The following is a 54,846-nucleotide window of genomic DNA, read 5'->3' as shown; positions in this document are numbered from 1 at the left end:
CTCTGCGCGCTTTTGGAAGAGGCAGGTGCCGCGGGTTTCGGCGCGCCCGCGCTTCTGGCCGCGCCCGTCTTCCGGCAATCCGAAGCGGCTATTGCCGAGGCTGCCGCCGCTCTCGGCCTGCCGCTGATCTGGATCGCGCGCGAGAGCCTGCGGGGCGAACAGGGGCGCTGCCTGACCCGATCGGCGCGGGCGGAGCGGGAGGTCGGTCTCGCCTCGGTCGCCGAAGCTGCAGCCCTTGCCGCCGCCGGCCCCAGCGGCCGGCTCATCCTGCCGCGCATCGGAGGCGGCGGCGTGACCTGCGCGCTCGCCGAAAGGCCCGGTGCATGACAGTCTATTTCATCGGTGCGGGTCCGGGGGCTGCCGATCTCATCACGCTCCGCGGCCGGGATATTCTCGCCCGCTGCCCGGTCTGCCTCTATGCGGGCTCGATCGTGCCGGCCGCGATGCTGGCGCATTGCCCCGAAGGCGCGCGGCTGGTCGATACCGCCGGCCTCGATCTCGACGCCATCACGGCGGAATACGCGGCGGCGGATGCGCGGGGGGAGGATGTCGCGCGGCTGCATTCGGGCGATCTCTCGATCTATAGCGCGGTCGCCGAGCAGAGCCGCCGGCTCGATGCGCTCGGCATTCCCTGGGAGATGGTGCCGGGCGTGCCGGCCTTCGCCGCGGCCGCCGCTGCCCTCGGGCGAGAACTGACGGTGCCTGGCCTCGCGCAAAGCCTGGTGCTGACGCGCCTGGATGGCCGCGCGAGCCCGATGCCGCGGGGCGAAACGCTCGCGGCTTTCGCAGAGACGGGGGCGACGCTCGCCATCCATCTCGCCATCCATCGCCTCTCCGAGATCGTCGAGACGCTGACGCCCTTCTATGGCCCGGATTGCCCGGCGGCGGTCGTGGCGCGGGCAAGCTGGCCGGACGAGCAGGTGATGCGCGCCACCCTTGGCACCGTTGCGGCGCTCTTTGCTGAAAACCCGATCGAGCGGACGGCGCTCATCCTCGTCGGCCCCGCCCTCGCGCCCGAAGAGTTCCGCGACAGCGCGCTGTATGACGCGGCCTATCTCCGCCGCTTTCGCGCTCAGCCGGGCGGCGCGGGATGACGCGCCATGAGCCCGCCCGTGCGGTCGAAGATCGCGATATCGAGCGTGACCGGAGCATCCCCCAGCACCGCCGCCGCCACGCCATGGGCGCGCGCCGCGATCGCTTCTGCGAGCGGAAGATTTCCCGCAAGATCAAAGGCATGCAGCGTCGTATTGGCGGAGGCGATGGCGCTGACGGTCGCCGCATCGGCGCCGAGTTTGGCCGCGAGGGCGGCAAGCGCCGCACCATCCACGCTGCCGCGCTTGGAGTGGAGATCGAGCCGCCCTTGCGCGAGCTTCGTCATCTTCGCCGGGCCCCCGGCGATGGTGAGGCGCGCCACCGGATGGCTGCGGACGTATTTCAGCGTGCCGCCGACGAAATCCCCCATATCGAGCAAGGCCCGCTCGGGCAGCCCGTAGAGCCGCCGCACCGCCTCTTCCGAAGTGCGGCCGGTGGCGCCCGCGAGATGGGTGAGGCCGATGGCCCGCGCGACATCGACGCCGCGATGGATGCTGTCGATCCAGGCCGCGCAGGAAAAGGGGATGACGATCCCGGTGGTGCCGAGCACCGAGAGCCCGCCCTGGATGCCGAGGCGGGAATTGAGCGTCTTGGCGGCCAGCCGCTCGCCCTCGGGGATGCTGATCTCGACCACCCAATCCGCGCCGCCATCTCCGCCCGCGGCTGCCTCGGCGAGGGCTTCGGCGATCATCCGGCGCGGCACCGGGTTGATCGCCGGCTCCCCGGGCGGGATGGGCAGGCCGGGCAGGGTGACGGTGCCAACACCCGGCCCCGCGCGGAAGGTGATGCCGCTGCCCGCTTCCCCGCGCCAGACCGTCGCGCGGATCAGGGCACCATGCGTCACGTCTGGGTCGTCCCCCGCATCCTTGACGACGGCGGCCATGGCGGCCTTTCCATGATGCGCGGTTTCGGCGAGCGGAAAGGCCACACTCTGCCCGCCGGGCAGCCGGATCGTGACCGGATCGGGGAATTGGCCGGTGAGCAGCGCTTCCGCCGCCGCGCGGGTAGCGGCGGTGGCACAGGCGCCGGTGGTCCAGCCGCGGCGGAGAGGGGGCGTTTGCACGCCGAGAGATGTAGAGGGAGGCCGGGCGCAAGTCACGGTGGGGATGGCGGATGGTGATGGAGCAGGCGCTGGCGCGCCTCATGGCGGGGCGGCCGAGGCTCGCCCCCGGCCATGTCTGGCTGGCAGGCGCGGGGCCGGGCGAGGTCGGGCAGTTGACGCTGGAGGTGGTGAGCGCGCTCGGCCAGGCCGAGGTGGTGCTGCATGATGCGCTGATCGGGCCGGAGATCTTCGCGCTGATCCCGCCCGAGGCCGAGCTGATCCATGCCGGCAAGCGCTGCGGCCGGCCCTCCGCCGCGCAGGACGGTATCTCGGCCGAACTCATCGCCCAGGCGCGCCGGGGGCGGCGGGTGCTGCGGCTGAAAGGGGGCGATCCCTTCGTCTTCGGCCGTGGCGGGGAGGAGGTGATGGCGCTCGCCCGCGCCGGCATTCCCTTCCGGGTGCTGCCGGGGCTCACCGCCGGGGTCGCCGGCCTCGCCGCGGCGCTCATTCCGCCCACCATGCGCGGCATCAACCAGGCCGTGATCTTCGCGACCGGCCATGGCGCCGATTCCCAGCACGCGACGCTCGATTGGGAAGGCATGGCGCGGCTCGGCCAGCCGATCGTGCTCTATATGGGCGCCAAGCGCATCACGACGATTGCCCGCCGGCTCCAGGCCGGCGGCCTCGGCCCCGAGACGCCGGCCGCCCTCATCCAGGACGCCACCCGCCCCGATATGCGGGTGCGGGTGACCGACCTTGCCCATATCGCGGCCCTCGCCGAAGGGGCGGAGGACGAGGCGCCGGCGCTCATCGTGATCGGCCATATCGTGCGCTTCCGCGGCGCGATCACCGCGCTGATGGACGGGCTCGCGGCGGAGGGCGGCGGTTGAGCACCACCGCCCTCATCCTCGCCGCGCCGCGCTCGGGCTCCGGCAAGACGACGGTGACGCTCGCCCTCGCCGCGGCGCTGCAGCGGGCGGGGCTGGCGGTCTCGGTCGCCAAATCCGGGCCGGATTATATCGACCCCGGCTTTCATGCCGCCGCGATCGGCCGGCCCTGCTTCAACCTCGATAGCTGGGCGATGCCGCCCCGGCTGCTGGCCGCGGTGCTGGCCCAGGCGGCGGAGGGGGCGGAGTTGCTGCTCATCGAAGCCTCCATGGGGCTGTTCGATGGCGCGGGGCCGCCGGGCCGGGCAGGGCGCGCGGCCGATCTCGCGGCGCGCTTCGGCCTACCCGTGGTGCTGGTGATGGATGTTGCCGGACAGAGCCAGACGGCGGCAGCCGTCGCCCGCGGCTTCGTGGGCTTCGAGCCTGGGGTGGAGATCGGCGGCGTCATCCTCAACCGGCTCGGCAGCGCGAAGCACGAGGCCGGCATCCGCGCAGCGATGGCCGGCATCGGCCCCGCCGTGCTCGGCGCCCTGCCGCGGGATGCGCGCCTTACGCTCCCCGAACGGCATCTCGGCCTCGTTCAGGTGGAGGAGACGGCGGGCCTCGCCGCACGGCTCGCCGCGCTTGCCGATCTCGCGAGCGCGCGGTTCGATCTCGATGCCATCCGCGCGCTCGCTGCCCCCCTGCCGCGCGGCGTGGCCTCGGCCTCGGCCCTTCGCCCGCTCGGCCAGCGCATCGCGGTGGCGCGGGATGCCGCCTTTACCTTCCTCTATCCGCATCTCCTCGCCGGCTGGCGGCAGGCGGGGGCGGAGATCGCCTTCTTCTCGCCGCTGGCCGACGAGCCGCCGCCGGAAGCGGCGGATGCCTGCTGGCTGCCCGGCGGCTACCCGGAACTGCACGCGCCGAAGCTCGCCGCGGCCGGGCGCTTCAAGGCCGGCCTCGCCCATTTCGCCGAGATGCGGCCGGTGCATGGCGAGTGCGGCGGCTATATGGTGCTCGGCGCGGGGCTGACCGATGCGGCGGGCGAGCGGCATGCCATGGCCGGCCTGCTCAGCCATGAAACGAGCTTCGCCGAGCGGCGCCTGCACCTCGGCTATCGCCGGGCGCGGCTGCTCGCCGATGGGCCGCTCGGCCCCGCGGGAGGCTGGCTGCGCGGCCATGAATTCCATTACACAACCCTGGTGGCCCCGGGGGGCGATGCTCCTTTCGCCAGCCTGGAGGATGCCGGCGGTGCGCCGCTCGGCCCTGCCGGGAGCAGGCGGGGGCGCGTCTCGGGCAGTTTCTTTCATCTCATCGCCGAAGAGGAGTGAGCGGCATGCGATTGCGGCAAGCAGAGTTTCTGGCCTCCCTGCTGCACGGCCTGCCGGTGCCCGACCACGCCGCCGAACGCGCGGTGGCCGAGCGCCAGGCCCGGCTGACCAAGCCGCCCGGCAGCCTCGGCCTGCTGGAAGAAAGCGTCGCATGGCTCGCGCGCTGGCAGCGGCGCGAGATGCCGCGCCTCGACCAGGTGGATGTGATGGTCTTTGCCGGCAATCACGGGGTGACGGCGCAGGGCATCTCCCCCTATCCCCCGGCAGTCACCGCCCAGATGGTGGACAACTTCGCGGCCGGCGGTGCCGCGGTCAATCAGATCGCCCGGACGGTCGGCGCATCCTTCAAGGTCATCCCCCTCGACCTCGACCGGCCGACGGCGGATTTCACGCAGCAACCGGCGATGACCGAGGCCGAGTTCCGCGCCGCTTTGCAGACGGGCTTCGCGGCGGTGGTGCCGGGCACCGATCTTCTCTGTCTGGGCGAGATGGGCATCGGCAATACGACGGCGGCGGCGGCCCTCGCGGCCGCGCTTTTCGGCGGCCAAGGCAGCGATTGGGCGGGGCGGGGCACCGGCCTCGATGCCGCGGGCGTCGCCCATAAGGCGACGGTGGTGGACCGCGCGCTCGCCCTGCACGAGGCAGCGCTGGCCGAGCCTTGGGAGGCGGCGCGCCGCCTCGGCGGGCGGGAGACGGCGGCGATCCTCGGCGCCGTGCTGGCGGCCCGGCGGCACAGCATTCCCGTGCTGCTCGATGGTTTCGTCTGCTCAGCCGCCGCGGCACCGCTCGCGAAGCTGATGCCGGGCGGGCTCGACCATTGCATGATCGGCCATGTCTCGGCCGAGGCCGGGCATCGCCGGCTGGTCACGGAACTCGGCCGGCCGGTGCTGCTCGATCTCGATATGCGCTTGGGCGAAGCCTCGGGCGCGGCGCTCGCTGTCTCAATTCTGAGGGCAGCCGTGGCCTGCCATGCCGGGATGGCGACCTTCGCGGAAGCCGCGGTGGATGATCGCGGCTGACCTCGCCTCTGGCTTCAGCCTGCTGAGCCGCCTGCCGATCCCGAAGGGAGCGCGGCCATCGGGCATGGCCGGGGGCGTCTGGGCCTGGCCTCTCGTGGGTGCCGTGCATGGGGCGCTCGGCGGCTTCGTCTATCTCATGGCGTGGCATCTCGGGCTTTCGCCCTGGCTCGGCGGGCTGCTCGCGGTCGGCGTGCTGATCGGGCTTGCGGGCGGGCTGCATGAGGATGGCCTGGCCGATACCGCCGATGCTTTGGGGGGCCACACGCCCGAGCGGCGGCTTGCCATCATGAAGGATAGCCGCATCGGCAGCTTCGGCGCGCTCGCCCTCATCCTCTCGGTGGGACTGCGGGCCGGGGCGGTGGCGCAGATCGCCGAGCCGCGGGCGGTGATCGTCGCCCTCATGCTCGCGGGGGCGGCGGGGCGAGCGGCGATGCCGGGTGTGGTGCTGCTCACCACCCCCGCGCGGCCCGAGGGATTGGGCGCGATGCTCGGCCCGCTTTCGACTGCGCGCGTGCTGGGGGGCTGTGGTACCGCGCTGCTGCTCGGCCTTATGCTGGCAACGCCGCGCGCGACCGGGCTTTCGGCCCTCGCCGCGATGGGCACGGCCTATGGCATGGCCGCCTTCGCGCGCCGTCGCCTCGGCGGCTTCACCGGCGATACGCTGGGGGCGACGGAGCAGCTAGCCGAGATCGCAACGCTGCTGATCCTGGCTGGCGCTTCCGCCGCCCCCTGACCGCTTAGCGGATCCCGCGCTTGATGAGCGGGATGAGGCCGTTGATCGTATTCGGCGTTTCCACGCCGGCACCCGTGTTGATGTTGAGCCCGGCGAACTTGTACTTGCTCGACAGCACGCATTGCATCACCGGCAGGAAGCCTTGCAGGTAGAGCTGCTGATCGAGCGTCGCGGTGATGTATTTGGACTGCAGCCCCGCGATCGTGGACGGCGCCAGATCGATCCCGCCGACGATGATCTGCCCCGGCTTCTTGCCGACCTGCCGCAGCGCCTGCGGAATGAAGGCGGTGACGCCGCCATGCTGCGTGCCGATGCCCTTGAGGTTCGGGTGGCTTTCGATGAAGGCGACGAGGATGGGAACGGCGAGCGACGGGTCGCTATCGACCTGCGGCGAGATATTCAGCCGCGTGACCTTCACGCCCGCCTTCTCCAAGGTATCGGCGAGGCCCTTATCGGATTCACTGCGCGTCGTTTCGTTGAAGACGCCGTATTCCAGCGCCTCATCCCCCGATTTCAGCCCGGCCGCGAGCATCGCATTCGCGGTGATCTGCCCGCCGGTATAGAGATCGACGCCGGCATAGCCGGTGCCCTTGTCGCCATACATCTTCTGCGCATCCGGCAGCGGCGTATTGCCGACGGTGACGACGATCCCCTGCTTCTCCGCCTTGGCGATGAGCGGATCGAAGGCGGCATCGCCGGGATGGCCCATGATGCCGATGCAGGTGGGCCGGGCCGCCATCGCCTGGCGGAATTGATCGAGCATATTCTCCGGGCTCCAGGAGGAGAACTGCTCGACGACCTTGATGCCGAAGGCGTGCGCGGCATCCGCCGCACCGGTCTGGCGGGCGAGCGTCGCGCCATCGCCGGGATTGCCGCCCATCTGCATATACATCGTCATGCCCTGGCCGAGCGGCCCCTTCGTCGTCGGCTCAGTGGCGCGGGCTTGCCCGGCGAGCCCGCAAAGCGCCACGAGGCTGAGCCCCGCAAGCCAGGCTTTCTTCGTCTTGGTCATTTCAATCTCCCTTTCTTGTTTTGCTTGATGAGGGGCGTGCGGCGGGGCCCCGGCGCTGTCTGCTACCGGCGGCCAAGCCCCACGAAACCGCCAAGCCCGCGCAGCTTGGCCGGTGTTTCGACAACGAGATGCAGCACGACGGCGGAGACGAAGATGATGCCCTCGATCGCCTGCACCCAGAAGCCGGCGATGCCGGTGGCGACGATGCCGGCCTCCAGCATGCCGATGATGAAGGTGCCGAAGAAGGTGCCGACGATCGTCGCCGTGCCGCCGAAGACCGAGGTGCCGCCGATGAAGACGCCGGCAAGCGCCGGCAGCAGGTATCCCTGGCCCTGGGTCGAGAAGTAGTTGAGGTTTTCGAGCGTCAGCAGCACGGCGGCAAACCCGCCGAGCACACCCATCAGTACGAAGAGCTTGATCGTCTCGCGCACGACATTGATGCCGGCAACCCGTGCGACCTGCCGATTATCGCCGATGAAAAGGATATGCTCGCCGAAGCGGTGCCGGTTGAGGATGAACCAGATGAAGACCGCGATCGCCAAGGCCCAGAGGAACTGCATCGGCAGGAAGCCGAAGAGATCGCCCGTGAAAAGCACGGCGATGACCGTGCCATCCAGCTGTTGCAGCGCGTCCGACAGCCCGCCCGAGAGGATCGAGGCCGCACCCGCCCAGAAGAATTGCGTGCCGATCGTCACGATGATCGAGGGGACGCCGACACAGGCGACGAGCACGCCGTTGACGAAGCCGATCAGCGCGCCGCCGGCAAGGGCGGCGACGAGGCCGAGCCAGGGGCTGCCGAGCGATGTGGTGCAGACCGAGAAGAGGAAGCCCGAAAAGGCGAGGGTGGAGGGGAAGGAGAGGTCGATCTCGCCCGCCGAGACGATGAGGGTGAGCCCGATCGAGAGCACGAGCATCGGCGGCACGGTGGTGAGGAAGGAGAGGTAGATCGGCCAATGCAGAAAGACCGTCGGCGCGAAGACCAGAAACAGCAGCACGAGCAGGATGAAGACGAGGATGATCGGCAGCCCCTCGACATGGGCGAGGCGTTGCAGCCCCGATTCCCGCGGACGCGCCGGGCCGTTCGCAGAAAGATGCGTGCTCATCAGCCAACCCCCACGTTGCGGCCACTATGTTGTAGATCGATGAGGAACTTCGTGAGTTCTTCGAGGCTCATCTCGCCGGATTTGATATCAGCGACGATCCGGCCGCGATCAATCACCACCAGCCGGTCGGCAAGTTCGTGCACATGGGCGAGGTTATGCTCGATATAGATGCAGGCACGGCCGGATTGCTTGATGGAGCGGACGAAATCCAGCACCTTGCGCACTTCGCTGATGGCGAGGGCGACGGTCGGCTCGTCGAGGATGATGAGATCGCTGTCGAAATACATCGCCCGCCCGATGGCGATGCCCTGCCGCTCCCCGCCCGAAAGCTTCGAGATCAGCGAATTGGCGTCGATCCCGACGCCGCGGAAGCCCAGCTGGTTCTTGAGGATATGGTCCGCGATGCGCCGTTCTTCATTGACCTTGATGAAGCCGAAGCGGTTGGTGATCTGGCGACCGACGAAGATGTTGCGCCAGAGCGGCTGCTTCTCGCCGAGCGACTTCTCCTGATAGACCGTCTCGAACCGCAGGCGGTGCGCTTCCCGCACGGAATAGCCGTTCCAGTTCACCGGCTCGTCACGAACGAAGAGGCGCCCCTCGGTTGGCCGCACGACGCCGGTGAGCACCTTGATGAGGGTCGATTTGCCGGCGCCGTTATCGCCGATGAGGCCGACGATCTCGTTCCGCCCGATCGCGAGATCAATGCCCTGGAGCGCGCGGATCTTGCCGTAGGAGAGGCTTATCCCCTCGGCGCGCACGATATGCTCGTAGGTGCGGGCGCCTTGCGGCTCGTTTCCCATCCGGTCGGTTCCCCCGTTCAGGCGTTTTTGCCGGGGCTTGGCTGCCCGGCTTGGGATTAGCGAATTATCCGACTTATCGAATGGCCGGAGGTTAGGAAGAGCGGGGCGGGCTGTCAAACGCTCATTGCGGGCCGGGTGGCTAAGACTTCGGCAAGCATGCACGGCCTAGGTTGAGCAAGGGTTTTGATGCGCCAGCCGACCAGCCGGACAGCCTCGCATATCAAGCGGATATCCAGGAGCAGCGGGATACCGGAAAGCGCCGGATAGCCGAGAGCACCGCAGAGCCGGCAGCGCGGCGAAGGATAGGGTGCGGCATGGTGCGAAGGCACGCGCCGCGCTTTACCAACTGCCGGAGCCCGTGTGCCTGGGATGTGCGCGCAAATCTGAAGGAGACGAGAATGCGCAAGACCTTGGCCCTTTTTGTCGCGCTCGGCCTGGGCGTGGGGGCGGCCGCGGACGTGCTGCCCGCGCCCCGTGCCTGGGCCGGCTATTGCACGCGGCCCGGCTATCCGGCCGGCTGCGTCGGGCGCCGCGCCGCCCGGCCTGGCGTCGGGGCGCCGGGGGTCGGCGCTCTCCCCGGGGCCGGTGCGGGCGCGGCGGGCGCCGGGCTCGCGCCGCGCCCGGGTGTGGGCGCCTATGGCGCGGGAGCCGCCCCCGGGGTGGGCTTTGGTGCGCCAGGGGCCGGCGTGCAGCCCTACAATCTCGGCGGGCCGGCCAATTATCCGGGCAGGCGCTGAACTCTGCCTGGCGCCGTTTGCGCCGCCTCGGCCGCGCGATGAGATGCAGCCGGGCGCGGCCGGCGGCTTATCCCCCGGGCGCTGCCGCGGGCGGGCGGGCGCCTTGCCGGATGCGCGCGGCGATACGGTCCAGCATCGCATCCCGCAAGCCGAGGCTTTCGAGGGCGGCGATGGTATCGAAAAGATAGGCCGAGCAGGTGCCGAGCATGCCGGCGGCGGTGGCGATGCGCGTCGCGATTTCGCCCTCGTCCAGCCCGCCGACATAGCGGGGGAAGGCGTGATTGATGACGAAGGTGAGCGCCCGCACCGGGCCTTCGGGCGTTTCCGCCGTCACCCAGCGCGCCTCATAGGCGCCGCCCGCCATCTCCCGCCGCCAGAGCAGCCGCATTTCGGACGCCACCTGCGCCGCCGCGATGCGATAGACGGCGCCGGCGCAAGCGCCGCCCTCATCCAGCGCCAGCATGAGGCCGGGATGCTCGGGCGAGCCGCGCCCGAGTTCGAGCCAGATGCAGTAGCTGCGGTGATAGCCCGCGATGGTGGCGACACGCCGCTCGGCATAGTCGATCACCGGGTTCCAGAGCAGGGAGCCATAGCCGAAGAGCCAGAGATCGGACCCCGGATCGAGCGCCGCCAGGGTGCGCGCGGCATCGGCATCAAGCTCGGCATCGCTCTTGAATTGCAGATAAGCCGGGGCATCGGCGCGGATACGGGCGAGGAGCGAGCCATCGGCGAGGCTTTCCCGCGTGATGGCATATTGCTGGCCGCCCGGCGCGGGCAGGGCTGCGGGCGGCGTCTGGCGGCTCGGCGGATCACGCTCTGGCATGAGATGAACCTAAAGCACAGGGCGGCTGCGCGAGGGAGCGCCGGGGGCTCAGGGCTGCATCCCGAAGGGCGCGGCGGGCGCGCCATCCGGCAGGATCGCCTCCAGCAGCGCCGCCATCCGGGCGAAGAAGCCGCGCCGGGTGAAGCTCGCCGCCGCCCGGGCCGCGGCCTCGCCAAGCTCGGCGGCGAGGCGCGGATTGGCGGCGAGCGACGCGATGGCGAGCGCGATCATCGCGGGACTGGCCGGCGGCGCCATCAGGCAATGCACGCCGTGGCGAAAGACGCCGTCGTAGCAGGCGAGATCGGTCAGCACCATCGGCCGCGCGAGGCGCGCCGCTTCCTGCACCGTCAGCGGCTGCGATTCGCTGAGCGAAACGAGGGCCACGATGTCGGCCGATTTCTGCCAGGCGAGGCTTTCGGCATGGGGCATCTCGGGCAGGACGCGAAACCGCTCCGGCGCCTGGGCGACCAGCGCGGCCGCCTCCGGCGGCAGGCCGTAGAAGCGGCCGCAGAGGACGCATTCGGCATCGAGCCCGGTCATCGCCACCGCCTGGATGAGATCGCCCGGCCGCTTGCGCGGCTCGATACTGCCGATCTGGACGATGCGGAGGGCGTGCCGTTTCTTGGGCAGAACGACGCGGTCCACGGCCTGATGGTCGATCTCCACGCCGAAGGGGATGATGTGGAACTTCCAGGCGGGTTGCGCGAAGGTGTAGGAGCGAAAGACCTCGGCCTGATAGGGCATGTTGTAGATGATGGCGGCGGCGCGCGCGAAGGCCGCCTGCCATTGCGGCCGCTCGCTCAGGATGCGCAGGCCGATCTCGGCCTCGTGCAGATACCATATGACGGGCAGGCCGGGCGGCAGGGCGAGCAGCGCGCCGGCCGAGGCGGTTGTATTGGCAATCGCGACATCGAAGGAAGCCGCCGCCGTGCCGAGCGCCGCTTGCGGGAGGATGGGGATGCCCGCCGCCTCGTAGCGCGCGCTGATCGGCCCGGCTTCGGGGTTGCAGGGCAGAATCGCGACCATGTGCCCGCGCGCGCGCCAATCCTCGGCCAGGGCGAGGAAGATCATGCTCGCCCCGGTGATGGTGAATTCGTGGTTGATCATCAGGATGCGCATGCGGCAGCACCTTCTGCGCCGGAGAGGCGGGGTGGCGCGGCGCCGGGCCCACCAGGCGGCCAGGCGCCGAAGAGCACCGCGCCCGGCGGCGGGGCAGGGGCGGCGAGATCGATCGGCCGCCCCTCGGCGAGGCTGCGCAGCACCTTCAAGGGCCCGCCATGGGTGATGAGCAGGAAGGGCTGGCAGGCCCCGAGGCAGGCGGCCCATACGGCCTCGACGCGCGCGGCGAGCACGCCGCCCGCTTCCCCACCCGGCGGCGCGAAGCCCCAGAGATCAGCCGCCCAGGCTGCGATCTCGGCCTGCGGAATGCTCTCCCACCGGCGGCCTTCCCAGGCCCCGAAATTGAGTTCGAGCAGCCCCGGCGCATCCTCCACCACCGCCGCCGAGGCGGCGGCGAGCGCCTCTGCCACGCGGCGGCAGCGGCCCAGCGGGCTCGTGATGATCCGCGCCCCGCGCAAAGGCCCGAGCTGCGCGACGAGCGGCGGGATATCGCGCGCCGCATCGGCGAGCGGCAGATCCTGCCTGCCATAGCAAAGCCCCGCGCCGCCGGCGACCGGCGGATGGCGCAGCAGCGCGAAGCGCAGACCAGATGCCGCGGAGCCCGCGCCCGGGGCCGCCAGCCCTTCCATTCACGCCTCCTTCGCCGATGCACAGACGAAGCCTAGCAGGAAAATTGCGCCAAAGAATAAACACCAGAGAAAAGCCGTGATCCTCTTCATGACGAGCATTTCACATTGCCGGAAGCTGTGTTTAGATTTGCCATGGCCGTGACTCGCGCGGCCTGAAACAAAGTGATCCGCGCAGAAAGATGTTGCGGACCCTGGGGGAGACTTTGATGAACAAGTTCGGTAATCCGGCGCCGCTCGGCCTCGCCGGCTTCGCATTGACGACCTGGATGCTCAGCATGGTCAATGCCGGGTGGTTCGGCGCCGAAGGCGTGCCGATGGTGCTCGCACTCGCTTTCGCCTTCGGCGGCACGGCGCAGTTCGTCGCCGGCGTGATGGAACTGCCGCGCGGCAATTCCTTCGGCTTCATCGCCTTCTGTGCTTACGGCGCCTTCTGGTGGTCTTTCGCGCTCTTCGTTCTTTACTTCGCCGCCCACGTGCCGCACGCCTTCGTCGGCTGGTACCTCTTCATGTGGGGCGTCTTCACCTTCTACATGTGGATCGGCTCGCTCGCGCTGACCCGCGCGGTCTCCTACGTCTTCCTCGCGCTCTGGATCACCTTCGCGCTGCTCGCCCTCGGCGAATGGGGCCTCGGTGCCGCGCATGTGCTCGGCGGCTATGTCGGGCTCGTCACGGCGGTGCTTGCCTTCTACGTCTCGGCGGCGGAAGTTATCAACGAGACGCATGGCCGCGTCGTGCTGCCGCTCGGCGCCAAGCTTGCGCCGACCGACCCGCGCACCGCGGACGTGATCTGAAGAAGCGCCGGAGGCACCGGCGCAGGCACCAGGAAAGCGAGCCAGCCTTGACCAAAGAACGCATTGGATTTGTGGGCCTCGGCCTGATGGGCCGGGGCATGGCGGGCAATATCCTGCGGAAAGGCTGGCCGCTCACGGTGCTCGCGCATCGGAGCCGCACGGCGGTGGAGGCGCTCGTCGCCCAAGGGGCGCAGGAAGCGCCGCACGCCCGGGCGCTCGCCGAAGCCTCCGACATCGTGGTGCTCTGCGTGACGGGCTCGCCCGAGGTTTCGGCGGTGGTGGAGGGGCCGGAAGGCCTCGCCGCCGCCGGCAAGCCGCTCGTCATCATCGACTGTTCGACCTCCGATCCGGCTGAGACCCTCGCCCTCGCCAGCCGCCTGGCCGAGCGCGGCATCACCCTCATCGACGCGCCGCTGAGCCGGACGCCCAAGGATGCCGAAGCTGGCACGCTGGACGTGATGATGGGCGGCGCGGAGGAGATCGTGGCGCGCGTGCGGCCGGTGATCGATTGCTTCGCCGGGCGGGTGGTCCATACCGGGCCGACCGGCACCGGCCATACGATGAAGCTCCTCAACAACTTCATCTCCATGGGCTATGCCGCGCTCTATGCCGAGGCGCTGGCGCTCGGCGCGAAATCCGGCCTCACGCCGCAGGTTTTCGATCAGGTCATCCGTGGCGGCCGGATGGATTGCGCCTTCTACCAGACCTTCTTCAAATACGTGCTGGAGCGGGATCGCAATGCCCATCAGTTCGCACTGCGCAATGCCCTGAAGGATATGACCTACCTGGCCAGCTTCGCGGGCGCGATGCAGTTCGCGAACCCGATGGGGGCGGCGGTGCGCAACAGCTTCGCGCTGGCGGCGGGCGCCGGCCGGGGCGAGGACTACGTGCCGCAGCTTTCCGACATCATCGCCGAGATGAACGGGGTGTCGCTGCTGCCGAAGTCAGGCTGAGGAGGCGCGCGGCGGCAGGCGACGCGGGACGACCCGCGGCAGATGCGGCGCCGCCCACGGCCCGATCAGGCCGAACGCCAGAGAGCCCCCGCGGCATCGACGACGGGCGCCATGGGCATGAAGAGACAACGGGCGGAGCCGAGATCGCCCGTTCTCACGAGGCCAGCCTCGATCAGCCGCAGCCCGGCTGCGGGGAAGGCCGCGGCATCGACGGGCGGGGCCATGGTGCTCACCCAGCAGCGGCGCCCCTCGACCATGATCGGCGCGCCCGCGGCAAGACGCGGGCGGTCGGGCCAGGCGCGCCGCTCCGCCAGATGCAGCGCCGTACACCTCTCGAACCCAACGCCGATCAGGAGAATCTGGGCGCCGAGCCCATAGAGCGCGGCCAGAGGCGAGCCGTCTCCGAACGGATCGTCGAGCGGCTGGTCACGGGTGATCCGCGCCGCTTCGGGGCCGAGGGCGGCGAAGGACAGCGCCGGATGCAGGCTGCGCCGGACGCCGGGCCAGGTGCGGAATTGCTCGGCCACCGCCCCCATGCCGCGTGTCGGTGTCGTCCGCGGATCATAGGCCGGCAAGGTCGCCCGGATCTCGTCATGCCAGGCGAGCGGGACCGCGGGTACTTGCCAGCCCGCCGGGTCGGTCAGCTGCGTCGAATGCGCCGGCATGACGAGCGTGCCCGCGCCCGTCAGCACGTCCTGGAGCGCCAGGATGACGGCGGTCGCGCCGCCGCAAACCCACCCGATCGACCGCAGCGAGCAATGCACCAGCACAGTGCCGCCGGCGCTCAGGCCAAGGCAGCGCAGATCCCGGGCCAGGCTCTCCCGCGTGCGGGGCGCGGGCGTTGCGGCCACCACCGCAGCCTCCCGCGCCGACACCTCACTCATCCCCGCGGAGGTGGCGCTCAGCGCGACGGAGATCGGCCTCCGTCGTGATCTTGAAGGCGTCTTCCGAGCCGGGGACGATGCGGACCGGAATGTCCAGCGCCTCGGCGACGGAGGCGTCGTCGGTGATCGGCGTCCGATCCGCCAGCCCAGCGACCTGCCGATGCGCCTCCAGGATCAGCGGAAAGCGGAAGCCCTGCGGGGTTTGCGCCCGCCAGAGGATGGCGCGGTCGATCGTGGCGGTGATCCGCCCCTCCGCCACCTGCTTGATCGTGTCGAAGACCGGCATCGCGGCGATGACCGCCCCATGCTCGGCGAGCGCCGCGACCGTCGCCGAAAGCGTTTCGTGGGTGACGAAGGGCCGCACGCCATCATGGATCAGCACCGCATCGGGCGGGCCGCCGGGCGCGCTCGCGAGCGCTTCAAGCCCGAGGCGGACCGAGTGATCCCGCGTCGCGCCGCCGATCACCGGCGGGCGGAGGGCGAGGCCGGCCACCGCCGCCGCATAAAGCGCGCGATCATCCGGATGGATGACGACGGTGACATCGCTGATATCGGGGTGGCTGAGGAAGGCGCGGGCGGTGTGGTGCAGCACCGCCTGGCCGCCGATCTGCCGATACTGCTTGGGCGCGCCTGGCCCCATCCGGGTGCCCCGCCCGGCACAGACGATCAGCGCGCTGACTTTCATCCCACCCCGTCCTCTCCTGCCGCCCGAAACCGCGGGCGAGCGGAAGGCTCATGATACAGATGGCGCGAGCACTCAAGCCCGCGGCCATCGGATCAGCACCATGAGCGAAGGGCGGAGAAGCGAAACGGCCGCAGCCGCTATTGCGCCGTGCCGTAAACCCGGCCGCCCGCCTCACCCGTACAATAGCAGCCGCTGCCGGGGGAACGCGGCACCGTCATCGGGCAGGTGAGGGCGGGGGTGAAGCAGCTCCGCGCAACCACCGGCGTGCTCTGCACCGGCTGGGTTTGCGGCGGGAAATAGGCGGGCGGCGGCGCCGGATAGGCGACGACCGGTGGCGCATAGACCACTGGCGGCGGCGCGGCATAGATCACCGGCGGCGGCGCATAGACGACCGGCGGTGGATAGACGACCGGCGGCGGCCCCCAATAGCGCGGCCCCGCGACCCAGACCCCGCCTTGCCACCAGGCATGGGCGGGCGGTGCGGACAGCACGAGCCCGATCCCCATCACCAGCAGCGCCGAGCCGGCCAGCAGGCCAGGGCGGCGCAGGCGCCGCATCGGCGCGCGCATTTCCCGCATCATCGGTTCGCTCTCCTCGATCATGCTCATCGGCGCCGAGACTACCGCACCGACCATGTCTAAATCGAGGCCGGGATGTTACCGGGGGCTTATCCGAGCGCGCGGCGCGGTCAGCGATGCGTGAGGTGCAGCCAGCCGTCCTCGAAGGCCACCTCGATCTCCGCCAGATCCGGCACCCAGACCTCGCCCTTAGCATCGAGCCCCGCCGCCGGCTGGGTGGAAGCGACGGCGACGATCTGCGCCCCGGCGGCGCGCCCGGCGGCAAGCCCGGCATCGGCATCTTCGAAAACGATGCAGTCGCTCGGCGCGAAGCCGAGCCCTGCGGCGCCGAGCCGATAGCAGGCGGGGTCCGGCTTGCCGTGCTCGACCGATTCGGCGGTGACAAGCACCGCCGGCACCGGCAGCCCGCAGGCGGCGAGGCGGGTGCGGGCGAGGGCTTCGTCCGCCGAGGTCACCAAAGCCCAGCGATCGGCCGGGAGCTTGGCGATGAGCGCGCGGGCGCCGGCGATCTCCGCCAGCCCCTCGGTATCGCGCCGCTCGGCCTCTTCCAGCTTGCGCGCTTCGGCGGCGATATCTTTGATGCCCTTGCCGAAAAGCGCGATCGTCTCGACCGCGCGGCGACCATGCGCGACCGGCATGAGCCCGACCGGATCGAGGCCCTGCTCCGCCGCCCAGGCAGACCACACCCGCTCCACCACCGGGCCGGAATCGACCAGCGTGCCATCCATATCGAAGAGAATGCCGCGCGCCTTGAGCTGCATGCCTTTTGCAAATCGCATTGTCTGATCCGATCTTCCTCAAGAGGGGCGCGGCGCTACCCGCAGGATGCCAGCCTTCGGCGGCGGGACGCGCACCCGAAGGGCTGGCGCCCAGCCCGGGGCCGGGCGGGTTTAGCGGCAGGCCGGGGCAGAGGCAAATCCCCGCCATGGCCGAGCGCGGGCAGGCTTGCCCGCAGCGTGCCTCGCCCGCCCGCCTGACGGGAAAGGCTGCCCGGAGCCGCGCTTTTGTGGCACAAGGCGGAGGAGCCCGGGGCCTGCGCCTTGCGGCGCGTCATCAAAGCTTCACGGAGTTCCCATGGCTCCGCACGGTTGGCTCGTCTATGTGCCGGCAAGCATTGGGTAGGGGTTGCCGCGCAGATGCCTTCGTCCCAGGTGGTAGGTGAATTAGCGATGCAGGTGAGTGAACAGGTGAGACAGGCCGAGACGGCGGCAGAGCCCGGTGCGGCCGGGGCCCCGAACCACCGGCTCGTCGTCCGCAATCTCAACTTCTATTACGGCGCCACCCACGCGCTGAAGAACATCAACCTGACGGTGGACGATCGCCGGGTGCTCGCCATGATCGGCCCTTCCGGCTGCGGCAAATCCACCCTGCTGCGCGTGATCAACCGTATGTACGATCTCTATCCCGGCCAGCGCGCCGAGGGCGAGGTCATGCTCGACGACATGAACATCGTGAGCGCGGATTTCGATATCAACACGCTCCGCCGCCGCGTCGGCATGGTGTTTCAGAAGCCCACGCCCTTCCAGATGTCGATCTACGACAATGTCGCCTTCGGCGTGAAGCTGCACGAGAAGCTGACCCGCGCCGAGATGGACGAGCGGGTGCAGTGGTCGCTCACCCGCGCGGCGCTGTGGGACGAGGTGAAGGACCGGCTGCGTTCGCCGGCGACCGGCATGTCCGGCGGGCAGCAGCAGCGCCTCTGCATCGCGCGCTCCATCGCCGTGCGGCCGGAAATCCTCCTGCTCGACGAGCCGACCAGCGCGCTCGACCCGATCAGCACCCTCAAGATCGAGGAGCTGATCGACGAGCTGAAGAAGGATTTCACCATCGTCATCGTGACGCATAACATGCAGCAGGCGGCGCGCTGCGCCGACCGGGTGGCCTTCTTCTATCTCGGCGAACTGGTGGAGGTGGATGCCGCCGCCACCATGTTCACCGCACCGAAACAACCGCGCACGCAAGAATATATCACCGGCCGGTTCGGGTAACGGCGCATGACCGCGGAAACCACCCAGGGCGAACACATCGTGAAAAGCTACGAGCATGAGTTGGGCCGCCTGCGCGGGATGATCACCCAGATGGGCGGTATGGTGGAGGCCCAGGCCGCCAACGCCGCCCGCGCCGTGCTGGAGCATAATGCCGAAGCCGCCGCCTTCGCGGTGCAGGACGATACCGGCGTCGATCGGCTGGAGCGCGAGATCGCCGATTTCACCATCCGCCTCATCGCGCTGCGCCAGCCGGTAGCGGCCGATCTCCGGCTCGTCGTCTCGGCCATCAAGATCGCCGGCGATCTCGAACGCATCGGCGATTACGCCGCCAATGTCGCCAAGCGCAGCCTCATCCTCAACGAAATGCCGGTGCCGTTCTCGATGAGCGGCCTCGGCCACATGTTCCGGCTGGTGCAGGAAAACCTCAAGGCCACGGTCGATGCGGTGGGCGAGGGGAGTGCCGAGCGCGCGGTTGACGTCTGGCGCTCGGATATCGCGGTCGATGATGTCTATTCCGCGATCTTCCGCGAGCAGATCACCTATATGATGGAAGATCCGCGCAACATCACGCCCTGCACGCATCTCCTTTTCATCGCCAAGAACCTGGAACGCATGGGCGACCACGCGACCAATATCGCGGAGATCGTCTACTACGCCATCACCGGCGAGGTGCTGACGATGAACCGCCCCAAGGGCGATAGCGGCTTCCCCGCGCTTCGCCCCGCCAGCCAGTAACCTGGAAGCAGAAACAGTGTCCGTGACCTCCGACAGCCTCTCGCTCTCCACCAAGCCGCTCGTCCTCATCGTCGAGGATGAGGCGGCGCTGATGACCATGCTGCGCTACAACCTGGAAAAGCAGGGCTTCCGGGTGGAGGAGGCGGGGGATGGCGAAGAGGCGCTGGCCCGCATCAACGAGGTGAAGCCCGATATGGTGCTGCTGGACTGGATGCTGCCGCATCTCTCCGGCATCGAGGTCTGCCGCCAGATCCGCCGGCGCCCGGCGACGCGGGAATTGCCGGTGATCATGATCACCGCGCGGAGCGAGGATCAGGACGCGGTGCGCGGCCTCAATACCGGCGCCGACGACTATGTGACGAAGCCCTTCAGCACGGAAGCGCTGGTCGCCCGCATGCGGGCGCTGATGCGCCGCTCCAACACCGTGCCGGCCAAGGGCGAGCTGCGCTTCCACGATATCGTGCTGGACCTCTCCGCCCACCGCATGAGCCGCAATGGCCGGCAACTGCATCTGGGGCCAACCGAATACCGGCTGATGGAATTCCTCATGCAGCGTCCGCGCCGGGTCTTCTCGCGCGAGGAATTGCTGGATGCGATCTGGGGCCCCTCGATCCATGTCGAGCCGCGGACGGTCGATGTGCATATCCGCCGGCTGCGCAAGGCGATCAACGGCCCGGGCGAGCTCGACGTGGTGCGCACCGTGCGCGCCGCGGGCTACGCGCTCGATACCGAGAATAGCTGAAGCGCCGCCTTCCGCCGCGTCATGCCGGGCGATGCCCGGCGTAACGCGGCGGCGGCCATGGGGATGGGAAATGGCCCCCTTCAGCCCCGGAAATAGGTGAGATCGCCTGGCGGCCGGGCGCCCATGCGGCTGATCGTCTCGGCAGCGGCTCGGCTGCCCCAGCGGCCGCAGGTCTCGAGGCTCTCCCCCGCCGTCAGCGCCGTGAGGAACCCCGCCGCATAGGCATCGCCCGCGCCCGTGGTATCAACCACCTGGGTCGGCACCGCCTGGATCACCGCCCGCTCGGTGCCGCGCAGGACGACGCTGCCCTGTTCGCTCCGCGTCAGCGCCGCGATCTCGACGAGGCCGCGCATCGCCTCCGCCCCCGCCTCGAAATCCTCAAGCCCGGTCAGCGCCGCGAGTTCCTGCTCGTTGGCGAAGACGATATCGACATGATCGCGCACCAGCGCCTGGAAGGCCGCGCGGTTATGCTGCACGCAGAGAAAATCCGAGAGGCTGAGCGCCACCTTGCGCCCCGCGGCATGGGCGATCTCGGCCGCCGCCTGCGCGGCCTCGGCCGACTGCGGCACATATTGCAGGAAGCCTTCGAGGTAGAGCACCGCCGAATCGGCGATCAGCGCGGCATCGAGATGCGCCGGCGCCAGGCTGCTCGAAACGCCGAGGAAGGTGTTCATCGTCCGCTGCCCATCGGGGGTGACGAGGATGAGGCAGCGGGCGGTGGGCTCCCCCCCGGCCAGGGCCGCCGGCGTTTCGTAATGCACGCCGGAAGCGTGGATATCGTGGCGGAAGATGGTGCCGAACTGATCCTCCGCGACGACGCCGATGAAGGCGGCGCGCGCGCCCATCTGCCCGGCGACCGCGGCGGTATTGGCGACCGAGCCGCCGCTCGTCTGCACCGCCGGCGGCATCAGGGCATAGAGCGCATCGGCGCGCGCCGCGTCGATCAGCGCCATCGAGGCCTTGATCATGCCCTGCTCGGCGAGGAACCCCTCATCGACTTCAGCGAGAATATCGACGATGGCGTTGCCGAGGCTCAAGATGTCGTAGCGTGGCGGTGTCATGCGGGTTCCCGATCTGTTTGCCGAGTCGGGGTAGCAGCGCATGGGGTTCCAGGCAAACGCCGAAGCGGGCCGGCGGGGCGTCACAAAAATACCCCATCGGGTTTCAATCCCTCGACGTTCGTGTTACGCCCGCCGCCTTCGCCAAGGCAGGAACGGGAGAGATCGTGTTCAAGCGCCGTAGCACAAAGCCAGAAGAAGACCTGCGGGAAGCCGGCCGCGCCCTGCCGCCGGCTGCCTCCACGAGCCCCCCAGCCTCGGCCCCGCCGTCCACGACGCCGCCCGGCTCTGCCCCCGCCCCGGCGGCCGGCAGCGGCCTCGGCGCCCCGCCTTTCAGCCCCAGTTCGCTCCAGGACAAGGATAATTCTGCCATGGCCCGACCGCCTTTCCCCCCCAGCCCCTCCGCCGTGCCGCAGATGCCGCCCGCGCCGAACCGCCCGCCGATGTCGGGCGCCATGATGCGCACGCCGGAAAGCGCGGCCGAGCGCCGCACCCTGGTCGTCGGCCGCGGCATCAGCGTGCAGGGCACCATCACCGATGCCGAGCGGCTGGTGGTGGAAGGGACGGTGGAAGCGACGATGATCCACGCGACCGAGCTTTCCGTGATCCAAGGCGGCGTCTTCAAGGGCGAGGTCGAGGTTGAGGAAGCCGAGATCGCCGGCACCATCGACGGCGTGGTGACGGCGCGCACCAGCCTGATCGTGCGGGCCACCGGCCGGGTGATCGGCCGCGCCCGCTGCCGCCGGCTGCAGGTGGAGGATGGCGGCCAGATCACTGGCCAGATCGAAATGCTGACCGAGCCGATGGCGGCCTCGCCGGCGGCGGCAGCGCCGGCAGCGCCGCCGACCTCAGCCTTCGGCGATATCGATCGCCCGGCAGCCCCCTCCGAGGGCTAAAGCCCGAGCCCATCGGCGACGGCGGCAAGCCGCCGCCGCCGATGGGCCCCCGGAACAAGTCCGGGGCGGCACAAGCGGCCGGTGGCGCGCCGCCCTACAGCCCGAAGGCGCGGCGGGCGAGGCCGATGATGCGATAGGCCTCCTCCCACAGCGCGTAGGCCGGCAGATCGTCCATATCCGCCCAGGTGGCGGCGGCCGCATCGTCCCGCGCTTCAGGCTCCCCGCCGATCCAGAGACCGGCGAAATCGAGGATCGTGTAGTGGTAGCGCACGCGACCCTCGGCATCGCGCTCAATGCTATCCACGTTGCCCGCGAGCTTGAGCGGGCCGACAGTCAGCCCCGTCTCCTCCCGCAATTCCCGTCGCGCCGCTTCCTCCGCCGTCTCGCCGAGATCCTGCGCGCCGCCCGGCAGGCTCCAGATTCCCTGCATCGGTGGCCGTCCGCGCTTGATGAGCAGGACGGAGCGCGGCGGGCGCATCAGCACGATGCCGATGCCGACGATCGGCCGTTCCGGATAGGCGCGGCTCATCCCCCATGCAGCAGGCGCACACTGTCCTCCTTGTCGAAAAGCCGCAGCAGCAGATCGGCCGCCTGGCCGCGTGGCGAGGCGAGCGCCGCATCCTGCGCAAGCAGCATCGCCGCATCCTTAACCGCGATGGCGCGCAGGCGCTCCTGCTCCGGGATCGCGGCAAGCCGATAGAGCGGCAGGCCGGATTGCTTGGTGCCGGTGACATCCCCCGCGCCGCGCAGCCGGAAATCGGCATCGGCAATGGCGAAGCCGTCATCGCTATCGCGCAGCATGCAGAGCCGGGCGCGGGCCACGGCGCTCAGCGCCTCGTCATGCAGCAGCAGGCAGAAGCTCTCCGCCGCGCCACGGCCGACGCGGCCGCGTAGCTGGTGGAGCTGGGCGAGGCCGAAGCGCTCGGCATGGTCGATGACCATGACGGTCGCCTCCGGCACGTCGATCCCGACCTCGACCACCGTTGTCGCCACCAGCAGCTGCGCGCGGCCGGCGGCGAAATCGGCGATCGCCGCGTCCCGCAGGCGCGGCTCCTGCTGGCCATGGGCGAGGCGCACAGCATCGGCGCCGAAGCGGCGGCTGAGGAGGGCGAAGCGATCTTCGGCGGCGGCGAGATCCATCACCTCGCTCTCGCTCACCAGCGGGCAGACCCAATAGACGCGGGCACCACGCTCCAGCGCGCGGCCGATGCCGGACAGCACTTCCGCCAGCGCGCCGAGGCCGTGGATCGTGGTGCGGATGGGCGCGCGGCCGGCCGGCCGCTCAGTCAGCAGGCTCACCTCCATCTCCCCGTAATGGGTGAGGCGGAGCGTGCGGGGAATGGGGGTCGCCGTCATCACCAGCAGATCGGTCGTCTCTCCCTTGGCACCAAGGCTCCTCCGCTGCTCCACCCCGAAGCGGTGCTGCTCGTCGATCACCGCGAGGGCGAGATCGCGGAACAGCACCTCCTTCTGGAACAGCGCATGGGTGCCGACGACGAGGGGCAGCGAGCCATCGGCGAGGCCGGCGAGCACCGCGCGGCGCTCGGCCGCCGGCAGGTTGCCGGTGAGCAGCCCGACCGGCACGGGCGAGAGGCGGCTCAAGCTGCGGTGGTGCTGCTGCGCCAGGATCTCGGTCGGCGCCATCAAGGCAGCCTGGGCGCCGGCCTCGGCCGCGCGCAGCATGGCGAGCAGGGCGACGAGCGTTTTGCCCGAGCCGACATCGCCTTGCAGCAGCCGCAGCATGGGCGAGGGGGCGGCGAGATCGCCATCAATCTCGCCGAGCGCGCGGTTTTGCGAGGCGGTGGGCGCATGGCCGAAGCGGGCCAGCGCCTCCGCCCGCAAATGCCCATCCCCGGTGAGCGCGCGGCCGGGGCGGTGCTTGCGGGCAAGCCTGCGGAGGCCGAGGGCGAGCTGTTCGGCGAGCAGTTCATCATAGGCGAGGCGGCGGCGCGCGGCCTCCCGCGCCGGCTCGTCCATATCCGGCGCCTGCACCCGGCGGAGCGCGGCATCGAAGGCGGGCCAGCCGCGCCGCGCGAGAAGCGAGGGCTCGATCCATTCCGGAAAAGGCATGAGGCGGGCGAGCGCGCCAGCCATGCCCTTGCCGACCACGCGGTTGGTAATACCGGCGGTGAGCGGCCATTGCGGCTCGATCAGCGGCATCTCGCCGGCCCGCGCCTCAGGCAGCACGTAATCCGGGTGCGGCAGGGTCAGCCGCTCGCCGAACCGCTCCAGCTTGCCGGAGACGACGAGCCTCGCCCCCACCGGCATCTGGGAGAGCCGCGCCTGGTGGAAGAGCACGATTTCGGCGAAGGCGGTGCCATCCGTCACCACCACCCGCCAGGGCTGGGATCTCGCCCGCGGCTCCTCATGCCGGACGACATCGACCGCGATCGTCACGATGCCGCCGGGGCGGGCGGCGCGGAGCGCCGGGCGCTCCCGCCGGTCGATATAGGCATCCGGCATGTGAAACAGCAGATGGCGGAGCTGCGCGCCGCCCACCAGCCGCTTCAACCCCTCCGCCAGGCGCGGCCCTATGCCAGGAAGGTAAGTCAGCGGCGCGCGGAGAAGAGCGAGCGGGGCGTCCTTCACCGGCTGACTCTTGGGCGCGGGCGAATTATAGGACAGATCAGCCATGAGCAGCGATCCTTCCCCCACGCCCGATCCGCGCCGCAAGCGCCTTCTCTTCCGAGCGACCCATCGCGGCACGCATGAGCTGGACCTTCTGATCGGCGGCTTCGTCTCATCCCGGATCGAAACCTTCACGGCCGAGGAATTGGCGGAGATCGAGCGACTCCTCGACCTCCCGGAGCCTGATCTCGCCGACTGGCTGACGGGCCGTCAACCCATCCCGCCGGCGCACGACCATCCGCTGCTGCGCGCCATGGCGGAGAGCGGGCGCCGATGAGCCGGCTGACCGTCTATGGCGCGCCGGAAGGCTGGGATGCGGCGCTGCTCGTCCGCCAGTCGCTCGATGCCGCGGGGCCGCTTCTGCACGTCGCCCGCGACGATGCGCGCATGGCCCGGATGGCCGACGCGCTCGCCTTCTTCGCGCCGGAACTGCCGGTGCTGCGCTTTCCCGCCTGGGATTGCCTGCCCTATGACCGGGTTTCCCCCAATCCGCTGATCGTCTCGGAACGGATCGCGACCCTCGCCCAGCTTTCCGGCGGGGCCTTCCGCCGCGGCGTGGTCCTGACGACGGTGAATGCGCTGATCCAGCGCGTGCCGCCGCAGGGGATGTTCCAGGGCACGAGCCTGACCCTCGCCCCTGGCGCCACGATCGCGCCCGAGAAGCTCGCGGGCTTCCTCGAAGCGCATGGCTATGCCCGGGCGGCAACGGTGATGGAGCCGGGGGAATTCGCCATCCGCGGCGGCATCATCGACCTCTTCCCGGCCGGCGAGAGCGAACCCGTGCGCCTCGACCTCTTCGGCGACCAGATCGAGACGATGCGGCATTTCGATACCGATAGCCAGCGGAGCGGGGCGGCAGCCGGGCCGATCAGCCTCCACCCCGTCTCGGAAGTGCCGCTCGACCCGCAATCCGTCAGCCGCTTCCGCAGCGCCTGGCGCGAGATCTTCGGCGCGGCGGCGGCGGAAGACCCGATCTATCTCTCGATCTCCGAACGCCGCCGCCATCCCGGCATGGAGCATTGGCTGCCGCTCTTCCACGACAGCATGGAAACCCTCCTCGATTACCTGCCGGGAGTGACGGTCGCGCTCGACCATCAGGCCGAGGAAGTGCTGGCCGCACGGCTGGAACTGATCGCCGATCACTACCAGGCCCGGCGCAGCCCGCCGCGCGATGGCGAAACGCCCTATCGGCCGATCCCGCCCCAGCGGCTCTATCTGGATGCCAAGGCTTGGGAGGCGTTGCTCGCCCGCGGGCAGAGCTTCGCCTTCAGCCCCTTCGGCCGGCCGGAGGGCGCGGAGGGGATCGACGGCGGCGGCCGCCCCGCGCCGCTCTTCGCGCCGGGCGGGGATTTGCAGCCCGATGTCTATGAGCGTCTGCGCGAGCAGGCAGCGGCCTGGGGCGCGGAGAAGAAACGCCTCGTCATCGCCGCCTGGACCGATGGCTCGCGCGAGCGGCTGGGCGGGCTTTTGCGCGAGCATGGTTTCGACAAGCTGGCCGTCGCGCCCCACGCGGATGCCATGCGCGCCCTGCCGCCGGGCACGATCGCGCTCGTCACCCTCGGGCTCGAACGCGGCTTCGTGGGCGATCGCATCGCGGTCGTCGGCGAGCAGGATCTGCTCGGGCGGAGGCTTTCCCGCCCGCCGCGGCGGCGCAAGCGGGCCGATCAGTTCATCGCCGAGGCGACCGATATCGCCGAGGGCGACCTCGTCGTGCATGAGGATCACGGTATCGGCCGCTATGACGGGCTGGTGACGCTGCGGGTGGGCGATGCGCCGCATGATTGCCTGCGGCTCCTCTACGATGGCGGGGACAAGCTTTTTCTCCCGGTCGAGAATATCGAGGTGCTCTCCCGCTTCGGCAGCGAGACGGCCGGCGTGCAGCTCGACAAGCTGGGCGGCGCCTCCTGGCAGAGCCGCAAGGCCCGCGCCAAGACTCGCATTCGCGATATGGCGGCCGGCCTCATCCGCATCGCCGCCGAACGCCGCCTGCACGAAGCGCCGAGCCTGGCGCCGCCCGAGGGCATGTGGGACGAGTTCTGCGCCCGCTTCCCCTTCGCCGAGACGGATGACCAATCCCGCGCCATCGCCGATGTGCTGGAGGATATGGCGAGCGGCCGGCCGATGGACCGGCTGATCTGCGGCGATGTCGGCTTCGGCAAGACAGAAGTGGCACTGCGCGCCGCCTTCGTCGCCGCCATGTCGGGCTCCCAGGTCGCCGTCGTGGTGCCGACGACGCTGCTCGCCCGCCAGCATTTTCGCGTGTTCTCCGCGCGCTTCGCGGGGCTTCCCATCAACGTCGCGCAGCTATCGCGCATGGTGACGGCGAAGGAGGCGGCAGCGGTGAAGGCCGGGGTCGCCGATGGCACGATCAACATCGTCGTCGGCACCCATGCGCTGCTCGCCAAAAGCGTGACCTTCGCGGAGCTTGGCCTCGTCATCGTCGATGAGGAGCAGCATTTCGGCGTGGCGCATAAGGAGCGTCTGAAATCCCTCAAGGCGGACGTGCATGTGCTGACGCTGACGGCAACCCCCATTCCACGCACGCTGCAACTCGCACTTACCGGCGTGCGGGAGATGAGCATCATCGCGACACCGCCGGTCGATCGCCTTGCCGTGCGCACCTTCATCATGCCCTTCGACAGCCTCGTCATCCGCGAGGCGATCCAGCGCGAGCGCTTCCGCGGCGGGCAGATCTTCTGTGTCTGCCCGCGCCTCGAAGACCTCGACCGGATGGGCCAGCGCCTGCTCGAAATCGTGCCGGATTTGCGCGTGGTGCAGGCCCATGGGCGGCTTTCGCCGACCGATCTTGAGCGGGTGATGACGGAGTTCAGCGACGGCAAGTATGACGTTCTGCTCTCGACCAATATCGTCGAAAGCGGGCTCGACATGCCGGCCGTCAATACCTTGATCATTCACCGCGCGGATATGTTCGGCCTCGGCCAGCTCTATCAGCTGCGCGGGCGCGTGGGCCGCGGCAAGCAGCGCGGCTACGCCTATCTCACCTGGCCGGCGAATTTCCGCCTCTCCGCTGCGGCCGAAAAACGGCTGGATGTGATGCAGACGCTCGATACGCTGGGCGCCGGCTTCACCCTCGCCAGCCACGATCTCGATATCCGCGGCGCCGGCAATCTGCTCGGCGACGAGCAATCCGGCCATATCCGCGAGGTCGGCATCGAGCTTTACCAGCAGATGCTGGAAGATGCGGTGGCCGATCTGCGCGCCGAGCGCGGCAAGAGCCGCCGCTCCGCCGAGCGGGATTGGACGCCGACGATCCAGCTCGGCCTGCCCGTCCTCATCCCCGAGACTTACGTGCGCGATCTGCCCGTCCGCCTCGGCCTCTATCGCCGTATCGGTGCCTTGTCATCGGTGGAGGAAACCGAAGCCATGGGGGCCGAACTCGTCGATCGCTTCGGGCCGCTGCCCGAGGAGGTGGATAATCTTCTGCAGGTGATGACGTTGAAGCGCATCTGCCGGGAAGCGGGGGTCGAGAAGCTCGATGCCGGGCCGAAGGGGATGGTGGTGAGCTTCCGCGGCAATGCCTTCGCCAACCCCGCCGGCCTCATCCCCTGGATCGCGCAGCGGAAAGGCGCCATCAAGCTCCGGCCGGACCATAAGCTCGTTCTCGTGGCGGAGATGGATATCGGCCAGCGTATCCGGCTGGCGAAGGACATCCTCGGCAATCTTGCGCGCATCGCGGGGCAGGCGAAGGCGGCCTGAGCGGCCGCCTTCACAGGCGATCAGGCCTGAATGTCCCGCTTTTTCTGGAGATATTCCTCGCGGCTGATCTCGCCGCGGGCATAGCGCTCATCGAGCGTGTGCAGCCCGGCGGAGCCGCGCAGTACCGGCGGCAGGCCATGATGCGCAGGCGAGGACCAGGAGAGCGCGCGGAACAGGAAAACCAGAAGGGCGACGACGATCACCCCGCCAAAGAGCATCATGAACCATCCTCCGCTGCTGTAACCGTCCCAGTCCATCATCATCGGTGCCCAGCCAGGCCCCACAAAGCCCGGCCCCACAAAGCCCGGTTCGCCGGGCGCCCCGACAGGCGCCGGAGCGGCCCAGGCTGCCTGCGCGGCCCAGGCAAGCGCCACGGCGGCGAGGGCGGAGCTTCTGATCAGCGGTCGAAGGGCGACCACCCTATGGCTCGGTTGCAGGAGAGATTGTCGTTTCGCGCTCATGGGGCGCATCAAGGCAGATCGCACCGCGACCTGCATTGATCGAGGTCATGAGGCCAGCTTTTTACGGCTGGCCGCTGCCGCCCGCAGCGCCATAGACCTGGCCGTTCGCGTAGCTCGCATCCGCCGCTGCCAGCTGCACATAGATCGAGGCGAGTTCCACCGGCTGGCCGGCACGGCCGAGCGGCGTCTTGCCGCCGAAATGTTCGAGCTTCTCCATCGTCGCCCCGCCCGAGACTTGCAGCGGCGTCCAGATCGGGCCGGGGGCGACGCCATTGACACGGATGCCTTTGGGGCCGAGTTGCTTGGCGAGCGATTTCACGAAGTTCATTGTCGCTGCCTTGGTCTGCGCGTAGTCATAAAGGTCGGGGCCGCTGCTGCTGGCGGCCGGCATTGCTGACGAGAATATCGAGCCCGCCGAGTTCGGCGACCGTATCCTGCACCAGCTTCCGGCAATAGGCTTCATCCCGCAGATCCCCCGGCAGTGCGACCGCCTTGCGGCCGGCCTGCTCGATGAGGGCGATCACCTCCCGCGCATCGGGCTCCTCCGTCGGGTAATAGCTGATGGCGACATCGGCACCTTCCCGCGCATAGGCGATGGCGGCCGCCCGGCCCATGCCGGAATCGCCACCCGTGATGAGGGCGCGGCGGCCGGCGAGACGGCCGGAGCCCTTGTAGCTCGTCTCGCCATGATCGGGCTTCGGATCCATCTTCGAAGCGAGGCCCGGCCAGGCCTGGGATTGTTTCGGGTAGGGCGGGCGCGGATATTTCGTTGTCGGATTTTCGAGCGGTGCGGCGGTCGGCGGCCGGGTATCGGCATGCGCTGGGCTCGCGACGCCGCTCGCGGCGGCAACCGCGGCGAGGCCGGCGCTGCCGACGACGCGGCGGCGTGAAAGATCGGTGGTGTCGTTCATGAGGCTCTCCTGTCGTGCAAAGCCGCAGGTGAGGGGGCGGCGCCGGCGGTTCAATCGGCTCGCTAGCGCCCGCGCGAAACTGTGTGCGCGAAGGGGGGCGTGGGGCGGCATCGGCGGCTGCATCGCCGAGACGTGAGGGCGCGGCGGCGGCGGCAAGGCGGGCGGCGCCCTATCTACGGGGAAGCGGGCAGGGGAGGGCGTTGCCATGGCAGCGAAGCAGAGCACGACGCAGAAGGAGACGGTCAGCCGCGTCATGCATGAATTCAAACACGGCGAACTCCGCATGCGGGGCGATGGCCCCAAGGTGCGGAGCGCGCGCCAGGCGAAGGCGATCGCCCTGCATGAGGCCGGCGCCAGCCGCGACCAGAGTCCGGACAAGCGGCGCCGCGCCTTGAAGCGGAGCAAGCGCCAGGAAGGCGCTGGCAAAACCGCCCTCGCCGAGAGCGAGGGGCGCCAAGCGCAGAGCTGGGTGATGCGGCGAGCGACGAAGAGCCGCGGCGCCCACGCTCCAAGCGGCGGCGCCGCGGGCAGCGATGCCGAGCATGGCCCGAGCAAGAGCGCGCTTTATGCCGAGGCGCGGGCGCGCGGCATCGCCGGCCGCTCCCGCATGAGCAAGGCGGAACTCGCGCGCGCGCTTGGCCATTAAAGGGGCGATAAGGCGTGGTGCGCGAGCCGCTGGGCGGAGAAATGTCAGCGGCTGAGGCTGAGCAGTTCGGCGACGAGCGATTCCCATTCCTCGCGGAACGCGGTGGTGGGCATCGGCCGCCCGGCAAGCCGATACCAGTAGCGCGCATTGCCCACGTCCCCTTCCTGGCGATGCAGATGGGCATGGACGAGATCGCAATAGGCTTCGTCCTCATGCTCCTGCGCCAGGGCATGCGCCCTGGCCCAATCCCCGCGGCCGGACCACCAGAGGCTGAGCAGGGCGGGGGAGAGGCAGGCCGGCGGAGCTTCCCCCGCCGCGACGCCGCGCAGAAACTCCTGGAAACTCACCACCGCCGGCGCACCCCGCCACCACCACCACCCCAGGCCCCGCGATTATAGCCGCCATATTGCCGCGCGGTGCGATCCTGATTGAGCTGGCTGTAGGTATTGGGGCTGGCCGGGCGCTGATAGCTCGGATGCGCCGCAGCGGCGCTCTGGCTCGTCGGGTGCTGCGCCTGCTGCCAGGAGCCGTTGCTCCATTTCGACCAGCCGCTGCTGGTGTGCTGGTAGGCATTGCCATCCGCCCCGGCATAGACATTCCCGGTCGGCGTGCGGACCACGGCGGCATTATTGCCGCTCGCCGTATGCACGCCGGCGCCGGCGGCGCCGTTCGAGGTATGGAAGGCGCCGGCCGAGCCATAGGCGTTGCTGGCGCTCGCGGTATGCGCCGTGCCGTTGGGGCCGGAGACGGTGCTCGATCCCCAGCGGCCATAGGCATTGGCGTTCTGCGTCGTCTCCCCCGCGCGGCCGGTATAGGGGTTGTAGGCCTCGGCATGGGCGGTCCCGCCATAGCTGTTCCAGGCGGCCGAGCCGTGGGCATAGGTGCCGGTCGTGGGATTGTAGCGGGAGGCGGTGCCCGCCCCGCCATAGGGCCCATAAACCGCGGCGCCGCGGGTATAGGCCCCCGTCGTCGGGTTATAGCCATAGCCCGCCGTCGCTGTCCGCCCATAGGGGCCATAGACCGTGCCGGTGCGCGCCCAGGCGCCGGTCGCCGTGTTGTAATGGACATTGCCGGCATAGGTATAAGGGTAGGGGTAATAGACCGGCACATGCCCGTAGGCGACATAGGGCGGGTAGTAATAGCCGGTGCCATAGGCGAGCACGCCGGCGGTGACGAAACCCATCAGATAGCCCGCGGTATAGCCGTAGGTCACGGCCGTCGGTGTTGCGCTGTACACCTGCACATAGGTCACGTTGTAAAGCGGGCTCGTGGCTGGAATGGTGTAGATCGCCGGCGGCACGGCGGCCGCGAGCGCCCAAGGCCCGGTCGGTGAAGAGGCGACGAACCAGGCGCCCTGGAAGCAGCAGTAATAGCGCCCGCCCGTCAGGATCACCTGATAGGCGGTATTCGTCGCATATTGCAGGCTGGTGCCGGGGATGGGCGCGAAATGCGGCGCGCCGGCATAGGTCACGCTTACTTTCGCCGTACTGCGCGACAGCGTCCCCTGCGTCGGCACCTGGGCTTTCAGCACCGCCGCCTGGGCCGCCGCCGTGCCGGGGACCGAGGCGAGCAGGTTGCCATATTCCCCATCGGGGGAAAGCCGCGCGAAATCCGCCGGCAGGTTCGGCGTTGCGAAGGTCCAGGGCCCGTAGAGGCTGGCGGCCGAGAACCAGCGCCCGGAGACGAGATAGTAGAAGCTGTTGCTCGGCGTATAGCGGAAGAGGACGGCGCCGGTATTGATCACCGCTTCGAGCGAGGTGGAGGGCACGGCGCGGAACTGCGGCGGCCCGGCGGTGACGATGATTTCCGCCGGCTTGGTCGAGACGAAGATGATGGGCACGCTGCCGCCGGGCAGCGGCTTGCCCGGCACGCTCTGGCGGATATGGCCGAAATTGGCATCGTTCGGGATATGGCTGAAGGCGGCGGGCAGGGGGCCCGCCGGCTGATAGGGGCCGGTATAGCTTTGCGCCACCAGCCAGCTGCCGTTGTTGAGCAGATACCAGGCGCCGCCATTGCCGGCATCCTGCAGCACGTCCCAATTGGTGTTGACGGCATAGCTCAGCCCCGTATTGCCGATCGGTGCCATCACGGGCGCGCCGTCGAAGACCACGAGGCTCGCCGGCTGGGCGCTGTAGAAAATCGTCGGCGGCGCGTTGTTGACCGGGGCGGCGGCCGGCGGCTTCTGCCCGAGGCTGAGCAGCACCGTATCGAGCGGGATGATCTTGGGCGGCATCTTGGCGAGATAGGCGCCGATGCGCTGCTGCACCTGGTAGGCGGCCGTAGTGTCGAGCGAAGGGAAGCTCGAATTCAGCAGCTTGGGCTGTGAGAAATAGACCACCCCCGCCCCGGTATCGACCGTGGTGGTGCCGGAAACCTCGATAGTGCCGAGGAAGGGCGGCTTGCCGGCCGGCTGGATCTGGATGGCCGCCCGCGCCGTCAACACGGTATGGCCGGGCCAGGAGATCGCCTGCGGCTCGTAGATCGTCACGCTCGCGCCATTGGCCGAGACGACATGCGGCCAGGGGGCGATGGGTTCCGCCCCGCCCGGGCTTGCCGCGAGGCCCAGGCGGGAGAGCAGAACGCTTGGGGCGGCGAGCGCCGCCGAGGCCAGGATGGTTCGACGATCGAAGCGCACGGTCTTTCCCCAAGGGCTTGTTGCGGCGAGACTATCCAAGGTTGCAGAGGGCGACAAGCGAGCGCGCCCTACGGCCCATCCTTCTGCGCCGCACCCCTCCCTTGCCCTCGCCGCGCGAAACTAAACCGGAAGCCTTGCCAATGCGTTATGATCGCGCATGCGCTGGCGGCCGGGGCCCTCCGCCGGCGCGGATGATTTCCTCCGGGCAGGATCTGCTCTAGCTTGGCTCCCCATGCGCATGCTTCTCGACTTCCTGCCGGACGGCTTCACCCTCGCCATCGTCGCGACCGTGGCGATCGCCTCCATCCTGCCATGCCATGGGCAAGGCGCCGTCATCTTCGGCTGGCTGACGACCCTCGCCATCGCGGTGATGTTCTTCATGCAGGGGGCGCGGCTTTCGCGCGAGGCGATCGTCGCCGGGTTCCGCCACTGGCGCCTGCATGTGACGATCCTGAGTGCCACCTTCCTGCTCTTCCCGCTGCTCGGCTTCGGCTTCGCCGCCGCCTTTCCGCATCTCCTCGGCCGGGCGACGCTGATCGGCCTGCTCTATATCTGCCTGCTGCCCTCGACCGTGCAGTCCTCCATCGCCTTCACCTCGATCGCCCAGGGCAACGTGCCGGCGGCGATCTGTGCCGCGACCTTCTCGACCCTCATCGGCGTGATCCTGACCCCGATCCTGGCGAGCCTGCTGCTGCAAACCCATGCCGGGGCGGGCGGGCTCGGCTCGATCGGCGAAATCTTCGTCGAGCTGCTGCTGCCCTTCCTCGCCGGCCAGGCGCTCCGCCCCTGGATCGGCGGCTGGGCGGCGCGCAACAAGCACATCCTGAAATACACCGATCGCGGCTCGATCCTCCTCGTGGTCTATACCGCCTTCAGCGCCGCGGTGATGCGCGGCATCTGGCACCAATTGCCGCTCTCCGGCTTCGGCGCGATCATCCTCGCCAATGCGGTGCTGCTGGCGGCGGTGCTGCTCCTCACCACCTTCGGCAGCCGCCTCCTCGGCTTCAACCGGGAGGACGAGATCGCCATCGTCTTCTGCGGCTCGAAGAAAAGCGCGGCGACCGGCGTGCCGATGGCCAATGTGCTGTTCGGCGCCGCCACGGTCGGCTTCATCGTGCTGCCGCTGATCATTTTCCACCAGATGCAGCTCATGGTCTGCGCCGTGCTCGCCAAACGCTACGCGCGCGCCCATGAGGCGGCGCAAGCGGGGCTTGGCGCGGCGGCCGAGTAGCGCGCGGATGGCCGACGAGCCCGACTGGCTGCGCTGGGCGCGGGAAATCCAGGCGACGGCGCAGACCGGCCTCGCCTTCACCCGCGATCCATACGACCGCGAACGCTACGAGAGCCTGCGCCACCTCGCCGCCCGCATGCTGGCCGCGCGCACCGATGGATCGGCCGCGCAGTTCGCCGCGCTCTTTGGCGCGGAAGCGGGCTATGCGACGCCGAAACTCGACGTCCGCGGCGCGGTTTTCGATGCCGCGGGCCGCATCCTCATGGTGCGCGAGGTACTGGACGGCAACCGCTGGACCCTGCCCGGCGGCTGGGCGGACCAGAACCAGACACCGGCCGCGAGCGCCGCGCGCGAGGTGCTGGAGGAAACCGGCTATGCCGCAAGGCCGGTCAAGCTCGCCGCCTGCTGGGACCGGGCGGCGCAGGGACACGCCAATCCGGGCCTCTATTCCATCGTCAAGCTCTTCTACATCTGTGCGCTGGAGGGAGGCGCGGCGCGGACCAGCCTCGAAACCTCCGAGGTGCGCTTCTTTGCCGAGCACGAAATCCCCGAGGATCTCTCCCGCGGCCGCGTGCTGCCGCAGCAGATCGGCCGGATGTTCGCCCATTGGCGGAACCCGGAGCTGCCGACCGATTTTGAGTAAGGCCGAGGCGCCGCGCGCTCAGCTGCTCGGGAAAGCCGGGCGCGCCGCTTCGAAGGAAAGGCGCTCCGCCTCGGTCAGCGCCAGCGGCAGGGACTGGCCGCAGGCGGCGGATTCTGCCCCCGCTTCCAGCGCCGCCATCACCGCCAGCGCCTGGGCGGGGGGCACCGGGTTGGGCGCCACGCCGAGGATCGCCTCCCGCAGGGCTTCGTAATAGAGCCGGTAATCGCCATCCTCCGCCGCGATCAGCTCAGGCTCGGCCGAATCCCCGTCGATCAGGGTCGCGGCCTCAAGGTCGATCCCCCAATCGAGATCGCCAGGGCTCATGCCGGCCCGCAACTGGCTCTCCTGGATATCGATGCCGCGCTTGACGAGGCTCGCCCCGGTGCCGTGCAGCACGAAGCGGGCGCTGCCACCGGCGACGAGGCAGCCGGCGGAGAGGATGGCGTGCAGATCCGGATAGGTCAGCACGGCGTGGAACCAGTCCGGCGCGGTGCCGGGCTGCCGCTGGCAGGCGGTGTGCAGGGTGATGCTCGCCGGCAGGCCGAAGAGCAGCAGCGCCTGATCGATGAGATGCGGGCCGAGATCGAACCAGAGGCCGGTGCCGGGGCCGGGCTTTTCCCGCCAACGATCCCGCACCTCGGGGCGGAAGCGGTCGATCCGGCTTTCGAACTGCACCAGGCGGCCGAGCCGGCCGCTGCCGAGCACGCCGGCGATGGTGCGGAAATCGCTATCCCAGCGGCGGTTCTGGAACACCGAGAGCAGCTTGCCGGCGCGCGCCGCCGCGGCGGCCACGCGCCGCGCTTCTGCGAGCGTCACGGTGAAGGGCTTATCGACCACCACATGGCATCCGGCGGCGAGGGCGGCCTCGGCGAGCTGGGCATGCGCCGCGTTCGGCGCCTCGATGACCACGAGGTCGATCCCGCCCGCGGCGAAGGCGGCCGTCGCATCAGCGACCACGCGCACCTCCCCCGCCGTCTCCTGCACCGCGCGCTCTTCCTGGCGCGAGACGATGAGCGCGAGATCGAAGCCCGGCAGGCTGCGGAGCAAGGGGGCATGGAAGGTGCGACCGGCATAGCCGTAGCCGATCAGCGCGGTGCGGAGCGGGGCGGGATCGTTCACCGGGAAGCTGCCTCCTTGATGGGCCGCGATGGCTGGGCGCCATGCTCGGCCGAGTCGCGCCGATTTTCAACCGGGGAAACGCGCGGCCGGGGCGGGCCGCGCCGGAGGGTTGCAGAAAAATGCCAGCCGCCGGCGGAAAGCGATGGCCTTGCACTGACAAAGCGGATACGCTTGGTTCAGAAGACTCAGAAAAGCGGCGTTCCACCTGGGTTTGCTGGATGTCTGGGTGGCCCGACAAAGCGCAGAAGGAAGCGTTTGCATGGCTCAAGTCTCAATTCGTTCGCTCAAGAAAACCTATGACGGCAGCGATCAGCTGGCGGTCAAAGGGATCAATCTGGAGATCCAGGACGGCGAATTCGTCGTCCTTGTCGGCCCGTCCGGCTGCGGCAAATCCACCACGCTCCGCATGATCGCCGGGCTTGAGGATATCTCGGGCGGCGAGATCGATATCGGCGGCCGCGTGGTGAACGACGTGCCGCCGCGGGACCGTGACATCGCCATGGTCTTCCAGAACTACGCGCTCTATCCGCATATGTCGGTCTACGACAACATGGCCTTCGGCCTGAAGCTCAGGAAGTTCCCGAAAGAAGATATCAAGCGCCGGGTGGAAGAGGCGGCGCGCATCCTGCACCTCACGCCGCTTCTGCAGCGCAAGCCGCGCGCGCTTTCCGGCGGCCAGCGCCAGCGCGTCGCCATGGGCCGCGCCATCGTGCGCAATCCGAAGGTCTTCCTGTTCGACGAGCCGCTCTCCAACCTCGATGCCAAGCTCCGCGTGCAGATGCGCACCGAGATCAAGAAGGTCCACAATACCGTCAAGACGACGACCGTCTATGTGACGCACGATCAGGTGGAAGCGATGACGCTCGCCGACCGCGTGGTCGTGATGAACCAGGGCATCATCGAGCAGGTCGGCCCGCCGCAGGAACTCTACCACAATCCGGAGACGCGCTTCGTCGCCGGCTTCATCGGCAGCCCGGGGATGAATTTCATTCCGGTCAAGCTGGTGCAGCAGGGGGACGGGCTCGCCGTGCAGTTGCAGAACGGCATGACGCTCGCCGTGCCGGCCGACCGGCGGGCCCGCTACGCGCCCTATGCCGGGCGGGACATGCTGTTCGGCATCCGGCCCGAGCATATGCCGGCCAATACCGGCGACAATCGCCCGGGCTTCGTCGCGATCGATGTCGATGTCGATATCACCGAGCCGATGGGCATGGAGACGGTGATCTATTTCTTCATCGCCGGATCGCGCCGCGACGAAAAGGACGTGACGGAGGCGCCGCTTTGCGCCCGCATCGACCCGCAGGTGCCTGTCGGCAGCGGCACGCGGCTGAGCCTCGCGGTCGATATGAACCAGATGCATCTGATCGACCCGACGACCGACAAGGTGGTCTGAGACCGCATCGCGAGCGCGGCGGCGGCTGGGGCACCCCCGCCGCCGCACCGCCGCCCGCCCGGCGCGCTCGGGCCGAACGAGCGGAACGAGCCGCGGCGGACGCTGAGAGGCCCTGCGGAAAGCCCCCTTTCGGGCCGCCCCGCTCTCCGCTAGGTCAGCGGGATGCTGGATAAATCATTCGCCCCCGCCGAGGCCGAGGCCCGGCTCTATCGCACCTGGGAAGAAAGCGGCGCCTTCGGGGCGGACCCGCAATCGAACGCCCAGGCCTTCACCATCATGATCCCGCCGCCGAACGTCACCGGCAGCCTGCACATGGGCCATGCGCTGACCTTTACGGTGCAGGACAGCCTCATCCGCTACCGGCGGATGCGTGGGCGCGACGTGCTGTGGCAGCCGGGCACCGACCATGCCGGCATCGCGACGCAGATGGTGGTGGAGCGCCTGCTCGCCTCCGAAGGCCGCACGCGCCAGGAAATGGGCCGCGCCGCCTTCGTCGAGCGCGTCTGGCAATGGAAGCAGGAATCAGGCGGGCAGATCACCCGCCAGCTCCGCCGCCTCGGTGCCTCGCTCGATTGGCCGCGCGAACGCTTCACCATGGATGAGGGCCTCTCCCGCGCCGTGCGCCGCATCTTTGTGATGCTGCACCAGAAGGGCCTCATCTATCGCGCCCGCCGGCTGGTGAACTGGGACCCGAAGTTCCAGTCCGCGATTTCCGATCTCGAAGTCGAAAGCCGGGAGATGGACGGCCAGCTTTGGCACCTCAACTACCCGATCGAGGGGATGGAGGGCCGCTGCATCACGGTTGCCACCACACGCCCCGAGACGCTGCCGGGAGACGTGGCGGTTGCCGTCAACCCAGAGGACGAGCGCTACCAGGATCTGATCGGCCGCTTCGCCATCCTGCCGCTCGTCGGCCGCCGCATCCCGATCATCGCGGACGAGCATTCCGACCCGACCAAGGGCACGGGCGCGGTGAAGATCACGCCGGCGCATGATTTCAACGATTTCGCGGTGGGCGAGCGGCATGGCCTGCCGATGCCCTCCGTGCTCGATCGCCAGGCGGCCTTCACGCTGGACGAGATCGCGGGCGAGTTGCGCGCCGTGCCAGGCGTTGCGGACCCGGCTTTTCTGCAGGGCCTGGCGGGCCAAGACCGCTTCAAGCTGCGCGCCGCCATCCTCGCCGAACTGGAACGGCTCGAACTGCTCGCCAAGGTGGAGAAGCACCGCAACCAGGTGCCGCATGGCGATCGCTCCGGCGTGCCGATCGAGCCGCTGCTGACGGTGCAATGGTTCTGCGATGCGGCCACGCTCGCCAAGCCCGCCGTCGAAGCGGTGGAGCAGGGGCGCACGGTCTTCGTGCCCAAGCAGTGGGAGAATACCTTCTTCGCCTGGCTGCGGGATATCGAGCCCTGGTGCATTTCCCGCCAGCTCTGGTGGGGCCACCGCATCCCCGCCTGGTATGGGCCGGACGGCACCTGCTTCGTCGCCGAGGATGCGGCCGGCGCCGAGGCCCAGGCCCGCGCCCATTATGGCGAGGTGCCACCGCTGACGCAGGACGAGGATGTGCTCGACACCTGGTTCAGCTCCGGCCTCTGGCCATTCTCGACGCTCGGCTGGCCGGATGAGACGCCCGAGCTTGCCCGCTATTACCCGACGGATGTGCTCGTCACTGGTTTCGACATCATTTTCTTCTGGGTCGCCCGGATGATGATGATGGGTCTCTTCGCGATGGGCGAGGTCCCCTTCAAGACGGTCTATATCCACGGGCTGGTGCGGGACGAGCGCGGGCAGAAGATGTCGAAGTCGAAAGGCAACGTCATCGATCCGTTGGAGTTGATCGACCAATACGGCACGGACGCGCTGCGCTTCACCATCTGCGCGCTGACCGGGCCGGGGCGGGATGTGAAGCTCGGCCCCGCCATCGTCGAGAGCTACCGCTCCTTCGTCACCAAGCTCTGGAACGCCGCCCGCTTCTGCGAAATGAACGGGGTGAAGCCGGTGCCGGGCTTTGATCCGGCGACGGCCCGGCTGCCGCTCTGCCGCTGGATCCTGGACGGCGCCAATCGCGCCGCCGAGGAAGCGACGGCCGCGCTTGAAGCCTATCGCCTCGATGACTATGCCGCCGCCTGCTACCGCTTCACCTGGAACGGCTTCTGCGACTGGTTCCTCGAACTCGCCAAGCCCATCCTGGCGCAGGGCGAGAGCGCGGAGGCTGCGGAGGTGCGGGCGGTCGCCGCCCATCTCCTCGGCACCATCCTGCGCCTGCTGCATCCGGCGATGCCTTACGTGACGGAGGTGCTCTGGGGCGAATTCGGCTTCGGGCCGGAGGGCACGCTCATCCGCGCGGCCTGGCCGGAAGCCGTCGCCGTAGCCGAGGCCGAGGCCGCGCGCGGCGAGCTTGATTGGGTCGTCGGGCTGATCAGCGAATTGCGCGCCGTGCGTTCCGAGATGCGGGTGGCGCCCTCGGTGCTCGCGCCGCTCTTGCTCAAGGACGCGACGGAGGCGGAACGCGCCCGCGCCGAGCGCTGGATCGAGGCGATCCGCCGCATGGGCCGCGCCTCCGAGGTCCGCGCGCTGGAAGGGGATGTGCCGCAAGGCTCGGCCCAGGCGGTGCTGGGCGGCGTCACGCTCGTCATCCCGCTCGCCGGCCTGATTGACCTTGCGGCCGAGCGCCAGCGGCTGGAGCGGGAGCGCACGAAGGCGCTGGACGAGGCGGCCAAGGTGCAGGCCAAGCTCGGCAACGAAAGCTTCGTCGCGCGGGCGAAGCCCGAGGTGGTGCAGGAGAACCGCGAGCGGCTCGCCGCTTTCGAGGCCGAGGCGGCGCGCCTCGCCGCGGCCCTCGCCCGGCTCGGGTGAGGGGCGGGCATCACGCTTCGGCGAGTCTCGGCGATTGATGGCATTCGGTAACATTGCCGCCACGCTTTGGCCGTGAGACTCGTCTCGTCTAGGCCGGTCAACGACCGTGCAGCTTAAAGGAGAAGGCATGTCTCACGAAAACGGGAAAGCGCCGCAGCGGCTCGCCCGGCGCGGCTTCCTGCGCCGGCTCGGCCTGGCCGGGCTCGGCGGCGCCGCAGCGCTGACGGCCGCAGCGCTCACCGGGCCGACAGAGGCGGAGGCGCAAGCCTATCCGCCGATGCCGCCGCCGCCCTTCCAGCCGGCGCCGCCGCCGCCGCCGGGCCCGACTTATATCTGGGAGCCGGGGCATTACGTGTGGAACGGCTATCGCTATATCTGGCGCCCGGGCCATTACGTGATGCGCCGGCCGCATTATGGCCGCTTCATCCCCGGCCATTGGGCGATGCGCGGCGGCCGCTGGGTGTGGATTCCGCCGCACTGGGTCTGACCGGCGGCAGGCTTTCGCCGCGCCGCGCCGGATGCCTCGCACCCCGCCGCCTTTGATTGACGCGGCGGGGTGCGCATGATCTACAGCCAACGTCATGTTTCATCCGCAAAAAGGGCTAATCATGCGCTGGCTGGCCGCACTCTCGCTCGTCGTTTCGGTCTCCGCCTGCGCCATGACGCCGCCGGAACCGACAGGCCAGCGCTTCCCCGTCTTCTTCGCGCCGATGGTCTCGACGCTCGGCAATGGCGGCGATCAGGTGGTGGCCTCGGCTGCCAAATTCGCCGAACGCTATCCAGACAAGCCGGTGACTCTGGTGGCCTATGCTGCACCTCCGGGCCATCACTATGTCGAGCCCGCGGATATCGACACCCTGCGCGCGACCGCGGTGACCAAGCTTCTGATCAGCGACGGGGTCTCAGCGGGGCGTATTGCCGCGGTCGCCAAGGGCCCGGTGCAGCCCAATGTGCCGATGTCCAAGATCGAGGTTCGGCGCGTCGATATCATCGTGGGCGAGCCGCCGCAGGGCCAGTAACGCAGCACCAGCGGCGGGTGGCGCGGCGCTTTCAGCCGCGCCAGAAGGTCATCACCAGCCCGCCGCCGAGGATGAGCGCGCCGCCGACCAGGATGGGCGCGCTCGGGCTCAGGCCGAACACCGCCCAGTTCACCGCCTGGGCCATGACGAAGAAGACCACGACATAGAGGCCGAGCAACCGCCCGAAATCCCACGGCGCGAGATTGACGGCGAGGCCGTAGAGCGCCAGCACCGCCGCGCCGAGCAGGATGAGGCCGCCGCGCAGCACCATCGCCTCGCGCCCAAGCAAGCCGCGCCGCATCAGGGCATCGCCGCCCACTTCCAGAGCCGCGGCCAGGATGAGGAGCAGGAAGGCAAGCGGCCATCTCATGCTGCCGCCCCCCGGCGCGCCATCGCCATCTGGAAGTGAAACAGCCGCTCCTGCCCGAGCAGGAAAAGCCGCGCCCCGCGCGGGAAAAATCGCGCAATCGCCGGGTCCGTCACGTCCAGCCCGCCGGTAAAGCTGCCGAAGGCCGGCAGGATGAGCCGCGCCTGCCCATCGGTCACGAAACATGCGCGGGAGACCGCGGCACCGCGCACCGGAACGCGCGCCTTCGGGTGGTAATGGCCGGAGAGCTCGACAAGGCCCGGCCCCGCGCCCGCGGCCTCCGCCGCATGGCGGAAGGCGAAGGGGCCTTCCCGCCATTCCGGCAAGAGCCGCCCGGGGACGAGACCCGCCGCGAGCCCGGCATCGTGATTACCGAGCACCCAGAGGAACTCGGCCCGCGCCTGCAAGGCTGCGAGGCGGGCACGATCGGCTTCGGCCAGGCGCAGCGCACCGCCCTCATCGTGGAAACTGTCGCCCAGCGCCAGCACCCGATCGGCCGGGTAATGGCGCAGCAGGGCGGCGAGGCGATCGAGCGTCACCCGGCTGTCATAAGGCGGCAGCAGGCGCCCGCGCCGCGCCGCGGCGGAGCCCTTTTCGAGGTGCAGATCGGCCAGCACCAGCAGCCGCGCCGCCGGCCAGTACAAAGCGCCCGAAGGGTCGAGCATCAGACGCTCCCCCCCGATATGCAGCGGGGCGGCGGCGCTCACGAGCCGCGACCATAGGATAAGGACAGGCGAGACATCTTCATCCGTCAGCTCAGCTTCTCTCCGAAAACCAATGAACGTGCAAGAACGTTCTCCGGATGTTCCTCTCCTGTCGCCTCCGTGACAAGGGCCTCCGCCTCGCCCAGCAGATCCTCCTCGGCGCCGCCGGCCACACGCTCCCGCCCGATTTCGAGGATGACCGGCACGGCGAGCGGCGAGACGCGGGCGAGCGGCCGGTGGTGGATATGGCCGCGGATGCGGGCGAGCATCTGCGCCACCCGCCCGAGATCGGTGAGGCCGCCGGCGGCATCGGCCTGGGTCGCGCGGAGCAGGATGTGGTGCGGATCGTGGCGGCGCAGCACGTCGTAGATCAGATCGGTATTGACCGTCACCTGCCGGCGGGAGCGTTCGGCGCCCGGCAACTGCCGGTCGATGAGGCCGGAGATGACCGCGACGTTGCGGAACGTCCGCTTCAGGACGGAGCTTTCCGCCATCCAGGCTTCGAGATCGTCGCCCAGCATATCCTCGTCGAACAGGGTATCGAGGCTATGCGGCTCGTAGGCCGACCAGGTGGCGAGCACGTAATCGGTCGCGACGAAGCCCAAAGGCCCGATGCCGAGCCGCTCCATCCGCCGGGTGACGAGCAGCCCCAGCGTCTGATGCGCGTTGCGGCCTTCGAAGCAATAGGCGACGAGATACCAGAGGCCGTGGCGGGGGAAGGTCTCGATCAGCAGATCCTCCGGGCCGGGCAGGGCGGAATGCTCGCCTTGCAGGCGAAGCCATTCCTGCACCGGCTCGGGGAAGGCCGGCCAGCGCGCCGGATCGTGCAGCAGGGCGCGGACGCGCGCGGCAAGCCCGGTGGAGAGCGGCAGGCGCCCGCCCTCATAAGTCGGCACCTTGGGCGTGCCGCTGCCGCCGTCTGCCACATCGGCCCACATCTCGCGCAGCCGCAGGAAGCGCAGCAGGCGGCCGGCGAAGATGAAGGTATCGCCCTCACGGAGTTGGCTCACGAACCATTCCTCGACCTCGCCGAGCACCGGCCCGCGCGGTGCCAAGCGCAGCCGGATCATCGGCGCCTCGACGATGGTGCCGATATTCATCCGGTATTGCCGGGCGAGCCGCTGATGGCGGAGATGGACCCGCCCCTCGGCATCGCGAAAGAGCTTGGCATAGCGCTCATAGGCGCGAAGCGCGTAGCCGCCGCTTTCGACGAAGCCGAGCACATCATCGAAGGTCTTGCGGTCGAGCGTGGCATAGGGTGCGGCGCGCCTGATCTCGGCGAAGGCATCATCCGGGTGGAACGGGCCGGCGCAGGCGAGGCCGAGGAGGTGCTGGGCCAGCACATCGAGCCCGCCGGGGCGCGGCGGATCGCCATCCAGCTCCCGCGCGGCGACACCCTGGCGCGCCGCCTCGCATTCCAGCACCTCGAAGCGGTTGGCCGGCACGAGAATGGCGCGGCTCGTCTCGTCCATCCGGTGGTTGGCGCGGCCGACGCGCTGCAGCAGGCGCGAGACGCCCTTCGGCGCGCCGACCTGGATGACCTGATCGACCCCGCCCCAATCGATGCCGAGATCGAGCGAGGAGGTGGCAATCACGGCACGGAGCCGCCCTTCCGCCATCGCGGCTTCCACCCGGCGCCGCTGCGTCACCTCCAGGCTGCCGTGGTGGATGGCGATCGGCAGCGTCTCCTCGTTGATGCGCCAGATGTCCTGGAACAGAAGCTCGGCCTGGGCGCGGGTATTGACAAAGACGATGGTGAGGCCGGCGGCCTTGATCCGCGCGAGTATATCGGGCGCGGCGGCGAGCCCCATATGGCCGCCCCAGGAAAGGTGACCTGCCGGCAGCATGATCGAGAGATCGGGGGGCGCGGGGTCCGCGACCTCGATGAGGTCGAGCCCGCCGCCCTGGCCATCGGCGGAGACATAGGCCGCGATCGCCTGCTTCCAGGCGACGGTCGCCGAGAGCCCGATGCGCTGCACCTGGGGGGCAAGCACTGAGAGACGGGCAAGGCCGAGCGCCAGCAGATCGCCCCGCTTGATGCCGGCGAGCGCGTGCACCTCGTCGATGATGACGGAACGAAGATCCCGGAAGAGCGTTCCCGCATCGGGCAGCGAGAGCAGGAGGGCGAGGCTCTCCGGCGTCGTCAGCAGGATATCGGGCGGGTTTTCCCGCTGGCGGGCGCGGCGGTTCTGCGGCGTATCGCCGGTGCGCGTCTCGATACGGATGGGCAGACCCATCTCGGCCACCGGGTCGGAGAGGTTGCGCGCGATATCAGTCGCGAGTGCTTTCAGCGGGCTGACATAGAGGGTGTGGATGCCCGCGCCCTCCGGCCGGCCGGCCGCGAGGTCCACAAGGCTCGGCAGGAAGCCTGAGAGGGTCTTGCCGCCGCCGGTCGGCGCGATGAGCAGCACATGCCGCCCGGCCTGGAACGAGGCAAGAACATCGAGCTGATGCGGGCGCGGCGCCCAGCCGCGCGCCTTGAACCAGGCCTGGAAGGCCGCGGGCAGAGGCGTCTCCGCCCGGGTTGCGGTTGGGGTCGGGGCTGAGGCTGAGGCCGGACGCCGCCGCTTGGCGGCAGAAGCGGCGGATCGGGCAGGGGCGCGGGCGCTCATCAGGGGAGAACATAGCGTGAATTGCCGGCCGATCCCAGCCTTTGCCAGGGCGAGACCTGCGGCGCGGCCCTCCGCGCCCTGTCAGCCAGCGCGTTCACGCCGTTTTCTCGCTGCACACGTTATTAACGTTTTTTAGCGTGCATTTTAACGTTGCGCGACCGCCTTGCGTGAGGACTGTTCTATCTCCATAATTCTTGGGAGAAACTTGTTGAGCACGCAGATGCCCCGCAGCCGCAGCCCGAGCTACCCGCAGATCGGCCTGGCCGAAGCGGTGCGCCGCGTCCAAAGCGTTTATGAAAGAGATTACACGAGCTTGCTAACGCGCGATGTGGCGGCCCAGCGGCTCGGCTATTCCGGCGTCAACGGCAAATCCCTGGTGGTGATGGCCGCCCTTCATCGCTACGGGCTGCTCTCGGGCAAGGGCGAGGCGCTGCGCGTCTCCGACCTCGCCTTGCGCATCATCGCCCATCCGCCCGGCACGGCCGAGCGGCGGCAGGCCCTGGCGGAGGCGGCCGGGAAGCCGGCGCTGTTCCAGCGGCTCGACCAGCGCTTTCCGAAACGCATGGCGAGCGACGGCACACTGCGCGCCTATCTCATCACCCAGGGCTTCATCCCGCCGGCCGCCGAGGCGGCGATCCGCGCCTATCGGGAGACGCAGGCGATGCTGGATCAGGAGCGGGAGGGCGCGCCATCATCGTCGCCGGGCCCGGACCGGCCCCCGGCTTCAGCCGCGCTGCCGCCCGCGGCCGCGAGCGAGGCAGCGCCGGAGGGCGCGATCGGCCTGCGCCGGGCGGTCTTCGGCCTGGCGGAAGGCGAGGTCATCATCACCGCGCCGGTCTTTCTCTCCGCCGCCAGCGTCAACGATCTGCAGGATTATCTCGATGTCTTCATGAAGCGGGCACGGCGGGAAGCCGGGCTCGAATAGATCAGCCGGGCGAGGCAAAGGGTCTCGACAGGATGGCGGGGCCGGCATGGGCATTGGCCGGGCGCGGTTGCGGGCGGGGAGCAGGCGCCCATATCTTGGCCGCGATGCCCGCGCCCCATCCCGAAACCTGGCTGCGCGTTCTGCCCGAAGGGCTTTATTGCGAGCCGGGAGATTTCTTCATCGACCCGCTGCGCCCGGTGGCGCGCGCGGTGATCACCCACGGCCATTCGGATCATGCCCGGCCGGGGCATGGCGCGGTGCTGGCAACGCCCGAGACGCTCGCCATCATGCAGGCGCGGCTCGGCGCGAGCCGGGCGGGCGGGGTGCTGCAACCGCTCCCCTACCACAGGCCGCTGATGCAGAACGGCGTATCGCTCCGGCTGGTGCCGGCCGGCCACGTTCTCGGCTCCGCCCAGGTCGTGATGGAATGGCAGGGCAGCCGGGCAGTGGTTTCGGGCGACTACAAGCGCGGCGCGGACCCGACCTGCGCCGCCTTCGAGCCGCAGCGCTGCGATCTCTTTATCACCGAGGCGACCTTCGGCTTCCCCGTCTTCCGCCATCCGGCGCCGGGCCACGAGATCGCCAAGCTCCTGAAAAGCGTCGCGCTCTTCCCCGAGCGCACGCATGTCATCGGCGCCTATGCCCTTGGCAAGGCGCAGCGGATGATCGCGCTGCTGCGCCAGGCGGGATGGGAGAAGCCGATCTTCCTGCATGGCGCCATCGCCCCGCTCTGTGCCCTCTACGAAGCGCATGGCGTGCGGCTCGGGCCGCTGGAAGCCGCGACCGGCGCGGCGCGCGAGCGGCTCACTGGCGCCATCGTGATCGCGCCGCCGGCGGCCGCCGCCGATCGCTGGCTGCGCCGCATGACGGACCCGGTGATCGCCCGCGCCTCGGGCTGGATGCGGGTGCGCCAGCGGGCAAAGATGGCGGGGGTGGAACTGCCGCTCATCATCAGCGACCATGCCGATTGGGACGATCTCCTCGCCACCATCGCCGAGACCGGCGCGCCCGAAGTCTGGGTGACGCATGGGGCGGAGGAGCCGCTGATCCACGCGCTCGGCCTGCGGCAGATCCGCGCCCGCGCGCTCCGCCTCATCGGCTATGAGGATGAAGAGGGGGAGAGCGCGGCATGAAGCCCTTCGCCGCCTTGCTGGAGCGGCTGGTCTTCACCCCCGGGCGGCTCGCCAAGATCGCCCTGCTGCGGGATTATTTTGTGACCGTGCCGGACCCCGATCGCGGTTGGGCACTGGCCGCGATCGCCGGGGATCTCCGCTTCACCGCCGCCAAGCCGGCGATGATCCGCGAGCTTGCGGCGAGCCGCACGGACCCGACGCTCTTCGCCTGGTCCTACGACTATGTGGGCGATCTGGCCGAGACGGTCGCGCTGCTCTGGCCGGAAGCGCCGGGCGAGGGGGAGGGGGCCGCGCCGACGCCGCGGCTTTCCGAGGTTGTCGAAACCCTCTCCGCCACGCCGAAGGCGGCCTTGCCGCCGATCCTCGAAGCCTGGCTTGGCCGCAGCGATGCCTCCGAGCGGCTGGCGCTGCTCAAGCTCATCACCGGCGGCCTGCGCGTCGGCGCTTCCGCCCGCCTCGCCAAGATCGCCCTCGGCGAATGGGCGGGCAAGGAGGTGGATGAGATCGAGGAGGTGTGGCACGGCCTGGCGCCGCCCTATACTGGCCTGTTTGATTGGCTGGAGGGCCGCAGCCCGCGGCCAGAGGCTGCGGGCGCGCCGGTCTTTCGCCCGCCGATGCTGGCGCATCCGCTGGAGGAGGCGGACCGCGCGGCGATCGACTGGCAGGCCTATCGCGCGGAATGGAAGTGGGACGGCATTCGCGTGCAGCTGGTGGGCGCGCCCGGCGGCGCGCGGCTCTACACCCGCACGGCCGAGGACATCTCCCACGCCTTCCCCGAAATCACCCAGGCGATCGATTTCCTCGGCGTGCTCGACGGGGAATTGCTGGTGATGCGGGATGGCGCCGTCGCTCCCTTCGCGGATCTCCAGCAGCGGCTCAACCGCCGCGCGCCGAGCGCCAAGATGCTCAAGGATTTCCCGGCCGGCGTGCGGCTATACGACATTCTCTTCGAGGCTGCGGAGGATCTGCGCGCGCTGCCTTTCGATCTCCGCCGGGCGCGGCTGGAAAGCTGGTTCGCGGCGCATCGGCCGGCCGGCATGGATCTTTCGCCGCTGGTTCCCTTCGAGACCGCCGAGGCGCTGGCGACGCTCCGCCTCGGCGCGCGGGCGGCCGGGATCGAGGGGCTGATGCTCAAGCGCGGCGACAGCCCCTATCTCGCCGGCCGGCCCAAGGGGCCCTGGTGGAAATGGAAACGCGCCCCGCTCACCCTCGATGCCGTGCTGATGTATGCCCAGCGCGGCCATGGCCGCCGCTCCGGCCTCTATTCGGACTATACCTTCGGCGTCTGGCGCGGCGAGGGGGAGGCGGCGGAACTCGTGCCGATCGGCAAGGCCTATTCAGGGATCACCGACCAGGAACTGGCCTTTCTCGACCGCTGGGTCCGCAACCATACGACCGCGCGCTTCGGCCCGGTGCGCGAGGTCGAGAAGCGTCTGGTGCTGGAAATAGCTTTCGATGCCGCGCAGCGATCCTCCCGCCACAAGGCGGGCGTGGCGCTGCGCTTTCCCCGCATCAGCCGTATCCGCACGGATAAGCCGGCAGCGGAGGCGGACCGGCTGGACACCATGCTGGCGCTTTCGGCGGCGGTGGCGGAAGGGGCGATCCCGTGACATCCCCGTGACCTTGGGATGCGCGGCCGGGGGGCGGCGGCCGAGGCGCCCTCTCGGCGCTTGCCCTCCTTTGCGCCGCCAGCCTAAGCTCTCGTACAAGACCAAGGAGAGGAAGCCCATGCGTTCCGTGCCGCATCTTGCCGCCGTTGCCAGCCTGATCGCGGTGGGCGCCGCTTCCTCGCTCGCCGGTGCATCGCCGGCGCATGCGGCCAATTTCCCGCCGCAGGTGCCGATGTGCGCTTCCTGCCACGGCCAGGGCGGCATTTCCTCCTCGCCGAACTTTCCCAACCTTGCCGGGCAGAAGGAGGGCTACCTCGTCAATGCCCTCGAAGCCTATAAGAACGGCACCCGCCATGGCAGCACCGCAGGGCTCATGATCGGCATTGCCGGCCAGCTCAGCGATGCCGATATCAAGGCGCTCGCCGCCTATTATGCCGGGCTGAAAGCCAACTAGAGGGTGCTTTCCTGAAGCCGCACCATGAAGGGCAGGGATGATGCCCGTCATCCCTTACTATGCCTGCATGGTGGCGGCGGAAGCGGCCTTCCATCTTCCCGTGAAAGCCTTGCCGGCGATCCAGAAGGTCGAAGGCGGGTGGATCGGCGCGGTGCGCCCCAACGCCAACGGCACGCATGATCTCGGGCTCATGCAGGTCAATACCATCTGGATCGGGCCGCTCGCCCAGGCCACGGGCCTTGCTCCTTCGACCGTGGTGACGCGCCTCATCATGGACCCGTGCTTCAACATCATCGCCGCGGCCGACATCCTGCACCTCTATGTGGTGGAGGAGCATGGCAACATCTGGCAGGCAATCGGCGATTACCACTCCCATTCGACCTGGCTGAGCACCGGCTACAAGCTCCGGGTGGAGGCAGAGGCGGAAGCGCTGACCTTGCCGAAGGCGCGCCTGCCGCGGCGCCGCGCCAAGGAAAGCGCGCAAGCCGAACGGAAGCTCCCTGCGCCGGCGGCGGTGCTAGGCGGCGGATAGGCTCCGTCGGGCGCATCCAACGCCGAAGCCCGCCGGACGCTCGGTCTGGCAGGGGTGGGGAGCGCCTCTCCCCTTGATTGGCGCCGGAATTCTTCGCAAACATGCCCCGATTAACGGAGCTAAATGATGCCGCGCGTCACAGCCACCCACCCCCATTGGACGGATGATCTCTTATTGTCAGATGAAAGTGATGCTGTGCATCACAGCAACGGGGAGCGCGCCGGCCGATACGAGCGAGACGGCACGACGCTGCGCGTGTTTTGGGACCGCTATCCAGCAGAGACATTCATTGATATCGGGGGCGTATACGCGCAGAACACGCTGATTGAAGGCGCGCCGTCGCTGGAAGATCTACGCATCTTACAGGCGCACGGGATGCCGGTTAAACCGACCCGAGTATCAGTCATGATTCCTGGGATCTGCTACGAGGTGTCTCTGCGCCTCGATGACAGCGATGTGGCGGCGTTCCGACAGGTCTTTTCCGTGCGGGAATACGATGCGGCAAGCCTGCCCGACCATGCGGACTACATTGTGGATCTTGGAGCGAATATCGGACTCGCGAGTGTGTTTTTCGGCACGCGCTACCCTCAGGCGCGCTTAGTCGCGGTCGAACCAGATGGCGGCAACTTCGCGCTACTGCAAGCCAACATCAGGGCGCTCGGGACCAGGGCCGCCGCCGTTCGTGCGGCGATCTGGAAGGAGAACGGCGAGATCAATCTGAAGACGCGGGAGCCTGACGGCGCTCGTCTCCACTCCTGGGGCATTCAAGTCACCGAAGAGCACTCTGAAAGCTCCGAGAGCGTGCGAGCAGTGCAACTCGACTCCCTCATGGCGGAGAGTGCTCTGCCGATGATCGACATCCTGAAAGTGGATATCGAGGGAGCGGAACTCGAACTGTTCACGAGCAAACCGCAGCGTTGGCTTCCGCGCGTGCGCTACCTCCTGATCGAGACCCACGATCGCTTCCGCCCAGGCAGCAATGCGGCGGTGACCCATGCTCTCGCGACAGATTTCGACGAACTCGACCCGATCGGCGAGAGCAGAATCTTCCGGCGAAAAACGTGAGGCCGAGCCGGGGCCGCCAGCCCACTACTTGAACCCAATGAATTTAACATAATCTTCCTTCTGCGATGTTTGGCAGGGCGGGTCCGGGTCGCTCTCAAACTCCTCGCAGCCTGGCTGGACAATGCCAGCCCCGACGCCACATCCTGCCGTAACTGCCGCGCTCCCATCGCCGAGGAACTCCGCCCCATGCCCCAGCCCCGAAGACGCCGGCGCATTGGCCGTGCCGCGACGATTGCCGCCGGCCTCGCCTTGCCTGCCGTGCTGCTGGCCGGCTGCGTCGGGCCGCTGCGCCAGCACCCGATCGGCAATCCGCATGTGCCGCAGCCGCTCAAAAGCGTGGATCTCAGCCGCTACCTCGGCCGGTGGTATGAAATCGCCCGCTACGAGCAGGTCTTCGAGAAGGATTGCGAGGCGGCGACGGCGACCTACAGCCTCCTCCCCTCCGGGCGCATCGCCATCGTCAATGCCTGCGAGGGGCCGGATGGGCGGCCGCGAGTGGCGCGGGCGCGCGCCTATGTGGTGCCCGGCAGCGGCAATGCCAAGCTCAAGGTCAGCTTCTTCTGGCCGCTCTATATCGGCAATTACTGGATCATGGACCATGCCGACGATTACGCCTGGGCGATCGTGGGCGATCCTTCCGGCCGCTATCTCTGGCTGCTCGACCGGAGGGCGGTGCCGACGGCGGCCGAGGTCGAGGCGCTCTACGCGCGGGCCAGGGCGCTCGGCTACGACACCGCGATGCTCCGCCGCACCCGCCAGCCCTGACGCGGCGCGGCGCGGCACGCCCAGGGCGCCTCAGGGGGCGAGATAGACCTCGACCGGCCGGCGGCAGGCCGCCATCATCTTCTGGCAGGGCACGCTTTCGCAATCATCGGTGATGATGCCGCCATACTGCGTCTGATGCGCCATCACCGCCTGCTGCTTGAGGTCCGCCTGCTCGGGAATGTCGAGCAGCCAGCCCGCCGGGGCCGCGGCTTCCACCGCGATCTCGTCATCGAGGGACCAGCTGTCGAGCGGATAATAGAGCAGATCGAGCCCGGCGCGCAGCGCAACATGCTCCGCCAGCATCGCGGTTGCCTCATGATCAGCATGGCCGTCCGCCGGCCAGGGCGCGATGACGAGGTTGCAGCCATGGGTCTCGCAAATGCCGGCGAGGCGCCGCGCGGCGAGCTGGAAGACCGGCCCGGCGATCGGCAGATCCTCGCAATCCTCATGGCCGAGGAACCAGGTATGGCCGGCAGGCAGGCCGAGCAGACGTAGCGAGCGGCGGCTCTCCTCCTCCCGCATCTGGCGCAGCCGCTCCGGCGGAAACTCCTTGGAATTCGGGTGCGAATGGCTGCCATCGGTCATGATGACGACTTCGGGAATAACCCCGGCCGCCGTGCATTGCGCGATGAGGCCGCCGCAGGCCAGCACCCCATCGCTCGGATGCGGCGCCAGGATCACCGGCAGCCGGCCTTGCAGAAGGCCATCCAGCCCGACATGGGGCAGTTCATTCCACGCTTTGCGTAACGCACCCATCCGCAGCATGTGATCCGCTGGCTCCCCTCTCCCTGCGGCCGGCACCGAAGCTTGAGCCCGACCACCCGCGAGGCGAGGCTAGCATGGATTGGCCAGCGCCGTCATGCGTGCCCGAGATGGCGGAAACGGCGCCAGGCGCATCAGGGCCCGGATCTGCCGACGCTTGCCGCGCGCTTAGCGAAACTGCGGCGGATGCTGCCAGAGATCGGCCACCTCGCCGGCCACCGCCTCCGCCCCGCGCCGCAGGAAGCGCAAAAGCCCGCCCCGCCGCCGCGGCCGCAGCCAGAGGCCGCGCAGCTTGGCGCCGCCCCATTCGCGCAGCAGCCCATCCACATCGCCGAGGCGATCGACCAGCCCGGCCTCCTCAGCGCGCGAGCCGATCATATAGCTGCCGTCGAACAGCATCTCCTCGGGCAGGGTGAGTTTCGCTCCCCGCCTCTGCCGCACCCAGGCCTTGAAATGGCCGTGCAGATCGTCGAGCAAGCCTTGCAGGAAGGCAACGTCATCGGGGTTTTCCGGGCTGAACGGATCAAGCCGCGCCTTGTTGCGCCCGGCGGTGTGCAGCCTGCGGTCGATATCCAGCCGCTCGATGAGGCGATGGACGCCGAAGCCGCCGCCGACGACGCCGATCGAGCCCACGATGCTCATCGGATTGGCGTGGATCTCATCCGCCGCGCAGGCGATCCAATAGCCGCCCGAAGCGCCGACATCGCCGATGACGGCGACGACCCGCACCCCGCTCTCCTCCGCCCGGCGGCGGATGAACTGGGCGATGAGATCGGATTGCACGGGCGAGCCGCCCGGGCTTTCGATCGCCAGGATGAGGCGCTTGCCGGCGGCGCGGCCAAGGGTGAAGCCACGCTCCAGCAGCGGCCCGACCGCCTGCAGATTAAGCGCGCCCGGCCGCCCGGCGATGATGCCGCGCAGTTCGACGATCGGCACGGGCTTCGCCCGCCAGAAGAAGAGACCCACGCTGCTAAACTCCTGCCACGGTCATGTGGCTGATGTCGGCGATCCGCCGGCCGCCGCCGCCGCCGCCGCAGCCTCCGGCCGCGGCGGCCGCTCCACCCGCACATCCAGCGGATGCTGAAGCGCGAGCACATTGCCGCTCGGCATGAGGTGGAAGCCCTTCTCCTGAAAGGCCAGCTTGATGCGGCGGTTGAGTTCGCGCTGGATCGGCCAGCGCATCGTATCGGTGCAGGAGACGCGGCCCATCACGGTCGCGACCCGGCCATCGATATCATTGACGCCCCACAGCCCGAAATCGCCGAGGAAACCGGCCGCATAGGCTTCCTCGGTGCGCATCTGCGCCACGAGATCGACGAGCAGCTGGCCGGCGGCGTCGGTATCCTCCTCGTAGGAGATGGCGACCGAGACGGTGACATTGCCCTGCCCGCGATTGGTGTTGGTGACGGTGGTGACGGAGCTGAAGGGGATGATATGCACCGCGCCATCGCCATCCCGAAGGCGGAGGGTGCGGATGGACAGCTGCTCCACCGCGCCCGAGACGCCGGCGACCGTCACCCAATCCCCGACCTGCATGGCGTTTTCGAGCAGCAGGAACATGCCGTTGATGAAATCCTGCACCAGCTTCTGCGAGCCGAAGCCGAGGGCCACGCCGAAGATGCTGGCGCCCGCGAGCAAAGGCCCGATATTGACGCCGATCTCGCTCAGCACCGTCAGCATGAAGACGACGAGGAGCGCGATGAGCAGCGCATTGCGGAAGAGCGGCACCACCGTGCGCAGCCGCGCCGCGCGCATGACGGCACCCTGGCTCGTCAGCCCGTCGATATAGGTTTGCAGAACGAAGTTCAGCGTTTCCCAGATGACGATGGCGAAGACGAGGGTGAAGGCGATCGTCATCACCGAACTCATCAGCCGGCCGCCGAGATGGCTATCGGCGAACCAGTTGAAGATCGGCAGCCCCCAGATCTGCATCAGCCCGAGGAAGGCGAAGATGAACAGGATGACGTTGAACACATGGTGCAGCGGCTTGTGGTAGCGGGCCGCGCGGGCGGCGATCAGCGCCCGCCGGTCGTCCGAATCCGTATGCCGCAGGGTGAAGGCTTTTTCCAACGCCCCGAGCAAGACGATGTGCAGCACACGGAAGAGGATGAGATAGCCGAGGGTGGACAGGATGAGCCGCGTCGGATGCGCGACGCGGTTGGTGACTTCGTTGGCGAAGAGGAACCAGCCGAGCACGATGATGATGATCGCCTGCCAATGCCAGACAAGAGCGAGCCGTGCCTTGAGGCGCTGCCAGGTGGTGGGATTGGGCCCGAGATCGCCGTGCATCCAGGCCGCCACCTGCCGCCGCCGGGTGATCACCATCCAGATCAGCATGCCGTGGATGACGAGGCTGAACAGACGTTCGATTGCGTTCTCGAGCGTCCATGTCATCCCCGCGACATTGCCGATCTGCACGATCGCGAAGCCGATCAGCACGACGATGGCGATGCGGCGACTCCAGCAGGCGAGGAAGCCGGCGGCATCGTTGGAGAGGTGCAGCAGCCGCAGCTTCGGCACCGGCGCGCAGAAAGTGCCGCGCGCGAGCACCAGCAACAGCCGGCAGAGGATATAGGCGTTGACGATGGCGCTGATCATGAGGCGGACGAAGAGATCCCCGACCAGCGGGCTCGCCAGCAGCAGATTGGTGACGACGAGGAAAGCGAGGATCGGCACCGCATCCACCACCATCGCGGCGAGGATGAAGGGCAGCCGGCGGAGCAGCGGCCAGCCGCTATGGAAGGGGCGCGGCGGGCGCATGGCCTCGGGCGGAGGAAGCTCGGGAAGGTCCGCCGCCGCCTCGGCCGCCGCCTCCGCCCGTTCCTCCTCATGCCCGCGCGCGGCCAGCGCCTCCGCCTCACGCGCCGTCGGCAGCAGGGCCGGCGCTTCGGCCGCGGACATGCTTTCCGCCTCGGTCCCTTCCGCGCCTTCGGCCTCGGCGACATCGGCGGCATGCTCCACCGCCTGCTGCACCGCCTCGCGCGATTGCGCGATCTCGGAATGCGCGGCGCGTTCGGCGCTGCTCGATTCCCGGCCAAGGCG

General features: G+C 69.1%; 53 protein-coding genes and 1 pseudogene (2 of these 54 only partly in view). 29 read left to right on the top strand and 25 right to left on the bottom strand.

Annotation, left to right across the window (positions count from 1 at the left end; genetic code table 11):
- Nucleotides 1-327: the 3' portion of a cobalamin biosynthesis protein gene (locus ACYQ7X_RS15155; protein WP_459697899.1), read on the top strand. The gene continues 48 nt to the left of window position 1, outside the view; the window shows 327 of its 375 coding nt (coding positions 49-375); its start codon lies off the left edge, out of view; its stop codon occupies nt 325-327.
- Nucleotides 324-1,094: a precorrin-4 C(11)-methyltransferase gene (cobM, locus tag ACYQ7X_RS15150; RefSeq protein ID WP_459697898.1), complete on the top strand. Its 771-nt coding sequence runs from the start codon at nt 324-326 to the stop codon at nt 1,092-1,094. Before ACYQ7X_RS15155 ends, cobM begins: the two co-directional genes overlap by 4 nt.
- Here cobM and ACYQ7X_RS15145 read toward each other — a convergent pair.
- Nucleotides 1,073-2,155, bottom strand: a complete 1,083-nt coding sequence (locus tag ACYQ7X_RS15145; protein WP_459697897.1) for a cobalt-precorrin-5B (C(1))-methyltransferase — start codon at nt 2,153-2,155, stop codon at nt 1,073-1,075. The two genes, cobM and ACYQ7X_RS15145, sit on opposite strands and share 22 nt — an antisense overlap.
- Nucleotides 2,156-2,205: 50 nt before the next feature.
- On the opposite strand from ACYQ7X_RS15145, the gene cobA reads away from it, so the two are divergent.
- Genes cobA through cobS form a run of 4 tightly spaced genes read left to right on the top strand, consistent with a single transcriptional unit; the run spans nt 2,206 to nt 6,083 of the window.
- The gene (cobA, locus tag ACYQ7X_RS15140; protein WP_459697896.1) at nt 2,206-3,024 is read left to right on the top strand and encodes a uroporphyrinogen-III C-methyltransferase; all 819 of its coding nucleotides are present in this window, start codon (nt 2,206-2,208) and stop codon (nt 3,022-3,024) included.
- On the top strand, nt 3,021-4,331 hold the full coding sequence (locus ACYQ7X_RS15135) for a cobyrinate a,c-diamide synthase (RefSeq protein ID WP_459697895.1): 1,311 nt from the start codon (nt 3,021-3,023) through the stop codon (nt 4,329-4,331). The genes cobA and ACYQ7X_RS15135 overlap by 4 nt, the downstream gene beginning before the upstream one ends.
- A gap of 5 nt (nt 4,332-4,336) precedes the next feature.
- Nucleotides 4,337-5,350: a nicotinate-nucleotide--dimethylbenzimidazole phosphoribosyltransferase gene (gene cobT, locus ACYQ7X_RS15130; protein WP_459697894.1), complete on the top strand. Its 1,014-nt coding sequence runs from the start codon at nt 4,337-4,339 to the stop codon at nt 5,348-5,350.
- Nucleotides 5,337-6,083, top strand: coding sequence for an adenosylcobinamide-GDP ribazoletransferase (cobS, locus tag ACYQ7X_RS15125; protein ID WP_459697893.1), 747 nt, complete (start codon nt 5,337-5,339; stop codon nt 6,081-6,083). Before cobT ends, cobS begins: the two co-directional genes overlap by 14 nt.
- A 4-nt stretch (nt 6,084-6,087) precedes the next feature.
- Here the strand turns inward: cobS and ACYQ7X_RS15120 are convergent, their stop codons facing one another.
- From ACYQ7X_RS15120 to ACYQ7X_RS15110, 3 genes are all read right to left on the bottom strand, one after another.
- Nucleotides 6,088-7,095 carry a sugar ABC transporter substrate-binding protein gene (locus tag ACYQ7X_RS15120; protein ID WP_459697892.1) on the bottom strand — a complete coding sequence of 336 codons (1,008 nt, stop codon included), beginning with the start codon at nt 7,093-7,095 and terminating at the stop codon, nt 6,088-6,090.
- Nucleotides 7,096-7,157: 62 nt separating this feature from the next.
- Nucleotides 7,158-8,198 (bottom strand): ABC transporter permease, encoded by a 1,041-nt coding sequence (locus tag ACYQ7X_RS15115; RefSeq protein WP_459697891.1) that lies wholly within the window; start codon nt 8,196-8,198, stop codon nt 7,158-7,160.
- Nucleotides 8,198-8,998, bottom strand: a complete 801-nt coding sequence (locus ACYQ7X_RS15110) for an ATP-binding cassette domain-containing protein (protein ID WP_459697890.1) — start codon at nt 8,996-8,998, stop codon at nt 8,198-8,200. The genes ACYQ7X_RS15115 and ACYQ7X_RS15110 overlap by 1 nt, the downstream gene beginning before the upstream one ends.
- Before the next feature lie 398 nt (nt 8,999-9,396).
- On the opposite strand from ACYQ7X_RS15110, the gene ACYQ7X_RS15105 reads away from it, so the two are divergent.
- Nucleotides 9,397-9,735 (top strand): hypothetical protein, encoded by a 339-nt coding sequence (locus ACYQ7X_RS15105; protein ID WP_459697889.1) that lies wholly within the window; start codon nt 9,397-9,399, stop codon nt 9,733-9,735.
- A 67-nt stretch (nt 9,736-9,802) separates the two neighbouring features.
- On the opposite strand, the gene ACYQ7X_RS15100 is transcribed toward ACYQ7X_RS15105, so the two are convergent.
- The 3 genes from ACYQ7X_RS15100 to ACYQ7X_RS15090 are packed head-to-tail and all read right to left on the bottom strand — an operon-like array spanning nt 9,803 to nt 12,306.
- A complete protein-coding gene (locus ACYQ7X_RS15100; protein ID WP_459697888.1) occupies nt 9,803-10,558 on the bottom strand; it encodes a gamma-glutamylcyclotransferase in 756 nt (251 codons plus the stop codon).
- A gap of 48 nt (nt 10,559-10,606) precedes the next feature.
- Nucleotides 10,607-11,677 carry a glycosyltransferase family 4 protein gene (locus ACYQ7X_RS15095; protein WP_459697887.1) on the bottom strand — a complete coding sequence of 357 codons (1,071 nt, stop codon included), beginning with the start codon at nt 11,675-11,677 and terminating at the stop codon, nt 10,607-10,609.
- Nucleotides 11,665-12,306, bottom strand: a complete 642-nt coding sequence (locus tag ACYQ7X_RS15090) for a histidine phosphatase family protein (RefSeq protein WP_459697886.1) — start codon at nt 12,304-12,306, stop codon at nt 11,665-11,667. The genes ACYQ7X_RS15095 and ACYQ7X_RS15090 overlap by 13 nt, the downstream gene beginning before the upstream one ends.
- 206 nt (nt 12,307-12,512) lie before the next feature.
- Here ACYQ7X_RS15090 and ACYQ7X_RS15085 point away from each other — a divergent pair, with 206 nt between their 5' ends.
- On the top strand, nt 12,513-13,097 hold the full coding sequence (locus tag ACYQ7X_RS15085) for an acetate uptake transporter (protein ID WP_459697885.1): 585 nt from the start codon (nt 12,513-12,515) through the stop codon (nt 13,095-13,097).
- Nucleotides 13,098-13,144: 47 nt separating this feature from the next.
- Complete coding sequence (locus tag ACYQ7X_RS15080; protein WP_459697884.1) at nt 13,145-14,050, top strand: NAD(P)-dependent oxidoreductase; 906 nt, start codon at nt 13,145-13,147, stop codon at nt 14,048-14,050.
- Between the two features lie 65 nt (nt 14,051-14,115).
- Here ACYQ7X_RS15080 and ACYQ7X_RS15075 read toward each other — a convergent pair whose 3' ends face one another.
- From ACYQ7X_RS15075 to ACYQ7X_RS15060, 4 genes are all read right to left on the bottom strand, one after another.
- Complete coding sequence (locus ACYQ7X_RS15075) at nt 14,116-14,925, bottom strand: AAC(3) family N-acetyltransferase (RefSeq protein WP_459697883.1); 810 nt, start codon at nt 14,923-14,925, stop codon at nt 14,116-14,118.
- A 1-nt stretch (nt 14,926) separates the two neighbouring features.
- A complete protein-coding gene (gene ispD, locus ACYQ7X_RS15070; RefSeq protein ID WP_459697882.1) occupies nt 14,927-15,619 on the bottom strand; it encodes a 2-C-methyl-D-erythritol 4-phosphate cytidylyltransferase in 693 nt (230 codons plus the stop codon).
- A gap of 137 nt (nt 15,620-15,756) precedes the next feature.
- The gene (locus ACYQ7X_RS15065) at nt 15,757-16,254 is read right to left on the bottom strand and encodes a hypothetical protein (protein WP_459697881.1); all 498 of its coding nucleotides are present in this window, start codon (nt 16,252-16,254) and stop codon (nt 15,757-15,759) included.
- A 53-nt stretch (nt 16,255-16,307) separates the two neighbouring features.
- A complete protein-coding gene (locus tag ACYQ7X_RS15060) occupies nt 16,308-16,976 on the bottom strand; it encodes an HAD-IA family hydrolase (RefSeq protein WP_459697880.1) in 669 nt (222 codons plus the stop codon).
- Nucleotides 16,977-17,372: 396 nt separating this feature from the next.
- On the opposite strand from ACYQ7X_RS15060, the gene pstB reads away from it, so the two are divergent.
- From pstB to phoB, 3 genes are read left to right on the top strand one after another with little or no spacing between them, the layout of a single operon-like run.
- Nucleotides 17,373-18,185, top strand: a complete 813-nt coding sequence (gene pstB / locus ACYQ7X_RS15055; RefSeq protein WP_459697955.1) for a phosphate ABC transporter ATP-binding protein PstB — start codon at nt 17,373-17,375, stop codon at nt 18,183-18,185.
- A gap of 6 nt (nt 18,186-18,191) precedes the next feature.
- Nucleotides 18,192-18,920 (top strand): phosphate signaling complex protein PhoU, encoded by a 729-nt coding sequence (gene phoU / locus ACYQ7X_RS15050; protein WP_459697879.1) that lies wholly within the window; start codon nt 18,192-18,194, stop codon nt 18,918-18,920.
- A 16-nt stretch (nt 18,921-18,936) separates the two neighbouring features.
- Entirely contained in the window at nt 18,937-19,662 is a 726-nt protein-coding gene (gene phoB / locus ACYQ7X_RS15045) for a phosphate regulon transcriptional regulator PhoB (protein WP_459697878.1), read from the top strand.
- A gap of 80 nt (nt 19,663-19,742) precedes the next feature.
- Here phoB and ACYQ7X_RS15040 read toward each other — a convergent pair whose 3' ends face one another.
- Entirely contained in the window at nt 19,743-20,723 is a 981-nt protein-coding gene (locus ACYQ7X_RS15040) for an adenosine kinase (protein ID WP_459697877.1), read from the bottom strand.
- A gap of 368 nt (nt 20,724-21,091) precedes the next feature.
- Here ACYQ7X_RS15040 and ACYQ7X_RS15035 point away from each other — a divergent pair, with 368 nt between their 5' ends.
- Nucleotides 21,092-21,616 carry a bactofilin family protein gene (locus tag ACYQ7X_RS15035; RefSeq protein WP_459697876.1) on the top strand — a complete coding sequence of 175 codons (525 nt, stop codon included), beginning with the start codon at nt 21,092-21,094 and terminating at the stop codon, nt 21,614-21,616.
- Between the two features lie 94 nt (nt 21,617-21,710).
- On the opposite strand, the gene ACYQ7X_RS15030 is transcribed toward ACYQ7X_RS15035, so the two are convergent.
- Together ACYQ7X_RS15030 and recG are read right to left on the bottom strand one after the other, a co-directional pair.
- Nucleotides 21,711-22,145: an NUDIX hydrolase gene (locus ACYQ7X_RS15030; RefSeq protein ID WP_459697875.1), complete on the bottom strand. Its 435-nt coding sequence runs from the start codon at nt 22,143-22,145 to the stop codon at nt 21,711-21,713.
- Complete coding sequence (gene recG / locus ACYQ7X_RS15025) at nt 22,142-24,250, bottom strand: ATP-dependent DNA helicase RecG (protein WP_459697874.1); 2,109 nt, start codon at nt 24,248-24,250, stop codon at nt 22,142-22,144. The genes ACYQ7X_RS15030 and recG overlap by 4 nt, the downstream gene beginning before the upstream one ends.
- On the opposite strand from recG, the gene ACYQ7X_RS15020 reads away from it, so the two are divergent.
- A complete protein-coding gene (locus ACYQ7X_RS15020; RefSeq protein ID WP_459697873.1) occupies nt 24,249-24,521 on the top strand; it encodes an FAD assembly factor SdhE in 273 nt (90 codons plus the stop codon). The genes recG and ACYQ7X_RS15020 overlap by 2 nt on opposite strands.
- Nucleotides 24,518-27,961: a transcription-repair coupling factor gene (gene mfd / locus ACYQ7X_RS15015; RefSeq protein ID WP_459697872.1), complete on the top strand. Its 3,444-nt coding sequence runs from the start codon at nt 24,518-24,520 to the stop codon at nt 27,959-27,961. Before ACYQ7X_RS15020 ends, mfd begins: the two co-directional genes overlap by 4 nt.
- A 20-nt stretch (nt 27,962-27,981) precedes the next feature.
- Here mfd and ACYQ7X_RS15010 read toward each other — a convergent pair whose 3' ends face one another.
- Together ACYQ7X_RS15010 and ACYQ7X_RS15005 are read right to left on the bottom strand one after the other, a co-directional pair.
- On the bottom strand, nt 27,982-28,182 hold the full coding sequence (locus ACYQ7X_RS15010; protein WP_459697871.1) for an SHOCT domain-containing protein: 201 nt from the start codon (nt 28,180-28,182) through the stop codon (nt 27,982-27,984).
- Between the two features lie 301 nt (nt 28,183-28,483).
- Nucleotides 28,484-29,333, bottom strand: a pseudogene (locus ACYQ7X_RS15005) (SDR family oxidoreductase).
- 205 nt (nt 29,334-29,538) lie between these two features.
- Here ACYQ7X_RS15005 and ACYQ7X_RS15000 point away from each other — a divergent pair.
- Nucleotides 29,539-29,979 (top strand): DUF6496 domain-containing protein, encoded by a 441-nt coding sequence (locus ACYQ7X_RS15000; protein ID WP_459697870.1) that lies wholly within the window; start codon nt 29,539-29,541, stop codon nt 29,977-29,979.
- 44 nt (nt 29,980-30,023) lie between these two features.
- On the opposite strand, the gene ACYQ7X_RS14995 is transcribed toward ACYQ7X_RS15000, so the two are convergent.
- A complete protein-coding gene (locus ACYQ7X_RS14995) occupies nt 30,024-30,329 on the bottom strand; it encodes a hypothetical protein (RefSeq protein ID WP_459697869.1) in 306 nt (101 codons plus the stop codon).
- Nucleotides 30,323-32,614 carry a hypothetical protein gene (locus ACYQ7X_RS14990; protein ID WP_459697868.1) on the bottom strand — a complete coding sequence of 764 codons (2,292 nt, stop codon included), beginning with the start codon at nt 32,612-32,614 and terminating at the stop codon, nt 30,323-30,325. Before ACYQ7X_RS14990 ends, ACYQ7X_RS14995 begins: the two co-directional genes overlap by 7 nt.
- A gap of 232 nt (nt 32,615-32,846) precedes the next feature.
- Here ACYQ7X_RS14990 and ACYQ7X_RS14985 point away from each other — a divergent pair, with 232 nt between their 5' ends.
- Nucleotides 32,847-33,845: a bile acid:sodium symporter family protein gene (locus ACYQ7X_RS14985; RefSeq protein WP_459697867.1), complete on the top strand. Its 999-nt coding sequence runs from the start codon at nt 32,847-32,849 to the stop codon at nt 33,843-33,845.
- A gap of 7 nt (nt 33,846-33,852) precedes the next feature.
- Nucleotides 33,853-34,488, top strand: a complete 636-nt coding sequence (locus tag ACYQ7X_RS14980; RefSeq protein ID WP_459697866.1) for an NUDIX hydrolase — start codon at nt 33,853-33,855, stop codon at nt 34,486-34,488.
- Nucleotides 34,489-34,506: 18 nt separating this feature from the next.
- Here the strand turns inward: ACYQ7X_RS14980 and ACYQ7X_RS14975 are convergent, their stop codons facing one another.
- Nucleotides 34,507-35,607, bottom strand: coding sequence for an oxidoreductase (locus tag ACYQ7X_RS14975; protein WP_459697865.1), 1,101 nt, complete (start codon nt 35,605-35,607; stop codon nt 34,507-34,509).
- 259 nt (nt 35,608-35,866) lie between these two features.
- Between ACYQ7X_RS14975 and ACYQ7X_RS14970 the strand changes: the two genes are divergently transcribed.
- The 4 genes from ACYQ7X_RS14970 to ACYQ7X_RS14955 all read left to right on the top strand — a co-directional run bounded on the left by ACYQ7X_RS14970 (nt 35,867) and on the right by ACYQ7X_RS14955 (nt 40,875).
- The gene (locus tag ACYQ7X_RS14970; RefSeq protein WP_459697864.1) at nt 35,867-37,000 is read left to right on the top strand and encodes an ABC transporter ATP-binding protein; all 1,134 of its coding nucleotides are present in this window, start codon (nt 35,867-35,869) and stop codon (nt 36,998-37,000) included.
- A gap of 162 nt (nt 37,001-37,162) precedes the next feature.
- Nucleotides 37,163-39,856, top strand: a complete 2,694-nt coding sequence (locus ACYQ7X_RS14965; protein ID WP_459697863.1) for a valine--tRNA ligase — start codon at nt 37,163-37,165, stop codon at nt 39,854-39,856.
- A gap of 127 nt (nt 39,857-39,983) precedes the next feature.
- Nucleotides 39,984-40,343, top strand: coding sequence for a hypothetical protein (locus ACYQ7X_RS14960; RefSeq protein ID WP_459697862.1), 360 nt, complete (start codon nt 39,984-39,986; stop codon nt 40,341-40,343).
- A 121-nt stretch (nt 40,344-40,464) separates the two neighbouring features.
- Nucleotides 40,465-40,875 (top strand): OmpA family protein, encoded by a 411-nt coding sequence (locus ACYQ7X_RS14955; RefSeq protein WP_459697861.1) that lies wholly within the window; start codon nt 40,465-40,467, stop codon nt 40,873-40,875.
- A gap of 31 nt (nt 40,876-40,906) precedes the next feature.
- On the opposite strand, the gene ACYQ7X_RS14950 is transcribed toward ACYQ7X_RS14955, so the two are convergent.
- From ACYQ7X_RS14950 to ACYQ7X_RS14940, 3 genes are read right to left on the bottom strand one after another with little or no spacing between them, the layout of a single operon-like run.
- Nucleotides 40,907-41,245: a hypothetical protein gene (locus ACYQ7X_RS14950; protein WP_459697860.1), complete on the bottom strand. Its 339-nt coding sequence runs from the start codon at nt 41,243-41,245 to the stop codon at nt 40,907-40,909.
- Nucleotides 41,242-41,949, bottom strand: a complete 708-nt coding sequence (gene pdeM / locus ACYQ7X_RS14945) for a ligase-associated DNA damage response endonuclease PdeM (protein ID WP_459697859.1) — start codon at nt 41,947-41,949, stop codon at nt 41,242-41,244. The genes ACYQ7X_RS14950 and pdeM overlap by 4 nt, the downstream gene beginning before the upstream one ends.
- A gap of 44 nt (nt 41,950-41,993) precedes the next feature.
- A complete protein-coding gene (locus ACYQ7X_RS14940; protein ID WP_459697858.1) occupies nt 41,994-44,558 on the bottom strand; it encodes a ligase-associated DNA damage response DEXH box helicase in 2,565 nt (854 codons plus the stop codon).
- Between the two features lie 208 nt (nt 44,559-44,766).
- On the opposite strand from ACYQ7X_RS14940, the gene ACYQ7X_RS14935 reads away from it, so the two are divergent.
- The 7 genes from ACYQ7X_RS14935 to ACYQ7X_RS14905 all read left to right on the top strand — a co-directional run bounded on the left by ACYQ7X_RS14935 (nt 44,767) and on the right by ACYQ7X_RS14905 (nt 51,042).
- On the top strand, nt 44,767-45,483 hold the full coding sequence (locus ACYQ7X_RS14935) for a hypothetical protein (RefSeq protein ID WP_459697857.1): 717 nt from the start codon (nt 44,767-44,769) through the stop codon (nt 45,481-45,483).
- A 104-nt stretch (nt 45,484-45,587) separates the two neighbouring features.
- Nucleotides 45,588-46,616 carry a ligase-associated DNA damage response exonuclease gene (locus ACYQ7X_RS14930; RefSeq protein ID WP_459697954.1) on the top strand — a complete coding sequence of 343 codons (1,029 nt, stop codon included), beginning with the start codon at nt 45,588-45,590 and terminating at the stop codon, nt 46,614-46,616.
- Nucleotides 46,613-48,226: a cisplatin damage response ATP-dependent DNA ligase gene (locus ACYQ7X_RS14925; RefSeq protein WP_459697856.1), complete on the top strand. Its 1,614-nt coding sequence runs from the start codon at nt 46,613-46,615 to the stop codon at nt 48,224-48,226. The genes ACYQ7X_RS14930 and ACYQ7X_RS14925 overlap by 4 nt, the downstream gene beginning before the upstream one ends.
- 118 nt (nt 48,227-48,344) lie before the next feature.
- Complete coding sequence (locus ACYQ7X_RS14920; RefSeq protein WP_459697855.1) at nt 48,345-48,680, top strand: c-type cytochrome; 336 nt, start codon at nt 48,345-48,347, stop codon at nt 48,678-48,680.
- Between the two features lie 37 nt (nt 48,681-48,717).
- Nucleotides 48,718-49,212 (top strand): lytic transglycosylase domain-containing protein, encoded by a 495-nt coding sequence (locus ACYQ7X_RS14915; protein WP_459697854.1) that lies wholly within the window; start codon nt 48,718-48,720, stop codon nt 49,210-49,212.
- A gap of 123 nt (nt 49,213-49,335) precedes the next feature.
- Nucleotides 49,336-50,277 (top strand): FkbM family methyltransferase, encoded by a 942-nt coding sequence (locus ACYQ7X_RS14910; protein WP_459697853.1) that lies wholly within the window; start codon nt 49,336-49,338, stop codon nt 50,275-50,277.
- A 186-nt stretch (nt 50,278-50,463) separates the two neighbouring features.
- Nucleotides 50,464-51,042 carry a lipocalin family protein gene (locus tag ACYQ7X_RS14905; protein WP_459697852.1) on the top strand — a complete coding sequence of 193 codons (579 nt, stop codon included), beginning with the start codon at nt 50,464-50,466 and terminating at the stop codon, nt 51,040-51,042.
- Nucleotides 51,043-51,072: 30 nt separating this feature from the next.
- Here ACYQ7X_RS14905 and ACYQ7X_RS14900 read toward each other — a convergent pair whose 3' ends face one another.
- The 3 genes from ACYQ7X_RS14900 to ACYQ7X_RS14890 form a co-directional block, all read right to left on the bottom strand.
- Entirely contained in the window at nt 51,073-51,798 is a 726-nt protein-coding gene (locus tag ACYQ7X_RS14900) for a PIG-L deacetylase family protein (protein ID WP_459697851.1), read from the bottom strand.
- A gap of 174 nt (nt 51,799-51,972) precedes the next feature.
- The gene (locus ACYQ7X_RS14895) at nt 51,973-52,770 is read right to left on the bottom strand and encodes a S49 family peptidase (protein WP_459697850.1); all 798 of its coding nucleotides are present in this window, start codon (nt 52,768-52,770) and stop codon (nt 51,973-51,975) included.
- Between the two features lie 21 nt (nt 52,771-52,791).
- Nucleotides 52,792-54,846, bottom strand: partial view of a mechanosensitive ion channel domain-containing protein gene (locus tag ACYQ7X_RS14890; protein ID WP_459697849.1) — the 3' portion only. It continues 621 nt past the right edge of the window; 2,055 of the gene's 2,676 nt are visible here — the last part of the coding sequence; its start codon lies off the right edge, out of view — the gene reads right to left on this strand; its stop codon occupies nt 52,792-52,794.

The sequence above is a fragment of the Acidisoma sp. C75 genome, from assembly GCF_054665095.1.
Note: the sequence above shows the minus strand (reverse complement) of the source record. Positions and strands in the feature narration are given on the sequence as shown.

Excerpts from the sequence above, each read along its gene's own strand:
- cobM (WP_459697898.1), top strand. The coding sequence starts at position 324 with ATGACAGTCTATTTCATCGGTGCGGGTCCGGGGGCTGCCGATCTCATC.
- cobA (WP_459697896.1), top strand. The coding sequence starts at position 2,206 with ATGGTGATGGAGCAGGCGCTGGCGCGCCTCATGGCGGGGCGGCCGAGG.
- cobT (WP_459697894.1), top strand. The coding sequence starts at position 4,337 with ATGCGATTGCGGCAAGCAGAGTTTCTGGCCTCCCTGCTGCACGGCCTG.
- cobS (WP_459697893.1), top strand. The coding sequence starts at position 5,337 with ATGATCGCGGCTGACCTCGCCTCTGGCTTCAGCCTGCTGAGCCGCCTG.
- ACYQ7X_RS15120 (WP_459697892.1), bottom strand. The coding sequence starts at position 7,095 with ATGACCAAGACGAAGAAAGCCTGGCTTGCGGGGCTCAGCCTCGTGGCG.
- ACYQ7X_RS15115 (WP_459697891.1), bottom strand. The coding sequence starts at position 8,198 with ATGAGCACGCATCTTTCTGCGAACGGCCCGGCGCGTCCGCGGGAATCG.
- ACYQ7X_RS15110 (WP_459697890.1), bottom strand. The coding sequence starts at position 8,998 with ATGGGAAACGAGCCGCAAGGCGCCCGCACCTACGAGCATATCGTGCGC.
- ACYQ7X_RS15105 (WP_459697889.1), top strand. The coding sequence starts at position 9,397 with ATGCGCAAGACCTTGGCCCTTTTTGTCGCGCTCGGCCTGGGCGTGGGG.
- ACYQ7X_RS15100 (WP_459697888.1), bottom strand. The coding sequence starts at position 10,558 with ATGCCAGAGCGTGATCCGCCGAGCCGCCAGACGCCGCCCGCAGCCCTG.
- ACYQ7X_RS15095 (WP_459697887.1), bottom strand. The coding sequence starts at position 11,677 with ATGCGCATCCTGATGATCAACCACGAATTCACCATCACCGGGGCGAGC.
- ACYQ7X_RS15090 (WP_459697886.1), bottom strand. The coding sequence starts at position 12,306 with ATGGAAGGGCTGGCGGCCCCGGGCGCGGGCTCCGCGGCATCTGGTCTG.
- ACYQ7X_RS15085 (WP_459697885.1), top strand. The coding sequence starts at position 12,513 with ATGAACAAGTTCGGTAATCCGGCGCCGCTCGGCCTCGCCGGCTTCGCA.
- ispD (WP_459697882.1), bottom strand. The coding sequence starts at position 15,619 with ATGAAAGTCAGCGCGCTGATCGTCTGTGCCGGGCGGGGCACCCGGATG.
- ACYQ7X_RS15065 (WP_459697881.1), bottom strand. The coding sequence starts at position 16,254 with ATGGTCGGTGCGGTAGTCTCGGCGCCGATGAGCATGATCGAGGAGAGC.
- ACYQ7X_RS15060 (WP_459697880.1), bottom strand. The coding sequence starts at position 16,976 with ATGCGATTTGCAAAAGGCATGCAGCTCAAGGCGCGCGGCATTCTCTTC.
- phoU (WP_459697879.1), top strand. The coding sequence starts at position 18,192 with ATGACCGCGGAAACCACCCAGGGCGAACACATCGTGAAAAGCTACGAG.
- ACYQ7X_RS15040 (WP_459697877.1), bottom strand. The coding sequence starts at position 20,723 with ATGACACCGCCACGCTACGACATCTTGAGCCTCGGCAACGCCATCGTC.
- ACYQ7X_RS15035 (WP_459697876.1), top strand. The coding sequence starts at position 21,092 with ATGGCCCGACCGCCTTTCCCCCCCAGCCCCTCCGCCGTGCCGCAGATG.
- ACYQ7X_RS15030 (WP_459697875.1), bottom strand. The coding sequence starts at position 22,145 with ATGAGCCGCGCCTATCCGGAACGGCCGATCGTCGGCATCGGCATCGTG.
- ACYQ7X_RS15020 (WP_459697873.1), top strand. The coding sequence starts at position 24,249 with ATGAGCAGCGATCCTTCCCCCACGCCCGATCCGCGCCGCAAGCGCCTT.
- recG (WP_459697874.1), bottom strand. The coding sequence starts at position 24,250 with ATGGCTGATCTGTCCTATAATTCGCCCGCGCCCAAGAGTCAGCCGGTG.
- mfd (WP_459697872.1), top strand. The coding sequence starts at position 24,518 with ATGAGCCGGCTGACCGTCTATGGCGCGCCGGAAGGCTGGGATGCGGCG.
- ACYQ7X_RS15010 (WP_459697871.1), bottom strand. The coding sequence starts at position 28,182 with ATGATGCTCTTTGGCGGGGTGATCGTCGTCGCCCTTCTGGTTTTCCTG.
- ACYQ7X_RS15000 (WP_459697870.1), top strand. The coding sequence starts at position 29,539 with ATGGCAGCGAAGCAGAGCACGACGCAGAAGGAGACGGTCAGCCGCGTC.
- ACYQ7X_RS14985 (WP_459697867.1), top strand. The coding sequence starts at position 32,847 with ATGCGCATGCTTCTCGACTTCCTGCCGGACGGCTTCACCCTCGCCATC.
- ACYQ7X_RS14980 (WP_459697866.1), top strand. The coding sequence starts at position 33,853 with ATGGCCGACGAGCCCGACTGGCTGCGCTGGGCGCGGGAAATCCAGGCG.
- ACYQ7X_RS14970 (WP_459697864.1), top strand. The coding sequence starts at position 35,867 with ATGGCTCAAGTCTCAATTCGTTCGCTCAAGAAAACCTATGACGGCAGC.
- ACYQ7X_RS14965 (WP_459697863.1), top strand. The coding sequence starts at position 37,163 with ATGCTGGATAAATCATTCGCCCCCGCCGAGGCCGAGGCCCGGCTCTAT.
- ACYQ7X_RS14960 (WP_459697862.1), top strand. The coding sequence starts at position 39,984 with ATGTCTCACGAAAACGGGAAAGCGCCGCAGCGGCTCGCCCGGCGCGGC.
- ACYQ7X_RS14955 (WP_459697861.1), top strand. The coding sequence starts at position 40,465 with ATGCGCTGGCTGGCCGCACTCTCGCTCGTCGTTTCGGTCTCCGCCTGC.
- ACYQ7X_RS14950 (WP_459697860.1), bottom strand. The coding sequence starts at position 41,245 with ATGAGATGGCCGCTTGCCTTCCTGCTCCTCATCCTGGCCGCGGCTCTG.
- ACYQ7X_RS14940 (WP_459697858.1), bottom strand. The coding sequence starts at position 44,558 with ATGAGCGCCCGCGCCCCTGCCCGATCCGCCGCTTCTGCCGCCAAGCGG.
- ACYQ7X_RS14930 (WP_459697954.1), top strand. The coding sequence starts at position 45,588 with ATGCCCGCGCCCCATCCCGAAACCTGGCTGCGCGTTCTGCCCGAAGGG.
- ACYQ7X_RS14925 (WP_459697856.1), top strand. The coding sequence starts at position 46,613 with ATGAAGCCCTTCGCCGCCTTGCTGGAGCGGCTGGTCTTCACCCCCGGG.
- ACYQ7X_RS14920 (WP_459697855.1), top strand. The coding sequence starts at position 48,345 with ATGCGTTCCGTGCCGCATCTTGCCGCCGTTGCCAGCCTGATCGCGGTG.
- ACYQ7X_RS14915 (WP_459697854.1), top strand. The coding sequence starts at position 48,718 with ATGATGCCCGTCATCCCTTACTATGCCTGCATGGTGGCGGCGGAAGCG.
- ACYQ7X_RS14910 (WP_459697853.1), top strand. The coding sequence starts at position 49,336 with ATGATGCCGCGCGTCACAGCCACCCACCCCCATTGGACGGATGATCTC.
- ACYQ7X_RS14905 (WP_459697852.1), top strand. The coding sequence starts at position 50,464 with ATGCCCCAGCCCCGAAGACGCCGGCGCATTGGCCGTGCCGCGACGATT.
- ACYQ7X_RS14900 (WP_459697851.1), bottom strand. The coding sequence starts at position 51,798 with ATGGGTGCGTTACGCAAAGCGTGGAATGAACTGCCCCATGTCGGGCTG.